Consider the following 57,007-nt stretch of genomic DNA (forward strand, 5'->3'; position numbering starts at 1 on the left):
GGTGCCCGCGCTTCTCGGCCGCGCGGACGGCCAGTTCGACCGCCTGGGAGAGGGAGGCCCCGCCGCCGCTTGCCACCAGCAGCCGGTCGGTGGTGCCGCGCGGGCCGGCGATCAGCGCGCCGTCGATCTTCCGGTCGGCGATCTGCTGCCGTGCGGCGCGCTCGGAGGGGAGCGCGCGCGGGTCCAGGGGGGAGCCGGGCAGCCGGTCCAGCGTGCGCACCAGCTGCCCGCCGACGGGCGGGGGAGCGACCACACCGAGCGGTACGTCGGCCGGCCGGGGGTGGTGGAAGGCCCCGGTGTAGGAGGTGATGAACGCGATCATCAGGCCCAGAACGCCGAGCACCAGCAGCGCGGCATGCGGCGTCACCGCGCTGCGCACCTCCCCGGCGAAGGTGGTGCGGGTGCCGTCGTCCGTCGGGCCCATACAGCGCTCCTCGCACTCGCGGCGGCGGATATGAGGCTTTCGCTCCCACATCTTGCGGGCGGTGGCCGGGGTGCGCAGATCGGGTGGGGCTGATCGGCGGACGCCGACGGCGGTCTTCGACCCGGCCCGGCGTGTTGTTCGTACGAATGTTCGATGGGCGGGTTATGGTGGAGGTGAGGAACGAGGGACATCGGGTCGGCCGGGGGCGGGTGAGGTGCAGGAGGTGCGGATGCCAGGGTTCACGCATCTGCACACCGCTTCGGGGTTCTCCCTGCGCTACGGAGCCTCCCACCCGGAGCGGCTGGCCGAGCGTGCCGCCGAGCGCGGGATGGACGCCCTCGCGCTGACCGACCGGGACGGCCTCTCCGGCGCCGTACGCTTCGCCAAGGCCGCCGCCGAGGCCGGTATCCGCCCGCTGTTCGGCAGCGAACTCGCCGTGGCGGAGCGCGAGCCGGGGCCCGCGGCCGGTACCGGCACCGCGCGGCGGCGCACCCCGGTGCGCGGCGGCGCCTTCCTCGACGAGTCCGCCGCCCGCGCCGTCTTCCTGGCCCGTGACGGAGCGGCCGGCTGGGCCGCCCTGTGCCGGCTGGTCTCGGCCGCCCACGCCGGACAGGCGGAGCAGCCCGTCCTGCCCTGGAGCGCCCTCGCGTCCGCCGCGGACGGACTGACCGTGCTGCTCGGGCCGGACTCCGAGGTCGGCCGGGCGCTGGCCGCCGGCCGCCCGGACCGCGCCGCCCGGATCGTCGCCCCCTGGCGCGAGCTGTACGGCGAGGCGCTGCGCCTGGAGGTCGTCGACCACGGCCGGCCCGGCAGCGGCCCCGGCTCCCCCCGGCTGGCCGCCCGCACCCTCGGCTTCGCCGTCGACCAGGGCATCCGCGCCGTACTGACCAACGCGGTCCGCTACGCCGACCCCGGCCAGGGCCCGGTCGCCGACGTACTGGACTCCGCCCGCCGCCTGGTGCCGGTGGACCCGCACCGCCCCGAGTCCTGGGACAGCGGCGAGCGCTGGCTCAAGGACGGCGCCGCGATGAGCCGCACCGCCGAGCGGATCGCCGAGGCGGCCGGTTTCCGCCGCGGCCTGGCGCACCGGCTGCTCGCCATGACCGAGGAGACCGCAGGCGCCTGCCTGGTCGACCCGCAGGACGACATCGGGCTCGGCCGGATCCACTTCCCCGAGCCGCGGCTGGTCGGCGCGGAGCACCGCACCGCCGCCCGGGTGCTGCGCTCACGCTGCGCCGCCGGCATGGTGCTGCGCGGCTACGACCGCGACCGGGAGCGCTGGGCGCGGCTGCACGACGAGCTGCGCACGATCGAACGGCTCGGCTACCCCTCGTACTTCCTGACGGTTGCTCAAGTGGTGGACGACATACGGGAGATGGGCATCCGCGTTGCGGCCCGCGGGTCCGGCGCCGGGTCGCTGGTCAACCATCTGCTGGGCATCGCGCACGCCGACCCGGTCGAGCAGGGGCTGCTGATGGAGCGCTTCCTGTCCGAGCGGAGGGCGGCGCTGCCGGACATCGACATCGATGTGGAGTCCGCCCGCCGGCTGGACGTCTACCGCGCGATCTTCGACCGCTTCGGCGCGGAGCGGGTCGCCACGGTCTCGATGCCCGAGACCTATCGCGTACGGCACGCCGTACGGGACGTGGGGGCCGCCCTGGGCATGGACCCGGCCCGGGTGGACCGGCTCGCCAAGGCCTTTCCGCACATCCGCGCCCGCGACGCACGGGCGGCGCTGACCGAGCTGCCGGAGCTGCGCGGGGTACGGGAGGCCGGCGGGGAACGGCTGTGGCAGCTGGTCGAGGCGCTGGACGCACTGCCGCGCGGGATCGCCATGCATCCGTGCGGGGTGCTGCTCTCCGACGCCACGCTGCTGGACCGTACGCCCGTCGTGCCGACCAGCGGCGAGGGCTTCGCGATGTCGCAGTTCGACAAGGACGACGTGGAGGAGATGGGGCTGCTCAAGCTCGATGTGCTGGGGGTGCGGATGCAGTCCGCGATGGCGCATGCGGTCGCCGAGATCGGCCGGGCCACCGGGCGCCGGCTCGACCTCGACGACCCCGCGCAGGTGCCGCCCGGCGACCCGGCCACCTACGGCCTGATCCGCTCGACCGAGACGCTGGGCTGCTTCCAGATCGAGTCGCCGGGCCAGCGCGATCTGCTCGGCCGGTTGCAGCCCACCACCTTCCACGACCTGGTCGTCGACATCTCCCTCTTCCGGCCGGGCCCGGTCGCCGCCGACATGGTGCGGCCCTTCATCGAGGCCCGGCACGGCCGCAGGCCGGTCCGCTATCCGCACCCCGACCTGGAGGAACCGCTGCGCGAGACCTATGGCGTGGTGGTCTTCCACGAGCAGATCATCGAGGTGCTGCGGATCATGACCGGCTGTGCGCGGGACGAGGCGGACGAGAAACGCCGCGCGCTGTCCGACCCGGAGCTCCAGGGCCGGGTGCGCGCCTGGTTCGCCCAGTGTGCCGAGCGGCGCGGTTACGCACCCGATGTGATCGCGCGGACCTGGGAGATCGTCGAGGCCTTCGGCTCGTACGGCTTCTGCAAGGCGCATGCGGTGGCCTTCGCGGTGCCCACCTACCAGTCCGCCTGGCTCAAGGCGCACCACCCCGCCGCCTTCTACGCCGGGCTGCTCACCCACGACCCGGGGATGTATCCGAAGCGGCTGCTGCTGGCGGATGCGCGGCGGCGCGGGGTGCCGGTACTGCCGCTGGATGTGAACCGGTCGGCGGTCGCCCACCGGATCGAACTGGTGTCCGGTGCGGAGGGTTCCCCTGGCGTCTGGGGGCTGCGGCTCGCCCTCTCCGACGTGCACGGCATGAGCCAGGCCGAGGCGCGGCGGATCGAGGCCGGGCAGCCCTACCGCTCCCTCCAGGACCTGTGGCAGCGGGCCAGGCCGAGCCGTCCGGTGGCCGAACGCCTGGCCCGGGTCGGCGCGTTGGACGCCTTCGGCGCGAACCGACGGGACCTGCTGCTGTACCTCAGCGAGCTGCACCACCACGGGCGCCACGCACCCGGCGGCCAGCTGACGCTGCTCACGGACCAGGAGGACCGGGCCGAACCGGTCGAGCCGGTGGGGCTGCCCGACCTCACCGACACCGAACGGCTCAGCGCCGAGCTGGGCGTCCTCGGCATGGACGCCTCCCGTCATCTGATGGCCGATCACCGGGAGTTCCTCGCGGAGCTGGGCGTGCTGCCGGCCCGGCGGCTGAAGGGCGCCAGGAACGGTGAGACGGTACTGGTCGCCGGGGCCAAGGCGGCCACCCAGACGCCGCCGGTCCGCTCCGGCCGCCGGGTCATCTTCACCACCCTCGACGACAGCACGGGCCTGGTCGACTGCGCCTTCTTCGACGACTCCCACGAGACCTGCGCCCACACCGTCTTCCACTCCTGGCTGCTGCTGGTGCGCGGTACCGTCCAGCGGCGCGGGCCGCGCAGCCTCAGCGTGGTCGGTGCGGCCGCCTGGAACCTCGCCGAGCTGGCCGAACTCCGCCGTGCGGGCGGCCTGGAGGCGGTCATCGCCCGGCTCGCCACGGAGCCCGGCCGGTCCGCGGCCGGGGCGGACAAGGGCTCCGGCGAGGGCTCCGGCGAGGGGCCCGGTGAGGAGACCGGCGAGGGGCCGGACGAGAGGGCCGGCCAGGAGCCCGAGACGGCCGGCGCGCCGGGCCGCACCATCCGGCTGGAGACCGGCTACGAACTGCACCCCTGGGCCGACCTCCAGCCTCCGGGTGAACGCGCCGCCACCGGCCGCAAGTTGTGGCACTCCAGCCCGGGGAGCGCGGGATGACCCCTGACTCGCGGCCGCCCGCCGCACCGCTGGAGCCCCCCGGCGCACCGCGCCCGCCGGGCCTGCTCCACGTACGCTTCGAGACCGTCGACGGGACCTCCGTGAGCGCCGGGCAGTTCGAGCAACTGCTGCGGCTGCTCGCCCAGTTCACGCCGGTGATCGAGGCGCTGCCGCCGGACGCCGCGCTGGCGGACGTGCGCGGTGCGCTGCGCTACTTCGACCGGGACGCGGCGGGCATCGCCGAGCTGATCCGGCTGCGCGCGCTGGTCTGGCAGGGCGTACGGTGCACGATCGGGGTCGCCGCCAACCCGCTGCTCGCCCGGATGGCGGCCCAGGGGGCGGCGCCCGGCGAGATCCGGGTCGTCCCGGACGAGCCCCGGGCCGTCTCCGCCTTCCTCGACCGCCGGCCCGCCTCGGCGCTGCACGGCGTCGGCCCGGCGACCGCGCGCGCCCTGTTCGCGTACGGACTCGACAGCGTCGGCCGGATCGCCGCCGCACCGCCCGCGACCCTCCAGCGGATCCTCGGCGCGAAGACCGGCCGGATGGTCCACGAACGGGCCCGCGGTATCGATCCGACGCCGGTGACGCCCAATGCCGCCGCCCGCTCGATGGGCGCCGAACACCGCTTCGCCCACGATGAGTTGGACCCGGCCAGGCGCCGCCGGGCGCTGCTCTCGCTCGCCGACGACCTCGGGGCCCGGATGCGCGCGAGCGGGCAGGTGGCCCGCGCCCTCACCCTCACCGTCCGCTACGCCGACCGCTCCACGACCACCCGCACCCGGCGGCTGGCCGAACCGACCGCACACGGCCCCGCGCTGACCGAGGCGGCCTATGCGCTGCACGCCGCGCTCGGGCTCCAGCGGGCCCGGGTCCGGTCCGTGGCGCTGCGGGCGGAGGACCTGTGCCGCGCCGAACTCGCCGCCCGGCAGCTGACCTTCGACGCGTCCGACGACAAGGCACACCGCATCGAGGCGGCCGTCGACCGCGCCCGGGCACGCTTCGGCTCCGCAGCCGTACACCCCGCGGCGACCCTCCACCGGAAGACCCCGCCCCGCTCTCAGCCGTAAAGCCGCTCCGCATACCGCGGGCCGTAGTGCTCCTCCAGGGTCTCCAAGGGCACGTCCTGGGCCTCCACGCCCTTGACGATCCGGGCCCGCGAGGGCAGCGCGTCGGGCTGCCAGGTCTCCGGGTCCCACAACGCGGAGCGCAGGAACGCCTTGGAGCAGTGGTAGAAGACCTCCTCGACCTCCACCAGCAGCGCCAGCCGCGGGCGGTTGCCCTTGACGGTCAGCGCGTCGAAGAACGGGGCGTCCCGCAGCAGCCGGGCGCGGCCGTTGATCCGCAGGGTGTCACCGCGCCCAGGAAGGACGAAGTCCAGCCCGACATGGGGATTGGCGAGGATGTTCAGGAAGCCGTCCAGGCGCTTGTTTCCGGGGCGGTCCGGTATGACCAGGGTGGTGTCGTCCAGCACATGGGTGAAGCCCGCGGGGTCGCCCTTGGGCGAGACATCGCACCGGCCCTGCGCATCCGCGGTGGCCATCACGCAGAACGGCGAGCGGGCCAGCCACTGCCGGTCGAGGTCGTGCAGCCGGTGGCGGGTCTTGTTCGCGGCATGCGCGGTGGGTTCGCCGATCAGCTCGCGCAACTCCGCCGCCGACGCGATCTCCTCGATCCCCGTCAGCTCCGCGGTCCGTGCCGTCTCCATCGGTCTCTCCCCTCGGTCACTGCCCTGGTCAGGCGTCATCGACTGTAGGCGAGCGGTCTGACAATCGTGCCGCTGCGGCGCAGGAGTGATGTACGGGACACGGCGCAGGCATGAAACGGAGGTTGCGGACCCCGGACGTACCGTGAAGGCCGTGTGCCGGATCCTTCACCGTCACACCGCTGGTCCACCCTGCTTACCCAGCCGTAACTTACTTGCCAGTCAACTGCGTTGGCCCTTGCGATCCGGATCGCAGGTGAACGGCTCACCGAGCACTTCGGAGTCCCCTCACCCCGCAAGGAGCATCGTATGAAGCTGCGCTGGTCAAGAGCGCTCACCCTTCTCCCCGCCCTGGCGCTGGCCTTCGGCACCACCGCCGCCCCAGCCGCTGCGGCCCCCACCGTCAGCAGCGGCTGGAACAACTACTCCTGCAAGCCCTCCGCCGCGCACCCCCGCCCGGTGATCCTGGTGCACGGCACCCTCGGCAACTCCGTGGACAACTGGCTCGGCCTCGCGCCCTACCTGATGGCCCGCGGCTACTGCGTCTTCTCCCTGGACTACGGCCAGTTGCCCGGCGTCCCGTTCTTCCACGGCCTGGGGCCGATCGAGACCTCCGCCCAGCAGCTCGCCGCCTACGTCGACCGGGTACTGGCCGCCACCGGGACGCAGCGGGCCGACCTCGTCGGCCACTCCCAGGGCGGCATGATGCCGCGGCTCTACCTGAAGTTCTACGGCGGCGCGGACAAGGTGAACACGCTGGTCGGACTGGCCCCCGACAACCACGGCACCGATCTGAGCGGCCTGACCCGGCTGCTGGATTACTTTCCCGGCGCCAAGGACCACCTCGACAAGCTGACCCCCGGCCTGACCGGCCAGATCGCCGGTTCCCCCGTCCTGAACCGCCTCAACGAGGGTGGCGACACCGTCCCCGGGGTGCACTACACCGTGATCGCGACCAAGTACGACGAGGTCGTCACGCCCTACCGGAGCGGGTTCCTCGACGGCCCCGATGTGCGCAACGTCCTGCTCCAGGACCTGTGTCCCGCCGACCACTCCGAGCATCTGGCGATCGGCCTCGCCGACCGCATCGCCTTCCACGAGACGGCCAACGCCCTCGACCCGGCCCACGCCACCCCGACCACCTGCGCCTCCGCCTGACCGGGAGCCGGCCCGGCCCGCCACCCGCACGGGGCCGGGCCGCGCTCCCGCCCGGTGCCGTCGGCCGCCGGTCAGCCGCCCGCCAGCAGGGCGTCGGTGCACTCCTCGGCCAGCTCCTCGGCGTGCGGCGGCAGCGCCTCACCGCCGCGCAGATGGCGGCGTACCAGCGACAGCGGAAGGTCGATGACGGCGAGCGAGACCCGCTCCAGGCCCAGCCTGCCGTGCACCCCCAGCGCCCCCGCGAGCGCCGCCACGGCCGCCCGGACCTGCATGTTCCCCTCGTCCGCGCGGTGCAGATGCTCCTCCGACCAGTCGTCCCGGCCGAATTCGTGCGCCCCGTACAGGAGCAGCGCCGCCTCCTGGGGGTTGCCGCGGCTCCAGGCGATGACGTGCCGGGAGGCCGCCCGGGCCCCGGCGCGGGGGTCGTCCCGCGACTCCAGGGCCGCGAAGTAGCCCTTCTGGAAGTCCTCGACCGTACGCAGCCACACCTCGGCGAGCAGCGCCGTACGGCCGGAGAAGCGGTGGTAGAGCGAGCCGCTGGGTGCGCCGACGGCCGCCGCGACCGCCGACATCGTCACGCCCGAGGGCCCGTGCTCGGCGGCCAGCCGCACGGCGGCGTCGAGGAGCTGCGGCAGGTCGAAGCGGGGTGGTCTGGCCATGTTCTAGAGGGTACTCTCCAGTATATTAGAGGCGTATCTCTATAACGCCTCCGGGCGCGCCGGGGGCACGGGCGGAAAGGGCTGTCAGATGGGTGTCTACAACGTGCACGAGCGGGTACTGCCGGTGCCCGGCGCCGAGGCCGGGCTGCTGATCGACGGCCTCTCCGGCGCCGACGACCGGCTCTGGCCGGGCCGCGACTGGCCACCGATGCGGTTCGACGGCCCCCTCGCGCCGGGGGCGGCCGGCGGCCACGGCCCGGTCCGCTACACGGTGGCGGCGTACGTCCCGGGGCAGTGGGTGCGCTTCACCTTCCGAGGGCCGCGCGGTTTCGACGGCTTCCATGAGTACACCGTCCACCCGCTCGGCCCCGACCGCACCCTGCTGCGCCACACCCTCGCCATGCGCGCCCACGGCCCGGCCCGGCTGACCTGGCCGCTGGCCTTCCGCCAGCTGCACGACGCGGTCCTGGAGGACAGCCTGGACCGCGCCGAACACGCCGTTACGGGCACCGTCGCCCGCCCCGCCCGCTGGAACCGCTACGTCCGCCTGCTGCGCCGCCTCAGCAGGTGAACCCGCCTAGCGCCGCACCCGGCGCAGTGTCAGGAAGCCGACCGCGGCACACGCGAGGGCCGCCGGGATCACCAGCAGCCATCCGGCGAAGGCCAGGACCACCGCCGTCAGCAGCGAGCTGGCCAGCACGCCGCACCACAGGGGAGTGCGGCGCGGGAGCAGCAGCAGCGCGGCGGCCAGGCCGGCCAGCGTCACCGCCGCCAGGCAGGTCGCGGTGGCCCTCATCAGCAGGTCCAGATCGGCGCCGCCGCGGACGGCCACCGCCCCCAGCGTCACCGCCACCCCGCCCAGCACCGCGAGCGAACGCCGCGGCACCTCACCCGGCGCGCCGCCCTTGGCGAGCCAGCGGGGTGCCGCACCGTCCCGGCCGAGCGCCGCGCCGAGCCGGGAGGCTCCGGCCAGGTACGAGTTGACCGCGCCGAAGGTGAGGAAGAGCGCCGCCGCGGCGGCCACCGGACGGGCGGCCGTGCCCGCACTGCGGGCCAGCAGCTCGGTCAGCGGGGTTTCGGTGCGGGCCGCGGCCGGTCCCAGTACACCGATCGTGACGACCGCGAGGCCCAGATAGAGCACGGTGATGATGACGAGCGTGCGGCGCGTCACCCGGGGCAGATCCCGCGCCGGATCGGCGAACTCTCCCGAGAGATGGCTGGCCGCCTCCCAGCCGGCGAACGCGAAGAACAGCACCGACGCCGCCGAGCCGACCGACGTCCAGCCGCCGGGCAGAAACGGGCTGAAGTGCGCGGCGGACACCTGGGGGGCGGCGGTCAGCACCGTGCACAGCAGCACCGCCGCCAGCAGCCCGCCGAGCAGCAGCTGCACCCGCCCTGACATCCGCAGCCCCACCGCGTTGGAGACCAGCGAGCCGACCAGCACCGCACCGGCGACCGCGGTCGCGCCCCCTTCACCCCAGCCGGCCGCGTCGGCCGTGTACTTCCCGCCGATCAGCGCCGCCGAGACCACGCCGATCGGCACCGCCCCGTAGAACCACCACCCCACCACGGCCGCGGCGCGCGGCCCGATCGCCCGGTGGACATAGGTGGCCACGCCCCCGCCGTCGGGGAACCGCGCGCCGAGCGCCGCGAAGGAGGCGGCCACCGGCACACACATGGCCAGCAGCACCACCCAGGCCAGGATCGAGGCGGGCCCCGCCGCCGCGGCAGCCAGGGACGGCAGGGTCAGGACACCGGGGCCGAGCACCGCGCCGGCACACAGTGCGGTCCCGCTGCCGACGCCCAGCCGCCGTACATTCGTCTGTTCACAAGCGGCGGGAGAGGTCTGTTGTACGGTCACAGGCGCAGAAGGTAACCGTCCAATTGATCAATTCGACTCTTCACCGAACGAAATTCGGCAGGTGCACCACCATGGACCCCATGGACGCCATTGATTCGGCGATTGTCCGCGAACTCCAGGGCGATGCACGGCAGACCAACCGCGAACTCGCCCGCAGGCTCAATATCGCACCCTCCACCTGCCTGGAGCGGGTCCGGGCGCTGCGCACCCGCGGTGTGATCACCGGCTACCGCGCCACGGTCGACCTGCGCGCCCTCAACCGTCCCGTTCAGGCGCTGCTCACGATCCGCATCCGCCCCATGAACCGCGAGGTCATCGAGCGCTTCAAGGCCTTCCTGACCTCACTGCCGGAAGTGCTCAATGTCTATGTCGTCGCGGGCGGCGACGACTTCCTGGTCCATGTCGCTGTCCCGGACGTCGACCGGCTGCACGCTCTCCTCATGGACCAGGTCTTCAAGCGCCGCGAAGTCGTCGACTGCCGCAGCTCGGTCGTCTACCAGCACGTCGCCAACGACATCATCGAGCCGCTGCCCTGAACGGCCCGTGACAGCGCGAGGCCGCCCCCTTGGCGAAGGGGGCGGCCTCGCTTCCCCGGGCCGTGGGGTGCCGGGGTGTACGGGATGCCGGGTACCGGCGATCCGGGGGCCGGCTGTCAGCCGCGCCGGCGGGCGGCCCGGCGGCGGGCGGTGGCGAACAGGACCCCGGCGCCCAGGGCCAGTACGGCCGCACCGCTGAGGGCTATCGGGGCGGTGGAGCTGTCGCCACCGGTCTCCGCCAGCCGCTGCCCGCCGACCGGCTTGGCGCCGCCGTCCGGGTGCGCGGCGTTGCCGTCGGCGGCCGGGTGGGCGGCCTTGCTGCCGGCGTCCGGACCCGCGGCCCGCGCCGGCTCACCGTCCCCCGCCGAGAGCGGGGCGGCGCCGTGCCCGCCCGTACCGCCACCCTGATGACCGTGGTGCTGGCCGGTGCCGATCGACGACTTGTCCGCACCCGCCGCGAGCTGCGCGTCGGTCGGCGCGGAGGCCGCCCGCGTGGACGTCCCGGCCGCCCCGCCCGTGCCCTTCCCGAACACGACGTCCGAGCAGGTGTAGAACGCCTCCGGGCTGTCCGACCGCTGCCAGATGCTGTAGATCAGATGGCGCCCGGACCGCGCCGGCACCTTCCCGTCGAAGACGTACGCCCCGTTGACCAGCTTCGGGTCGGTGACCTTCGCGAAGGGCTTCGACTCCAGGTCCGACCACTTCAGCGGCTTGCGCGGGTCGTAACCGGCCTTGGTGAGGTACAGCTCGAAGGAGCCCCTGTGCGGGGCGGTGGCCTTGTAGCGGAACGTGTGCTTGCCGGCCCGCATCTTGGAGGCCGGCCAGTCGGCGCGCGGCAGGTCCAGCCCCTTGAAGGCGGGGTCAGCGGCGCTGCACAGCTTGCCGTCCGGGATCTTCTCCTTGGACTTGCCGCCCGCGTTGCCGTCGCGCACCCCGTTCCAGTCGTAGAACGCCTGCGCCCCGCCGGCCTGCACGGCTGCCTTGCACGCCGCGGAGTCGGGGCTCTCCGGCCCCTCCGCGTAGCAGGCCAGCACCCGGCTGACCGGGTCCGACATCGAACCGTGCGCGGCGGCCGGGCTCGCGGTGAGCACCGTCAGTGCGAGCGGCGCAATGCCGACCAGCGCGAACGCGGCGGCCTTCCGGCGAGCGGTCATCCCAGCGGTCTTCGGAGGGGTCATCGGAGCGGTCATCGTGGGGGTCTCCTTCATCAGTTGCGTCGAACGGGGCACACGGCAGCGGGGGGTGGGGGGTCGGGATGCATCCGTCGGCGCCGCCCCCCGGTAAGCGGCGCCGACGGCCTGCAACGCCGCCTTGCGAGCAGCACGCTAGCCGCGCTGAACAGCGGATTTGAGCCCCGAAGGCCGCTCCTGAGGATCTTTATGGCGCGCTTAAGACACGGCTAAGCGGGGGCACAGGCAGGCGGGGAGAAAGCGGGCATTGTGCCGGGAGCGGCGGCGAACGCCCGCCGCCGGCCGACCGGTTGGGGGCCGTCGTCCCTGGTCACGGTCGTTGTCAGTGGGCGCTGGCACCATCGGGGTATGACCAGCAACGCATCCAGCGATCCGCCGCCGCAGACCATCGGCCGGCTCCTCGGCGAGGGCGCCGACCGCCCCGCCGGCCCGGCCGGACCGCCGCTTCCGGCCAACGATGCCGCTTACTGGGACGCGGCGGCCGAGACCTTCGACGACGAGCCCGACCACGGGCTGCGCGATCCCGCCGTCCGCGCCGCCTGGGCCGCCCGGTTGCGTGGCTGGCTGCCGTCCGGGCCCGCCGACATCCTCGATCTGGGCTGCGGCACGGGGAGCCTGGCGCTGCTCGCCGCCGAGCAGGGGCATCGGGTGCTGGGCATCGACCGTTCGCCGCGGATGACCGAGCGGGCGCGTGCCAAGACGGCGGGCCGGGAGACCGCCTTCCTGGTCGGTGACGCCGCCGAACCGCCCGTGGGGGAGCGGCGGTTCGATGTCGTCCTGGTGCGCCATGTGCTGTGGGCGCTGCCCGATCCGGCGGCCGCGCTGCGCCGTTGGGCCGCTCTGCTCGTTCCCGGGGGACGGCTGGTCCTGGTGGAGGGCCGCTGGGGCGAGGTCGATCCGGCCGGCCTGGCCGCCACCGAACTCTCCGCTCTCGTCCGCCCGTTGGCCGCGCACAGCGTCCTGGAAGACCTCTCCCGCGACCCGGCACTGTGGGGCAAGGAGGTGACCGACGAGCGGTACGCGCTCATCGCCCACGTCCCGCCGCGGCACCCTGAAGGGGCCGGCCTCCCGCCCCGGGACACCGGAGGGGCCGGCCTCCCTCGGCGGCACACCGAAGTGGTCGACGTCCACCTGGTACTGCGCCGCGGCGAGGAGGTGCTGCTCGCCCGCCGGGCCAACACCGGCTATGCGGACGGCTTGCTGCACGCCCCTTCGGGCCATGCCGAGGACGGTGAGGACGTCCGGGAGGCCATGATCCGGGAGGCCGCGGAGGAGCTCGGGCTGCGGCTGGCGCCCGAGGACCTGCGGGTCGTGCTCGTCATGCAGCACCGCGCCCCGCCCCCGGCGCAGCCACGGATCGGCTGGTTCTTCGAGGCCGCGTACGGCGCGGGCGGCGAGCCGTCGAACCGCGAGCCGGACAAGTGCGCCGAGCTGGTGTGGCACCGGCTGGAGGCTCTGCCGGACGACATGGTCGCGTACTGCCGGGCCGGCCTGGAGGGCCTGCGTGCCGGGCACCGCTTCCTGCTCCACTGGCACCGGCCCGGCGACGCCGTCGCCCACGACCCCTCGGCCCCGGACCGTGCGATCGCCCTGGACGCCCCGTGACCAGCCGGTCCTCAGCCCCGCCCCAGCTCCCGTACGTACCGCCACTCCCCGGCGAACGGCCGGTAGCCGAAGGCCCGGTTGATCGCGAGCATCGGGGCGTTGGCGGCGTCGTTTCCGGTAAAAGCCTCGGTGCAGCCGGCGTCGCGGGCACGGTGCAGAGAGGCCGTCTTGGCCAGCCGGGCCAGGCCCCGGCCGCGGAAGGCGCGGCGGGTGCCGGTCATGGCGGAGGAGTAGCGGCCCAGTCCGTCGGTTGCGGCCAGACTGAAGGCGGCGACCGCACCGTCGACGGTCACCACCGAGGTGAGGTCCAGGTCGAGCAGGGGGTGTTCCCAGGTGCGCAGCAGCCAGTCCTCATAGGTCATGGCGTCGGCCGCGACATCGCCCGGTTCGTCGGCGCCAGCCTCGGCGTCCGCCGCGTACAGCCGTCGCGGATCTGCCTCCAGGTCCGCGCCGGTGAGCAGCCGGACGCCGGCCGGCAGGGCGGAGGGCAGCGGCGGCAGTGCGGCCGCGGCCAGATCGAGGCGGAGGTAGTGGGCCGGGCGGGTGCGGCGATAGCCCCGGCGCTCGGCGAAGGAGTGCGCGCCGGGTTCGTCGACGGCCCAGCCGAAGAGATGGGTGGCGCCGGCCTCCGCAAGGTGCTCCTCGGCCGAGGCGAGCAGGGCCTGCCCGATGCCCCGCCGGCGGTGGTCGGGGTGGACGTGCGGGGTGGCCGCGGCCTGCGCCGGGACGCTGCTGTCGTGCAGCAGGGCGGCGCGGACCGTCCCGACGATCCTGCCGTCCCGCTCGGCGACGAAGACCCGCAGACACTGCGCGGGGGAGGCGGAGGAGACCCCCCAGGCGATGCTCTGCGGGGTGGCGATCAGATACGGTACGGCGGCCCGCCGCAGCTCGGCGACGGCCTTGGCATCGGCGGGGCGGAAGTCGCGCACGGTATGCGTCATGGCTGCGGACGGTACGCGCCGAGGCGCCGCTTTGCCGCTCCTTTTCCGGCGGTTGAGCCGCGATATGCCGGGGGCTTCTGGCTTTTCCGTACCGGTGTGCGGCGGGGGCTCATGACTGACGGGCGCCACTGCGCCACCCACTCGGAGCCGGGCAGAGGCCCAAGCCATTGCCCCGTGGAGCCGTCCGCAGGAAGAGAACAGGAAGAGATCAGGACGAGATCGGAAGAGATATCGGCGCCTCCCGGCCCGGCCAGCGCTCCTGCCGCACAATGGATGCGACAAACATGCGCACCGACGGGTACGGCCCACCACGCCTCCCCGGGCTTCCCGGGAGCGCGGGTCCCGCGCCCGCCCGCCCCGCCACCAGCACCAGGAGCGCCCCGTGTCCCCGCAGGCCTCGACCCTCACCCTCACCATCGATCCGGCCTCCGCCGCCGCACCGTTCGAGCAGGTACGCACCCAGATCGCGGACCAGGCCAGGAGCGGCGGTCTGCCGGTCGGCTACAAACTTCCCACCGTCCGCGGTCTCGCCGAAGAGCTCGGCCTGGCCGCCAACACCGTCGCCAAGGCCTACCGCGCACTGGAGACCGACGGCGTGATCGAGACCCGCGGCCGCAACGGCAGCTTCATCGCGGCGGCCGGTGACGCCGCGGACAAGGAAGCCGCCGCGGCCGCCGAGAACTACGCCCGACGCGCCCAGCGGCTCGGCCTGGACCACCGCGCCGCCCTCGCCGCCGTCGAGAACGCCCTGCGCGCGACGTACGGCGCCGACGCCTGAGGCGCAGGCGATCCGGGGCGTACGGAGACGGAAAGGCCGGGACGGAAAGGCCGGGACGGGAAGCCCGAGACGGGAAGGCCGGGACAGAAAGGCCGGGACGGGAAGCACGGGACGGGCGGCGTCGTCACCTGAAAGGATCCCAGGGGGCTCCTGAGCCCCAGGACCCAGCCGGATCTGAAAGGAGCCCCAGCAGATGACCGGCAAACAGGCACTCGTCCGCCGTCCCGGCCCCCGCCTCGCCGAGGGCCTGGTCACCCATATCGACCGGCGCCCGGTCGACCCCGCGCTCGCGCTGCGCCAATGGGAGGCCTATGTGGCCACGTTGCGCGACCACGGCTGGCAGATCACCGAGGTCGCCCCTGCCGACGACTGCCCCGACGCGGTCTTCGTCGAGGACACCATGGTCATGTTCCGCAATGTCGCCCTGCTCGCCCGGCCCGGCGCCGACCAGCGCCGCCCCGAGGTGCCGGACGCCCGGGCGGCCGTCGAGGCGCTCGGCTGCTCCGTCAACGAGATCCGGCCGCCCGGCACGCTGGACGGCGGCGACATCCTCAAGGTCGGCGACACCGTCTACGTCGGCCGCGGCGGCCGCACCAACGCCGACGGGGTACGCCAACTCCGTTCCGCCTTCGAACCGTTGGGCGCCCGTGTGGTGGCGGTCCCGGTGACCCGCGTACTGCACCTCAAGTCCGCGGTGACCGCACTCCCGGACGGCACCGTCATCGGCTACCCGCCCCTGGTCGACGACCCGTCCGTCTTCCCCCGCTTCCTCCCCGTCCCCGAGGAGTCCGGCGCGCATGTCGTCCTTCTGGGCGGCGGCAGACTGCTGATGGCCGCCGGTGCGCCCAGGAGCGCCGAGCTCTTCGCCGACCTCGGCTATGAGCCGTTCGTCGTGGACATCAGCGAGTTCGAGAAGCTGGAGGGCTGTGTCACCTGTCTGTCCGTACGACTGCGCGAGCTGTATGCATGACGGGGCCCGCACCCGCACGCCACCTCGTGCGCCTGCCCCTGCTGGTCCGCCGGCCGTGCCTATCGTGACGCCATGAGCAACCTCGACCTCAGACCCACGCCCAGCCTGTGCGGCGGCACCGCCCGTACGGGCCCGGTCCGCGACGTCCAGCCCGGCAAACAGGTGCCGCTCGGCGAGAGCACCGTCGTCCGCAGACTGCTGCCCAACCTCGGCCGCCGGATGGTCGGCGCCTGGTGCTTCATCGACCACTACGGCCCCGACGACATCGCCGGCGAGCCGGGCATGCAGGTGCCGCCGCATCCGCACATGGGCCTGCAGACCGTCAGCTGGCTGCACGAGGGCGAAGTACTGCACCGCGACAGCCTCGGCAGCCTGCAGACCGTACGGCCACGGGAACTGGGCCTGATGACCTCGGGCCGGGCCATCGCCCACTCGGAGGAGTCCCCGTACGGCCATGGCCCGCTGCTGCACGGTGCCCAGCTCTGGGTCGCGCTCCCCGCCGAACACCGCGACACCGCCGCGCACTTCGAGCACCACAGCGACCTCCCCCTGATCACCGGGGGCGGCGGCCTCTCCGCCACCGTCATCCTGGGCGAACTGGACGGCGCCACCTCACCCGGCACCACCTACTCCCCGCTGATGGGCGCCGACCTCACCCTCACCGCCGACACCGACACCCGCCTCCCCGTCGACCCCGACTTCGAGTACGCGGCCCTGACCATCTCCGGCGAAACCGAGGTCGACGGCGTCCGCCTGGCCCCCGGCGCCCTCCTCTACCTCGGCTGCGGCCGCACCGAACTCCCCCTGCGCGCCCACTCCGACAGCAGCCTGATGCTCCTCGGCGGCGAGCCCTTCGAGGAGCGGATCATCATGTGGTGGAACTTCGTGGGGCGGTCGCAGGAGGACATCGAGGAGGCCCGCGCCGACTGGATGACGGGCTCCCGCTTCGGCACCGTTCATGGCTACGACGGTGAGCGGCTGGCGGCGCCCGAACTGCCGCCGGTGGCGCTGAAACCGCGGGGACGGGTGCGCTGACCCGGGGTGATAGCTGGCCTGTGGGTTGCGATGGGCGGGGGCGTGGCCGTGTGCTCCGTCGGGCCGCGGGGGCTTGAGCAGGTGCGGCGCGCCGGGCGTGGATGGCCGGCGCCGCACGGGCATTGCAACTGATGGGGCGTCACCTTACCCTTCCGGCACACCCCCACCGCACCGGGGCGCTCGTACGGTCTCACTCCTACGAACCGTGCGCGGTGCAACGGGGCGGCGCGCCGCGTGCCGGAAGGACAGGCATGTCCGACGACAGCGCTCGAAGAATCCCCCTCACCCGCCGCACGCTGCTGAACGGGGCCGCCGCCGCGGGGCTGACCGCCGCGGCCGGGCTGCGGCCCGCTCATCGCATCCCCGCCGGCAGTGCCGCGGCCACCCTTCCCCCTCCGCCCGGCTTTCCCGCGGGCATTCCGCTCGCGCAGCAGGCCTTCAGGAACTGGTCGCTGGAGATCGTGGTCGAGGGCGTCTGGACGGCCTCGGCCCGTACCCCCGATGACGTGGTAGCGCTCGCCAACTGGGCGCATGAGCACGGCTACCGGCTACGGGCCCGGGGCAAGGGCCACACCTGGGCGCCGCTGGTGTTACCCGCCGGGGCCGACACCGCCCGGACGGTCCTCGTCGACACCGCCTCCCACCTCACCGCGGTCCGGGTGCGCGCAGGCAGCCCCGGGAGCGTCACCGCGCAGGCGGGGGCGACGCTGGACAGCATCCTCGCCCGTCTGGAGGAGTCGGGGCTCGGCCTGGCCGCCACCACCGCGCCCGGCGATCTCACCATCGGCGGGGTGCTGGCCATCGGCGGGCACGGCACCGGCGTGCCCACCGCCGGCGAAAAGCCGCCCGCCGGGTCCGGTTTCGGCACCCTGAGCTCCCTGGTCACCTCCCTCACCGCCGTGGTGTGGAGCGCGGCGGCGGGCCGCTATGTCCTCAAGACCTTCACCCGCGCCGACCCGGACATCCGTGCCTTCCTGGTGCACCTGGGGCGGGCGTTTGTCACCGAGGTGACGATGACCGCGGCGGCCAACACCCGGCTGCGGTGCCAGAATTGGTACGACGTGAACGTGGCCACCGTGTTCGGCCCGCCCGGTACGGGCCGCCGGACGATCGGCTCCTACCTGGACCGCACCGGGCGCGTCGAGGCCATCTGGTTCCCGTTCACCGATGTGCCCTGGCTGAAGGTGTGGAGCGTGGCCCCCGCCAAGCCGCTGTTCGCCAAGCAGATCGACACCCCGTACGCCTACAGCTTCGCCAACCGGGTCACCGAGGAGATGTCGCGGCTGCTCGGGGAGATCGCCGCGGGCGGGGGCGACAGGACGCCCGCCTTCACCAAGCTCGCGATGTCCATCGTCGGCTCCGGGCTGATCGTCACCGGTACCTGGGACGTATGGGGCTGGTCGAAGAACGCCCTGCTGTACGTCGAGCCCACCACCCTGCGGATCGTCGAGGCGGGGTGGGCCGTTCTGACCTCCCGGTCGAATGTGCAGCGGGTGGTCAGCGACTTCCACTCCTGCTATCAGCGCGTGCTGACGGCTCATCAGGGACGTGGCTCCTACCCGGTCAACGGCCCGATCGAGCTGCGCATCACCGGGACCGACCCGCTGGACGGCCCCCTGCTGTCGCCGGCCCTGGCCCGTCCGGACCGTCCCGAGTGGGACACCGTGGTCTGGCTCGACTTCGCGACCTATCCCGGTACGCCCGGCGCGGCCCCGTTCTTCCGTGAGCTGGAGCAGTGGATCTGGCGGACCTACACCGGTGCGTATGCGACCGTGCGTCCCGAGTGGTCCAAGGGCTGGGCCTATACGGACAGCGGGCCGTGGAAGGACCCCGCCGTACTGGGCGGCACCGTACCGGCCGCCTTCGACGGCTGGCGCACGGCCCGGGACACCCTCAACTCCTATGACCCGGCACGTGTGTTCTCCAACGCCTTCCTTGACGTGCTGCTGCCCTGAGGGACCTCTTCGGGACGGTCTCTCTTGCCGGCCGTCCCTGCCCTGCGGGGGAGCGGGGGCGGGGGCAGCCGGCGCAGGGCTCGGGCACCGCGATCTCCACGGCGCTCAGGAAACAACCTGCTAAGCGGTCATCGCGAAAGTTGGCGGGAATCCTCTGCCGGCCGGTCCGTATACCTTCCGGAAAGCTACTCCTGAGTGTGTCAAGTTCCTACGACAACGCGTCCGTGGACAAGCACCTTACGGCCGGGGAAACTTCGCCCGTGCACTGCCCGAAGAGTGCGCCCCTGGTCACCGGCAGCCGGGCGGAATTGTGGAGTCCGGCCACCCTCACAAGCAATGAACGAGGCAGTGGCCGCGCGCGATGACACGGTTTCCGGTCATCTCCAACAAAACTCCATCTGGCGGGAATGACAGCCGTGACAATTCAGCAGGGCACCGTTCGGGGCTGAAACCGTGCGCTGCGACAGGGGCTCGTGGGGTAGCTGTCGTCACGTCGCGGTCGATTTTCCGGGCGTCTGTCCGGCCACGGGGGCAGACAGGGACGAGGCAAGAAACGAAAGGGCCAACGTGATCCGGGTCTTAGTGGTGCACGAAACGCGGCTGCTGCGCTCGGCGCTCGCCGCGCTGTTGCGCGACGAGGAGGGCATCGACGCGGTCTCCGCCTGCTGGGAGAGTGCCCCTGGGCGGGCCCGGGGCTTCCGGCCGCAGGTGTGCGTCGTGGACGGCGACTCCGCGGGTTCGGTGGCGTCGACGGAGCCCCCCGGCGGCCCCGGGTGCGCGCTGCTGGTCCTGGCCACTGCCGCCCGGCCGGGAATCCTCCGCCGGGCCATCGCCGCCCGGGCGCGGGGTTTTGTGGACAAGGACGCACCGCCGGCCCGGCTGCGGCACGCGGTAAATCTGGTGGCGACCGGGAAGCGCTATGTCGACCATTCGCTCAGCCCGGATTTTCTGGAGGCCGCCGACATGCCGCTCACGCCGCGTGAGTTGAGCGTACTGTCGCTCGCCGCGGGAGGCGCATCCGTTCCCGAGATCGCCCGTGAACTGCATCTGAGCAGTGGGACGGTGCGCAATTACATGGCGGCGATCAATCGCAAAACCGGCGCTCGTAACCGGGTGGACGCCATACGGATATCGCAGGGAGCGGGCTGGGTGTAGACAAGCCCGCTGAGACAAGCCCGCTGAGACAAGCCTGCTGAGACACGCCCACTGCGACACGCCCGCCCTAACCCCGCTCCCGCTCCAGTGCTTCCGGCTGCCAGCTGCCCGCCAGGTCGCGGTAGAGGGACGAGCGGGCGAGCAGCTCGTCATGGGTGCCGCAGGTGGCATGGGTGCCGTCGAGCACCAGGATGCGGTCGGCGCGGCGGGCGGAGGTGATCCGGTGGGCCACCACGACCAGGGTGCCGGGGCGCTCGGCGAAGGCCCGTTCGGCCCGCATCTCCGCCGCCGGGTCGAGGTGGCAGGTCGCCTCGTCGAGGAGGACGAGCGGGGCGGGGGACAGATGGGCCCGGGTCAGGGCGATGAGCTGGCGCTCGCCCTGGGAGAGCGCGGCCGGGTCGATCGGGGCGTCGAATCCGCCGAGCCGGTGCACCAGCGGGTCCAGTCCGACGGCGTCCGACGAGGCAGCGAGGGCGGCCGCGGACGCGCCGTCCGGGCACAGATAGCGAAGGTTCTCGCCCAGGGTTCCGGAGAAGACGTAGGCCTGTTGCGGGATGAGCACCCGCCGCAGGGACGGGTCGGCGGACGGCCGCGCGCGGACCGGCCGGCCGTCGACCCGGATCTCGCCGTGGCCGGGTTCGAGCAGTCCGGCGACGAGCGCGGTCAGGGTCGACTTTCCGATCCCGCTCGGCCCCACCACGACCAGGTGCTCGCCCGGTTCTACGGCCAGGTCAAGGTCGTGGAGCACGGGCTGTGCGCCGGGCCCGTAGGCGAAGGTGACCTTGCGCAGTTCGATGCGGGGGCCGTCGGGCGGCGCCGGGGTGTGGGGGGCGGCATCGGGCGGTGTCGTGGCAGGAGGCGGTGGGGGTGCGGTGCCCGGCCCCGGGGCCGGGCCCGACCCCGAGGTCGTGAGCCGGTCCAGGACCACCAGCAGCCGGGTGCCGGCCGATCCGAGCGCGTTCATCAGGGTGTGCAGCGCGGGCAGCAGGGACTGGGTCAGATAGGTCAGGGCGCCCAGCACGACACCGGGGGTGACGCCCTGCCGCAGCAGCCAGGGCGCGGCGACCAGCAGGAGCAGGACCGGCAGTTGCCCGGCGACCCCGAGGGCCAGGGCACGGACGGCGGCCCAGCCCGCCAGTCGGCGTGCCGCGCGCGCCTCGTCGTCGATGAGGCCGTACGCCCGGGCCGCGGTCTGCTGCTGCGCGCCGCAGGCCACCACGTCGCGCAGCCCCTCCGCGACGGTGCCGAACTGTGTCGCCAGGGCCTCGTCCGCCTGGAGGAAGGCGTGCTGACGGGCCGCCATCGGCCGGAGGGTGGCCACGAAGAGCAGCAGTCCGGCGGCGAGCGGCGGCACCACGATCAGCAGCAACTGGGGTGCCAGGGAGAGGAGTCCGAGCACCGCTCCGGCAGTGGTGAACACGAAGGAGCGGGCGACCAGCACCAGTCCGGCGAAGCTGTCCCGGGCGGTCTCGGTCTGGTTGGTCAGCCGCGAGACCACGGCGCTGTCCGCCGCGCGGGCCGGTTTCGCCAGCGCCTGCGTCAGCGACCCGGACACGACATGGCGCACCAGGCTGTCGCGCAGCGGTTCGACGAGGTCGGCCAGCCCGCGGAACACCCCCCGTCCGGCCAGGCCGCCGACGACGACGGCCAGCGCGGAGACGGCCAGCCAGCCCAGTCCGACACCGGTACGGCCCACCAGGAAGCCCTGGTCCAGGGCCTTGGCCAGGCCGTAGCCGCCGAGGAAGGTGTGCGCGGACTCCAGCAGTGACCAGCCGGCCAGCAGCAGCAGTACGCGGGTGCGGCGGCGGAGAAAGCGCAGCGCCGGGGGGAGCAGTCGTGCGGTCGGCGGCGTCATGAGACGGTCCGGGTGGCCTCGTCGTCGGTGTGGGCGAACACCGCCCGGTAGTCGGCGTCCGCCCAGAGCCGGTCGTGCGGGGCGACGGCGCGGATCCGGCCGTGCTCCATCCACGCGACCAGATCGGCGCGGGCGGCGGAGGAGACGCGATGGGCGATCAGCAGCCGGCTGCCGGTCCGCACCTCGTGCACCAGGGCCCTGCGGACATGGAGTTCGGTGACGCTGTCCAGGCTGGACGTGGCGTCGTCGAGGATGAGCAGACGGCCGGCATGGGCGAACGCCCGTGCCAGGCCGAGGCGTTGGACCTCGCCGCCGGACAGCGGGGCCCCGGCGAGCGGTGTGGCGTACCCGTCCGGCAGCAGGCGGACGAACGCGTCCGCACCGGCCGCGCGGGCGGCGGCCTCGACCGCGTGGCGCGGGGGTTCGTAGGGGCCGAAGCCGATGGCGGCCCCTACGGTGGCGCCGAACAGGGCCGGCCGTTCGAAGGCGTAGCCGACCTCCCGGCGCAGCTCGGCCGGATCGGCCTCGTCGAGCGGAACGCCGTCCAGCAGCACCTGCCCGCTGTCGGGGTCGGCCAGCCGCCCCGCGACCGCGGCGAGCAGTGATTTGCCCGCCCCCGAGCGGCCGACGACCGCCACCGTCGTCCCCTCGGGCACCACCAGGTCGATGCCGTGCAGCGCGGGCACGCCGCCGCGGACGACGGTGACCGCCCGCAGTTCGAGCCGGCCCCCACCGTCGGCGGGCAGCGGGCGGACGCCCCGTGCAGCCCTGGGCAGGGCGAGCAGTTCGCCGGTCCGGCCTGCCGCGGCACGGCTGCGTACGAGGGCGTTGAGCTGGCCGACCACCCCGCCCAGGCCGGCGGTGAGCGCGGCGTAGCGGGAAGCCGCCAGCAGTGCGCCGACGGACAGACCGCCGTACGCCAGCCGTAGCCCGCCGACGGCGAGGACGGCGGTGGTCAGCAGCGGCACCAGGATGCTGCTGCTGACCACGGCGCGTCCGTAGACCTGCCACATCTGCCGCCCCTGCGTGCCCAGTTCGGGAAGCGGTGCGAGGACCCTGGCCCGCTCGCGCGCCTCGGTGCCCGCGGCGGCGATGGTCCGGGCGCCGCCCAGCGCCTCGACGAGCCGGGTGGCGATGTCCGCCTGCACCCGCTGGTAGCGCCGGACGCTGTCGGAGGAGCCGCGGGCGAAGGCGCGCAGCAGCCGGGTCAGCAGCGGGAGCCCGGCGAGGAACACGGCGGCCAGCCAGATGTCGGTGAGCGCCAGGGCGATCAGGGCTCCGGCGGGCGTGAGGAGGGCGGCGAGGCCCGACGCCGCGGCGGTGGGGGCGGTCCCGGCGTCGGCGGCGTTGCCGGTGAGGCGGGTCACCAGGTCACCGGGGGTGAAGCGGTCGGCGACCCGGTGCGGGGCGAGGGCCAGCAGATGGTCGATACCGCGCCGTCGCAGCCAGGCCGTACTGCGGGCGGTGGTGACGCCGCCGGTCAGGGCCACCAGGGCGTCGAGGAGGACTTCCGCGGTCAGCAGGACGGCGCAGAGGGTGAGGGCGCTTTCCAGGCCGGAACGCCCGTCGAGCGCGAGGTCGAGGGTCCGGCCGAGGACGGCGGGGAGGGCGAGGGCGGCGCCCGCGGACGCCACGCTGAAGAGGCAGACGGCGAGGGTATGTGCCGGGCTGTGCCGGAGGAGTCCGGTCAGTACGGAGCGGGCGGCGGTGTCCGGCTCACGCCGCCCGGCCGGCGGCTGCGGGGGTGAGGAGGGCCCGGGTGTGCGGGGCATACGGGTGGGGACCTCGCCTCCAGGGGACGGACAGGGGCGGCAGCGGCAGGCCCCGGGCGGTGGTGCCGCCCGGGGCTCGCCGCGACCTGCGCACTACGGGGCCGAGGCCCCGCGGCGCGGAGGTCAGCTACAGGTGGTGACGCTCAGGCTGCTGTCGCCGCAGAGCAGCAGGCTCGCGCGGGAGCCGGTGTGGAGCTCCTCCGTGGCCTCGGCCTTGGGGGTCTCCATCGTCTGCAGGTCGAGAAGGGTCATCGTGGTTCCTTTCCTGGTGGGGACGGGGTGTTTCTCGATCGGCCCCGGACGGGGCCGGCTTCAGGGCCGCCGTGGCGGCGGGAGGAAGGGCAGGTGCACGGGGGCGTCGTGCAGCGCGCTGCCCAGGGCGAGCAGGCATCCGGTGGTGCCGGTGCTCAGGTCCATGGAGAGCCGCATCATCTGCTCTCCGGCGAAGGCGAGATGGCCTTGGTAGGGGACGGCACCCCAGGCCAGCGAGTCGATCTGGCGGCGTAGATCGGCGGCGTGGGTGCCGGGGCCGCCGGCCGTGGTGCGGCTGAGGTGGAGCACCATGCCCGCTGCACCGCGGAACAGGCCGGGCTGGGCATAGAACCTGGCCTGCGCGGCCTGCACGATATCCGTCCGGGCCTGCTCGAACTCGGCGTCCGGACGGTGGGCGAGGAAGTCGTCCAGCACCATCCCGATGCCCACGCTGCCGGCGCCGAGGTACGGCATGGTCCGCCAGCCCTCGTTGACCTGGAGGGCGCCGCCCGCGCCGCGTACACAGCGGGCCAGGTCCCGGCGCAGAGCGTCGGCGGCCAGGTCGAGCAGGGCGGTGTCGCCGGTGCGTTCGTACAGGCGCAGGAAGAGCAGTGCCGCTCCGCTGTCTCCGTGCAGCAGTCCGGTACGAGGCCGGGCGGCGCCCTCGGCCGGTGGCGCGGTGGGCCGGAGCTTGTCGGCGACGAGCTGGGCACAGTGCAGGGCGCCGTCCGCGAGGGTGCCTTCGCCGGTGGCGGCGGCCAGCGAGTCGAGGGCCAGGCCGAGGCCGGCCAGTCCGCTGTGCAGATCCGGTGCGATGTCCTGCCAGCTCTGGGCGGTGACGGTGTCGAGGAGGTCCAGGGCCCGGTCGCGGTGTCCGAGCCGGTCCAGGACCCAGGCGACACCGGAGAGGCCGTCGTAGAAGCCCAGCGGGCTGCCGGATGCGGGCGTCTTCGTTCTGTGCAGCAGCCACTCCTCCGCCTCCGGGCAGCGCTCTGCGCCGGTCTCCGCGAGGGCGTAGAGCACCCCGGCGGCCCCGTAGGCGAAGCAGGTGCCACCGCCGGCCGTGGCGAACTGCGCGATGTCACCGGGGAAGCAGCGGTCCTCCCGGTCGGGGGTGGCCGAGGCGAGCACGGCCCGGACCATGGAGTCGCGGCTGTGCGGCCAGTCGCCGAGGGCCACCGGAAGGTAGTCCGCCTCCCCGTGCCCGCCCGCGGGGACCGGCGCGCTCGCCGGCCGGTGGCCCCGGAGGATCTCCGCCACCGCTTCGTCGAGGTAGTCGCGGGGCACCGGAAACTGTGCGGCGGCGATCTGCGCGAGATGGGCGGCCTTGCCGCGGTCCACCGCGAAGAGGCTGGTGAGCGGCAGGAACAGCGCCAGGCGCAGACAGGCCAGGGCGTAGCGGTCGACGTCGAAGCCCCGGCGGTCCGCGGGGGCGACGAAGCCCGGGTTGGCGATCACCTGCCGCCTGGACTCGTCGTCGACGGCCGCGGCCTCGAAGTCCAGCAGCACCACGGAGGATTCGTCCTCGGACATCATGATGTTGAACAGGTGCAGGTCGTTGAAGACGACGCCGCGGGAGTGGATCGCGGTGACCGCGTCTGTCACCAGGGCGTGCACCCGCATCGCCCACCGGGTGTACTCCGCGAGGCGCTGCGGGCTCGGGTCGGCCTCGATCAGCGGGTGGCGGTGGGCGAAGAAGCTGTTCAGCGGCCGGCCTTCGATGAACTCCAGCACCAGGAACGTGTGGTCGCCGAGGGTGAACCAGTCCAGCACCTCAGGGGCACAGCCGAGCCCCGACAGCCTCTTCAGGGCGTCCCGTTCGCGCTCCAGGCGGGTCACGGCGTCGGCCTCGTCCGCGGCCAGACCGGCGTACGGCCGCGCCTCCTTCAGCACCACCTGCCGGTCGGTGCGCAGATCCCGGGCGAGGTAGACCCCGCCGCCGTTGGAGAAGTGCAGCGCCTGCTCGACCTTGTACGGCAGGTCGGCGACGGTGGTGGCGGAGCGGGCCGCCATATGGGGCTGGAGGAACTCCGGGAGGGTGACCCACTCCGGGACGTGGAACGCGGGCTCCCTGCGGTCGGGAACCAGCCGGCCCCGGTCGTCCTCGATCGCGGGGCGGAGTTCGCCCTTGTCGTCGTAGCAGTGCCGCTCGGTGAAGCTGCCGTAGCGCACGTACACCGGACCGGCGCCCCAGCGCAGATCGCTCAGGATGTACGGGCCCGGCTCGCCGGCCAGCAGCTCGTTCAGCTCCTCGGCGATACGGCGGCAGGCTTCCTCGTCCGCGGGGTAGACGGTGAGGAACTTGCCGCTGGCGCCGCGGTCGGCGTACTTGGCGTTGCGCAGGTGCAGCAGATAGCGGCTCGGCATGCACTTGAAGGCCACCGCACGCGGTACGCAGTAGTCCCAGACCTTCTCCAGCACCTTCTCGGCGTTGTCCAGACAGGCCGATATGTGAATCTTCCAGCCCTGGCTGGGGAGTTCACGGTCCAGCGGCCGGAACGCCAGCCAGTCGCCGGACCGGTGCCGCTGCCAGCCCTCCGGCAACTCCCGCCTCAGCGCGGCGAAGAGAGCGCCACGGCCCGTCCCGCTCGCCGGCAGCCGGTGGGGAGCGTCGTAGAACTGCCGGTCGGCGTCGCAGAAGACGGCGTAACCCTTGTTCATCGCTCTCCCTCGGCTGGTGACAGGAATCACGCTGCCACGGCGCCGGGAGGTGAAAACAGTCATGACTGTCACGAAGAACCCGTGAGGAATGCACGTTTGCTGCGAATTTGCTATCAAGGGGAAACGGGCGGTGAAGGCCGTCGGTCGCCCACCAGGACAGACGAAGCGCGAGCGTGCCACCCGACACGGAGGCGTCGCAGAGGCGAAAACCGGAACGCGCCCCGCGCGCCCGTGTCAGTCCTCCCCGACCCGCGCTCCGGCGGCTCGTGCCAGTGCCCGCGCCTCGGGGCTGACGCCCCGCTTGCGGGGGGACATCCGTGAGTCCGTCGCCTCCCGCTGGGCGACCCGCAGGAGGTTCCGCGGCCCGGGAGTCGCCACCACGCCCAGGTACCGGGGGTCGCCGGCGAACCAGGCCGTGGTGACCTGGCCGGACTTCACGGTGCGCACCCAGAAGTGCTGCCCTGTTCCGATCATGCCGCCAAAGCCGAGGCTCACGGACTTCTCCGGCCGCTCCGGGTCCGGCATGACGAACTGCGTACCTCCACTCTTCCTCGACCTGACCTCAGCGATGCCCACCTGCCACGGGTAGACGCGCAGCACTCGCCGCGTTCCTACCAAGGAGACGGCTGCCACCACCGCGAGCAGGGCGCACCAGATACCGACGAACAGCACCGGCAGCCACAGCACCAGCAGCCAGGCCGGGGTCATGACGACGGCGAACAGCCATGCCGGAAAGGCCAGTAGCCAGCCCAGCAGGGCAGCGCACCGGAACATCGCGGTACGGCGCCATGCCTGGCGTGTCGCCGGGTCGTCCCAGGCCCTCTTGTCGTGCACGTGCGGACGTCACCTCTGTCGTCACAGGTCCCTGCTCAACCGAACACGGTACTGCTCGCGGCCGTTGTCCGGCCGTCGTGCCCGGTTGGCGGGATCAACTCCCCGGGGGGTGGTGCGGTTGGTGGTGGTGCCGTCGCCGAGCCGCCCGTACACGTGGTAGCTGATAGGGAGCGCCGGGGCGCGGGAAGGGATCGGGGCATGACCGTCCTGGTAGGAACCTCCGGCTGGCAGTACAAGGACTGGCGCGATGTCCTCTACCCGCGGGACCGGCCGCAGCGGCTGTGGCTGGAGGAGTACGCGCAGCAGTTCGCCACCGTCGAGAGCAATGCCGCCTTCTACCGGCTGCCCGAGGAGAAGACCTTCGCGGACTGGCGGGACCGGACCCCTGACGGGTTCGTGATGGCCGTCAAGGCCAGCCGCTATCTGACGCACATCAAGCGGCTGCGCGAGCCGCAGGAGCCGGTCGAGCGGCTGATGTCGCATGCGGCGGCGCTCGGCCCCCGGCTCGGGCCCGTACTGCTCCAGCTGCCGCCCACCCTCCGGGCCGACGCCGACCTGCTGGACACCTGCCTCGGCTGCTTCCCGGCCGGTACGCGGGTGGCCGTCGAGCCGCGCCACGACTCGTGGTGGCAGCCGGAGATCCGTGCGCTGCTGGAGCGGCACGGGGCAGCGCTGTGCTGGGCGGACCGGGGGTCCCGGCCGGTGACGCCCCTCTGGCGGACCGCCGACTGGGGGTATCTGCGCTTCCACGAGGGCCGCGCGGAACCCTGGCCGCGCTACGGCGGCCAGGCGCTGACCACCTGGGCGCGGCGGATCGCCGACACCTGGCCCGAGCGGGCCGATGTCTACACGTACTTCAACAACGATCCGGGCGGGGCGGCGGTGCTCGACGCCGTCCGCTTCGCCCGCGCCGCCTCGGCAGCCGGGCGCTCGGTGACCCGTACGCCGGCCGCCCGGTGAGCCCTGCGCGGTACGGGCGTGGCTCCGCCGGCGGAGCGCGGGGCGGGGATATATCTGCGCTGGTACCGCCGGGGCGAGCGAACGAGGTGAGGTGTGGATGATCCGCAGACGGGTGGTGGTCTCCGGAGACGTGCACGGCGTCTTCTTCCGCGACACCTGCCGGCGCACGGCGGGCGAGCACGGGGTGGCCGGCTGGGTGCGCAACCTGCCGGACGGCACGGTGGAGGCGGTGCTGGAGGGGGAGCCCGCGGCGGTGCAGCGGGTGGTGGAGTGGGCGCACGCCGGGCCGCCGATGGCGCGTGTCGAGGCGGTGTCGGTGCGGGAGGAGGAGCCGGAAGGGCTGCGGGGCTTCGAGATCCGGCAGACACCGTAGGCAGCCCGGGCCGCCCCGGCCGCCCCGGCTGCCCGGGTCGCCGCCCCGAACGCCCACCGCCCTCCTGCCCCTGACTTCGGGCGGGAGACCCCGGCCTCGTGCACTGCAACGGCATCTACCCGGTCGAGGAAGAGGCGGAATCCCTCGCCGAGCGCTTCCCCGAAGCCGTGATCATCGCCTCGTGCACCATCGACTACAATATGACGTACGGCGCCTGGAAGATCATCCACCCGGGCGGGACACGCCTGTTCGCCGCCGGCTGGCACGGAGAGGACGACTGGGACTTCGCGGGATCCCCGGCCGATGTGGCCGACGCCTTCGGTATCACCGCGCCCGAACTGGCCGAAGCGGGCGTCGAGATGGACGACCCCGTCAACGGCTTCTCCTGGGACGGCCTGTGCGACCTCGCCCTCAAGAAGGTCGCACCGCTCAACCGCACCGGCCGCACCGTGTCCGTCTTCCGCGTGCAGCACACCGAAGACGCCACCGGCACGATGGAAGAGATCTGGCTCGAAGCGTAACGAGCAACAGGCAGGGGCCAGTTGTGGCCCGGTGCCGCCCTTCCATACCGATATCTCTATCGATGCCACCAACCTGCGAATGAATACCCCGAACCTTCCGGCCAGTCCCTATCGTGACGTGCACGGCGGAGAGTGCCGTCTCGCCGGAGATGGGGGATTTCGCGGCGCGGGCAGAGGGGAGAGCTCCGCCGCGGGCGTGTCGTGCGCGCAGGGTGCCGGCACGGGCGTGTGAGCCAGGTGAACCCATCCCGGGAGCCATGTCCATGGGAGGGTTACCAGCAATGACCGATGGGACAACGGGGGACATCGGCGCCGAGGAGGCGACGGCCGGCGGCAGGCACCGGCGCTCCGGCATCATCTCGGTGTCGGCGGCCGACAAGCAGTACGCCGACCTGACCAGCGGGCTCAACCAGCGCTACATCGGCGCGCCCGAAGCGGTGCGGATCGTCACCTCGGCCAAGCAGGTGGTGGACGCCGTCCAGGAAGCCGTCGACCAGGGAAAGCGGCTCAGCGTCCGGTCGAGCGGGCACTGTTACGAGGACTTCGTCTTCAACCCGGACGTGCAGATCGTCCTGGACATGTCGGGGATGCACGAGATCTCCTACGACCCGGTCCGCAACGCCATCGCGATCGAATCGGGCGCCACCATCCTCAAGACGTACCAGACCCTGTACCCGGAGTGGGGCGTCGTCGTCCCCGCCGGGTTCTGCTACTCGGTGGCCATGGGCGGGCATGTGAGCGGTGGCGCCTGGGGGCCGTTGTGCCGGCAGCACGGCCTGGTCGTCGACCACCTCTATGCGGTGGAGGTGGTGGTGGTCGACGCCTCGGGCCGGGCCAGGCCGGTGGTCGCCACCAGGGACCCACACGACCCGAACCATGATCTGTGGTGGGCGCACACCGGTGGCGGCGGCGGGAACTTCGGGGTCGTCACCCGCTACTGGTTCCGTTCACCGGGGGCGAAGGGCCGGGACCCGCGCGGGCTGCTGCCCAAGCCGCCGGCCGAACTGCTGGTCAGCGCGGTCAGCTGGCCGTGGAGCGAGCTGAGCCGGGAGGAGTTCGGCCGACTGGCGCGGAACTACGCCCAGTGGCACATCGACCACCGCGGACCCGACGACCCGCACCGCGCGCTGATCAGCCAGATGGTGCTGAACCACCGCTCCGCGGGCCAGATCGGCATGCTCGCGATGGTGGACGCCTCGGCTCCGCACGCCGAGCGGATGCTGACGGACTACCTCCGCCGGATCAACGACGGAATCAGCGTCGAACACGGCCCGCTCACCCGGCACATGGGAGACCTTCCCGCCATGCCGCAGTTCGCCGCCCCGCGGAAGCTGCCCTGGCTCCAGGCCATCCGGATGATCGGCACCACCAACAGTGCGCTCAACGACCCGACGCTGCGCGCCGAGTACAAGTCGTCCTTCATGCGCGGCAACTTCCCCGACGGCCAGATCGAGGCGCTGTACAAGCACCTCACCCGCGACGACATCAGCAATCCGAATGCCGCGGTGCAGATGACGTCCTACGGCGGCCGGATCGCCGCGGTCGACCCCGCCGCCACCGCCATCCCGCACCGCGAGGCGGCGTTCAAGATGCAGTGGCAGGTGTTCTGGAACGACCCCGCCGAGGACGCCAGGTACGTGAACTGGGCCAGGGAGTGCTACGGCGAGGTGTACGCCGACACCGGCGGGGTTCCGGTGCCCAACGAGGTGACCGACGGGTGCTATGTGAACTACCCGGACATCGACCTCGGTGACCCCCGCTTCAACACCTCCTCGGTGCCCTGGCACGCGCTCTACTACAAGGAGAACTACCCCCGCCTCCAGCGGGTCAAGAAGAAGTGGGACCCGCGGAACGTCTTCCGGCACGGGCAGTCGGTCGAACTGCCCCCGAGCTGAGCGGCGGCCGGCCGCTCATCGCGTACGGCTCCCGGTCACAGGTACAGCCCCGCGTCGGCCCCCGCGTCCTGGGCCGGGACCGACGCGGGGCCCGTGCCGCGGCGGAGCGCGTACAGCTCGGCCAGGGAGGCTCCCTCGCGGCCGATACCGCGGTCCGCGCCGAGCCAGCGGACCGCCTCGGTGCGGGTGAGCGGGCCCACCTCGATGCGGGCCAGACAGCGCCCGGGGCGGACCACCGCCGGGTGCATCCGCTCCAGATCCTCGTTGGTGGTCACCCCGACCAGGACGTTGCGGCCCTGGCCCAGCAGTCCGTCGGTGAGGTTGAGCAGCCGGGACAGCGCCTGGCCCGCGGCGTGTTTGGCCTCGCCGCGGATCAGTTCGTCGCAGTCCTCCAGGAGCAGCAGCCGCCAGCGGCTCTTGCCGCTGCTGTCGTCCTCGCCGATGGCGATGTCCATCAGATAGCCGACGTCGTTGAACAGCCGCTCCGGGTCGAGTACGCAGTCCACCTGGCACCAGTCACGCCAGGAGCGGGCGAGCGTGCGCAGCGCGGAGGTCTTGCCCGTACCGGGCGGACCGTGCAGCAACAGCAGCCGGCCGGCGATCTCCTCGGGCGAGACCTTCATCAGCCGGTCCATCGCCTCGGCGACCGGCGCGGTGTAGTTGGGCCGGATCTCCTCCCAGGTCCCGGCCGAGATCTGCCGGGACGTACGGTGCGGTCCACGGCGCGGGGAGAAGTACCAGAAGCCCATCGGCACGTTCTCCGGCTGCGGGGCCGGCTCGTCCTCGGCACCGTCCGCTGCCTGCCCCAGCACCTTCTCGGCCAGCTCGTCGGTGACGGCGGTGACCGTCACATCGGCGCCGCGGTTCCAGCGGGAGACCAGCAGGGTGTAGCCGTCGCCCTCGGCGAGGGTGGCGCTGCGGTCCTCGTCCTTCGCCGAGCGCAGGATCCGCGCGCCCGGCGGCAGCAGGGTCCGCCCGGACTTCACCCGGTCCACCGACCGGCTGCGGGAGTGCGGCTGCTCGCCCTTGGTGAACCGCCCCAGGAAGAGCGCGTCGATGACATCGGACGGCGAATCGCTGTCGTCCAGGGTCAGACGGATCGGAACGGAATCCTGCGCGGCGGACGGCTGGACGTGGTCGGCACACATGCCGCCATGATCCGGTACCGCGCCCCGCGCCGTACACGGATTTTCCCGGTGTTTTCTCCGCTCAGGGCGGAACCGTTTATCCGGAAACCAGGTGTACCAGGCGGTTGGCCCGCTAATCTCCCTATGTGCGACGTCACGGTGGGGAACGTCAGGTAACGGCCTTGGTGATCGCGGCCGGGGTGATCACGCTGGCACTCTCCCTGGTCACCCTGGTCATGTGCGCCGTGCCGGGAGACCGGGACCGGGAGCGGGATGCCAAGGGGGCCGCACCGTCGCGTCCCACCGGGCCGGCCGTGGGGTGGGGATTCACCCACACCCGGTTCAGCGCGGACCGGGGCGGCGACACGGCCACCGAGCGGGCCGCCCGGCTGCTGGCCGGCCATCCGATGCCGCAGAACCAGCACCTGATGGGCTGGGGCGCGGACAACCCCGAACCGAGCCCGGGACGTTACGACTTCGCCGACCTGGACCGCCGGCTCGCACTGATCCGGCGCACCGGCGGCACCCCCGTACTGACCCTGTGCTGCGCGCCCGACTGGATGAAGGGCGGCCGGGCGGGCAGCACCGACTGGAGCGCGCTGGAAAAGGCCCCCCGCCCGGAGCACTACGCCGATTTCGCGGCGCTCGCCGGAAAGGTCGCCCGGCGGTATCCGGACGTCCGCCACTTCGTCGTCTGGAACGAATTCAAGGGCTTCTTCGACGACCGGAAGGGACGCTGGAACCACGAGGGCTACACCCGCATGTACAACCTGGTCCACCGCGAGCTGAAGAAGGTGAACGCCCGCAATCAGGTGGGCGGCCCCTATCTCGTGATGGACAGCTATGTGCCGGGCGATGACACCTATGCGTCGAGTGTCAAGGGGCCCTGGGGCAGCCTCGACCGGCGTACCCGCGACGCCCTGGTGTACTGGAACCGGCACAAGGCCGGCGCGGACTTCGTGGTCGTCGACGGCTCCAGCTACAGCAAGGACGACCGGTACGCACCCGGCCTCTTCACCGCCGCCCGGAAGTTCGCCGACGTGGGGCGATGGCTGCGCCAGGAGACCGGGCTGCCGTTGTGGTGGGCGGAGTGGTACGTCGAGGTCGCGGACGAAGGCGGCGCCCGGCGGGCCGGCTGGAGCGAACGCAAACGCGTCGCCGCGCACGCCACCGCGCTGATCGAGATGGCGGCGGGCGGCGCCACCAGCGGGTTCTACTGGAACCCGGAGAGCGAGGGCGGGGACTGCCCGGGGTGTCTGTGGAGCAGCACCGAACGGGACGACGGCGGGCGGGAGTTGCCGATGCTGACGCTGCTGGCGCAGTTCTCCCGGGCCTTTCCGCCGCAGGCCCGGCCGCGTCGGCTGGACACCGGCAGCGGTACGGTCCTGGGGCTGGCCGACGACCGTACGGCGCTGCTGGTGAACACCTCGGACCGGCGCGGCACGGCGACGGTCGACGGGAGGAAGACGGCCCTGGACGGGTACGCGGTGCGCTGGATCGACCGCTCCTGAGCCGGTGGGTGCGCTGGACGGCGCGCCGGCCCGGCCCGTCCTGGGGCGGGTGTGCGGCATCGCGGGCCCGTGGGCCATGGCCGGACCGGGGCTCATGACAACGTCCAGAAGCGCTGTACCAGTGACGTCAGGAAGGCCAGCAGCAGGGGCACCGCGAACCAGAACAGCCCTTGGAGCCAGCGGAGTTGGCGCTCCCCGGGCGCGAGGGCGACCCGCAGCGCCTCGCGGGCCGCCAGCACCACCAGCAGCGCGAGCAGCGCCAGCGCACCGAACACCGACCACGCGGTCCAGGTCACCTTCGGGCCGGGCGGACCGGGCCGCGGCGGCGGTACCGCGCCCGCCGGCCGCCGCGTCAGCTCATAGACCGCCGCATGCGCCGTGGAGACCACCCGCCGCAGCTCGGGCCGCCGGTCCAGGGCGGAGCGCAGCCGCCCTTCCCAGCCCTTCGGGTAGCCGGAGTCCAGCCGCAGCGCCTCCGCCTGGCCGTGGTTGACGATGAGGTACGACTGCGGCCCGGCGTCCCGGAGGGCGGCCAGAACGGGGCCGACCCGGGCCGGGTCGCGGGGCGCCAGGACGGGTTCGTACTGCACCCGCTCCATGTCCCTGGCACCCCACGGCATCGCCGGGGTGACGCTGCGCACCGGGTCGTTGCTCAGCCACAGCAGCCGCACCGTCGGCCGGTCGTGCGCGGCGACGTACTCCATCGCCGCGACCTCGTCGGGCCTGATCCGCTCGAACGGCTCGTTGCCCCAGCGCGCGACGAGGAAGCCGAAGGCCAGCAGCAGCCCCGTCAGCAGCGCCACGAGCGGCCCGAGCCCGCGCCGGGCGGTGTCCGTACCGCGCGGGAACAGCGCCAGCGCGGCCAGCACACAGGCCCCGGGCAGCGCGAACAGGAAGACCCGCAGCCCCATTTCGCCGCCGTAGGACTGCATTCCGAAGGCGAGGAAGGGGACGAAAGTGAGCGCCCACAGCGCGCGGTCGGTGAAGCCGGCCGCGCGGCGGCGCAGCACTCCCCAGCAGGCGAGCGCCAGGACGCCGCCGGCCAGCGCCACCCGGGTGTACAGCACCAGCTTGTGGGTGGGGTCGCCGCCGATCCGGTCGGTCACCGAGGAGGAGACATTGCCGCCGACGCCGCCCAGCCCGCCGAACAGTTCGTCGAAGTGGCCCGACCAGTACGGCTCGGCCAGGAACCCCACCCACGCCGTGACCAGGACACCCAGCAGCAGCGGCAGACCGCGCAGGGTGCAGCGGCGCAGGAGCACCAGGACGGTGAGCACCCCCAGCATCACGAACGGGGTGAGCTGATGGCCCGCCACCGACGCCGCGAACAGCGCGATCAGCACCCCGAGCAGGACCGTCAGCTGGGCGCGGCCCGCAGGGTGGGGCTCCGTCTCGCCCGGCCGGCGCTTCCCGGCGCGCGGCCGCGGGGCACGGAACCACACCAGCAGGATCGCCACGAAGGCGAGGTGGAAGAGGTAGGTGAACCCCTGCGGGGAGAAGTAGTCCTGGCCCACCCAGCCGCACAGCGCGAACAGCCAGGCCGCGCACCACTTCGCCCGCCAGCCCGCCCGTACCGCCTTCAGCAGAAGGAACAGCGGGGCGAGGTAGAGGAGTTGGACGGCAAGCGGCCACCAGCGCAGTACCTCGGTGAAGTCGGTGACGCCACACGCCCCGGCGAGGAACTGCACCCCGGCGAAGAAGCCCGGCCAGCTCCAGCGCGCGTCCAGGTCGGGCACCGCGGCGCCGGTGCGGGCGAGGTGGTCGAGGAAGCCCAGATGCTGCCAGGCGGTCGGGAAGCGCGGCTCGGTCTCCAGTACGGCGGGGAGCGCGTGCAGCGCCACCACGGTCAGCAGCAGTACGGCGGTGAGCAGGGCCCGCCGTGGGACGGGCAGGGAGAGCGCCCGGACGAACGCGGCGACCAGCAGCACCACGCCGGCGAGGGTGGCGGCAGGGAGCACCGAGATCAGGCCCAGTCCGGTCATCCGGTCCAGGTCGGCGTCGCCGAGGTGCCGCAGGGGGAACCAGAAGAGGGCCAGGGCGGTGGCGAGCAGGATCCAGGCGCCCACATGTGCGGTGGTACCGCGGCGTTGTCCCGCCGTTGTGCCGTGGGAGGGCGTGGTCCGCCGCGCCGGGTCCCCGTGGACGGCCAGGTCCGACAGGTCGCCGTCGGGCGGCAGGCCGTCGGCCCGGCGCCGGGCCGCCTCGCCGCGCAGTACCTTGCGCAGCCGTCCGCCCGCGAGGGCGACGATGACCGCCAGGCTGGCGATCTCGGCGACGCCGGCGCCGGTGAGGCCCATCCGCGGCAGCAGTACCAGCGTCAGACCGAGCACCAGTACGCACAACAGGCCCTGGAGGGCGGCCAGTCCGGACGTACGGCTCTGGGCGCGCAGCACCGCGAAGTGCACCTCCATCACGACCCGCAGCGCGGCGCCCACCGCGAACCAGCGCAGCAGCGGCGTCGCCGCCTGGGCGTACCCGGCGCCGAAGACCCCCAGGAGGTACGGCGCGCCGACGAACAGGGTGAGGCAGACCGGGAGCATGATCCGGGCCATCCGCCGCAGCGCGGCCCGGGTGTGCCGGGCCAGCTGTGCCGGGTCGTGCGCGCCCTCGACGGTCAGCGACGAACCCATGTTGAGGGCGAGCAGATTGACCGTCCCGCCGATGGTGGTGGCGATGTAGAAGTACGCATTGTCCGCGGCGCTGACCTGCGAGGCGATGAGCACGGGGACGAGATGGACCACGGCGAGGGAGAACAGCGAACCGGTGGAGTCGCCGGCCAGGAAGCGGCCCATGTCGCGGAGGGACGGCGGGCGGGCGGTGTGCCGGGTGGTGCGGACATGGCGGGGGATCAGGCGCCGGAACACCAGCAGGCCCAGGGGGAGCACCGACACCGCGATCGCCGCGACCCAGGAGACGAAGACCCCGGCGGTGGGGACCGCGGCGGCGAGGACCACGAGCAGGCCCAGTTTCACCGTGGAGAAGGCGAGGTTGCCGACGGGGACCCACAGGGCGCTGCGGAGACCGGTCAGCACGCCGTCCTGGAGGGTGAGCAGCGACCAGGCGACCACGGCCAGCAGGAAGCCGAGGCCGTTGAGGGTGCCGTGCAGAAAGCGGTAGGAGGGGCCCCAGTGGTCGAGGGTGAGGAGGAAGAGGGTCGCGGCGAGCGCCACGACGACCGAACTGGCGGCGTAGGTACGCCGTACCAGCCGGCCGGTGGCCGGTCCCGCGACCGGGATGAACCGGGCCAGCGCACCGGTCAGCGTCAGCGCCGCCAGCCCCGCCAGCAGCTTCATCGCGGCGATCGCCGCCGAGCCCTGGCCGACCGCGGACTCCGTGTAGTAATGGGCCGCGACCAGCCAGAACCCCAGACCGAGCAGCCCGGAGACACCGGTGTTGAGCATCAGCGCGTAGGCGTTGCGCAGGAGCGGACTGCCGCCCCCTCGTCCGCCCGGCCGCAGCGGCTCCGGCTCCGCGCGTTCCGTGGCCCTGGTGGTCGTGTCAGACAACGGCTCGGCTGCCCCTTCCGCCGCCGTGGGGCGGCCTCGGCCTCAGTGCTCCGGCAGACACCGCCGGACCCCCTGACGCGCTCTGCGGACCACCGCGTACCCCTTGGTGAGCACCCGGTCCCGGGCGAAGGCGCGCAGCAGCCCGCGGCCCTCGACGATCCGGGCGAACTCTTCGGTACCCGTGCGCCGCCGGACCGTCAGCCGCGTCAGCGCATACGGCCCCTGGCGGCGGACCGCGAGCGCATGGCCCACCGCGAGCCCCTGCCGGAAGCCCAGTTGGCGCACCGTGTGCCGGACCCGGCGGCTGGAGTGGCCGAAGGGGTAGGCGAAGGACTCCGGCACCGCTCCGACCTCATCGGCGAGGATCTCCTTGCAGCGCTGTACCTCGTACCGCAGCCGCTGGTCGTCGAGGTCGTCCAGCCGGGGGTGGGTGTGGCTGTGCCCGCCGATCTCCACCCCGGCCCCGGCCAGTTTGCGCACCTGGTCCCAGTCGAGCGTGGTGTCCGGCGCGCCCCCGGTGGCGTACGGGCCGCGCAGCCAGCCGGTGGAGAGGAAGAGGGTGGCGGGGAAGCCGTGCCGGGCGAGGGCGGGCAGCGCATACCGGTACACGCCCTCGTACCCGTCGTCGAAGGTGATCAGCACCGGTCGCTCCGGCAGCGGGCCGCCGCCCCGCCAGGCCGCGGCGAGGGCGGTGACCGTCAGCGGGGTGAAGCCGCCGTCGGCGAGCACGGCGAGCTGCTCCTCGAACGCGGCGGGCGTCACGGACAGCTCCCGTACGGCGGGCGTCGGGGCGACGGTCACCGCGTGGTACATCAGGATCGGCACCGCGGCCGGACCGCCGGCGCTCATGCCACCGCCCCCTCGTGCGCCGCGGTCGCCGTCCCGCCGTCAAGGGCACGTGGCAGAACGGGAGTTGGCCGTCTCCTCGCCCGTACGGTGCCCCATGCACAGCCGGCCGCCGCGGCCGCCGTCCCGGCCACGATCGCTCCTGCCCGGCCGGCTCCGCCGGGCCGGCCCAGCAGGGCGTCCCGCACACCGCGCAGCACCCCCGCGGGCAGCACCCGGGTCAGATGGCGCCGCTCGGCCGACAGCCCGTCCCGGGCGCCGACGCTCCGCGCCACCAGCGCCTTGGACAGGCCCTCGGCGTACGCCCGGCGGCAGAGGTAGCGGAACCGCTCGCGCTCGGCCGGCACCCGGTGGTGGATCACCGCACGGTCGTCGATCAGCAGCACCGCGTCCGGCAGGGCCCGGCTGATCCGGATGCACAGTTCGGTCTCCTCACAGCCCAGTGGCCGCCGGTCGCCGTCCCGGCCGATCCCGGTCGTGAACCCGCCGACGAGGTCGAACGCCGCCCTGCGGAACGACGCATTGCCGCCCAGCACATTGCGCACCGGCACTCTGCCCGGGGGCAGGCCGCGGTAGGTGCAGCCCACCACCCAGTCGAACTCCTCGGGGAACCACGGCGGCCGGCGGCCGGACGCCCAGGCCGGTTCGGTGCGTCCGCCGACCGCCATCACCGCCGGGTCCGCGTACGCCGCGGCGAAGTGGCGCAGCCAGTCCCGTTCGGCCACCGCATCGTCGTCCAGGAAGGCGATGACCTCGCCGCCGGCCGCGGCGATCCCGGTGTTACGGCCCGCGGACAGCCCGCGGGGGCCCGAATTGGCCATGATGTGCACGGGTGTGGGGGGCGCTTGTGGAGCGCAGGCGCCCGTGTGCGCGCTGGTGAAGTGCTCCCTGAGCCGGTCGAGCAACCGCGGGTGGTGGTCCACCACCAGCAGCAGCTCATGGGCGGTACGGGACTGGTCCCGTACGGAAGCCACCGCGGCCAGGATGTCGTTCCACCGGTCCTCGGTGTGCACACAGATCACCACGGAGATCCGCGGCGCCGGCCCGGCCGCCGGTCCGGCCGGGGTCATCGCGCGTCCCCGGTGATCAGCGCGGGCCGGGCGAGCCGCTTGCGGCGCGCGCCCCGCTCCTGTGCGATCACCCTCAGCACTCGCAGTCCGTCGCGCACCGCCCGCAGATTGCTGGCGCCGTGGATGCGGAGGTACTCATGGCTGGGGATCTCCTGGACCCGCAGACCGGCCTTGACCACCCGGATGTTCATCAGCGTCTCGACCTCGAAACCGGCGCAGTCCAGGGCGATATGGTCCAGACAGTGCCGCCAGAAGGCGTTGTAGCCGTAGCACAGATCGGTGTAGCGGGCGCCGAACTTGGCGTTGACCAGGGCGGTCAGCACACGGTTGCCGAGCTTGCGGACCGGGGTCATGTCGTCGGTGCCGCCGCCGTTGGCGAACCGTGAGCCCTTGGCGAAGTCGGCCCCGGAGACCAGCGCCGAGACATAGCTGACGATCTCGCCGCCGTCGGCCGAGCCGTCCGCGTCGACCATCACGATGATCTCGCCGGTGCAGGCCGCGAAGCCGCTGATCAGGGCGTCGCCCTTGCCCTTGCCGCGCTGCGGTACGACCGTGACGTCCGGCCACAGTTCGCGGGCGACCCGGACGGTGTCATCGGTGGAGTTCCCGTCGACCAGGATCACTTCATGGATCCAGTCCGGCAGGGTCTTGAAGACGTACGGGAGATTTTCCGCCTCGTTCATCGCCGGAATGACGACGCTCACCGGTGGCGCGATGGCCAGATGTGAGGAGACGGGACGGTAGACGGCCTGGTCCGGCAGCAGCGTCAGCGGTGGTTCTTCCGCATCGGCGGGGCGAAGGAACGAGCTCATGGGTTGCTTTCCCTCTCGTCCGGCGGACCGCCACCCCCGGCGGTCCGTGCTGTGGTATCCGGGTCGAAAGGGGGGTTCACACCCTGTCCGCGCGGCGGAGACCGCCGTGCGGACAGAGCGAGCTGGCATGCGTGTTTCCGGCTGCGCGGCTCGAACCGCGGTCCTTCTCCGGCCGCGGACGGCCGTCGAGGAACCGCGGTACGGGACCCCCCCACCGCGCACCGCACCGGGCGCTTCATCATGTGCTCGGGCTCTCCCCTTGAGCCGTCTCGTGATGATCGTCCGGTGCGGGTGGATGTGCGTCGGTTTTGATGAACGGGACTTTAAGGCAAGAACTTCCGCGCCAAATACGGTTTGGCGCAATTAATCGGTACAGAGTGGCGTACGCCGGTATTCATGCCCCGGCGCACGCCCCTTGTGCGCCGTCTTGAATACCGTGGAAATACCGGTGCGGACACGCCCCAGGGCCTGGTGCGGACGTCGTCAGCGTGCTGAACGGATCCGGCCCACCCGCTTGAGCAGGCGGTCCGCCGGCGCGAACAGCTCCGGCCTGGCGAGCACCGCATTGCGCAGCGCACGCACCGGCGCACGGCGCGCCCGATGCCCCAGGGCAATCGGATGGCGCCGCATCACCCATCCCTCGGATACCAGGAGTTCACGCGTTTTGAGGGAATCCTTGTATTCCTTCGCCCCGCGTCCCAGATCGAGATATGCCAGGGATTCCGCGGCTGCCGCCTGTGCCATTCGCATATGCAGCACCAGACCCGGTGAGAATTTCGCGAACTCCGGGTCATAGGCGGGGAACCAGCAGGCGAGCACGGACGGGGAACGCAGCCCGAAGTGCGCCGCGACCGGCCGCTCACCGGCGTACAGCACCGACAGCAGACCCGCGAAGGACTCCGTACGGGTGTGGAACAGCTGCTGGACGAGGCGGACGATCCAGGGGTGTGCGAAGCGGTCGCTCCGCCCGGTCCTGCGGTACTGCGCCGACTTCCAGCGCAGGAGCGTCCGCAGCGCCGCCGGGTCGCGCTCGTCGTGGACATAGCGCACCGGCCCGACGTCCCGGCCGAGCCTGCGCTCCTTGGCGAGGGTGGTCCGGGTGAACTTGGGCGACCGCGCCCGCAGCCCGGCCAGATACGCCTCGAAGCCCTGGTCCACATCGATCACGGGTGAGGCGTGACGGACGAACGAGGGTGTCTCGAAGGCGTCCTGGTCCGTCACCAGGTGGTCGAACTCCAGCACCGACAGCCCGCAGGCCGCCAGCAGCTCCTGGGCGTCCCACCGGAAGCCGGGCCGGTGCACCAGCCCCTGCGCGTCGGAGAGGCCCAGCCCGACCGCCCGCCCCACGCCGAGCGCCGACCGCTGGAAGGGCAGGAACGCGGCGGGCCCGCCGTCCCGGTGCACCACCGCGATCCGTACGTCGCCGCGGCACCGGCCGACGGCCAGCGCGAACTCGGGGGAGAGGAACGGGTTCGCCAGCTGCGGCGCCCCCAGGGACCGCGCCGTGGCCTGTAGGGCGGTCCAGGCGCCGCGTTCGGCCCCGCTCAGTTCGCCGGGGCGGTACACCACCAGATCCATGTCTCAGCCCGCCCGGTGTCCGCGCGCCCTGCCCGCCCGGCCCTGTATCCCCCCGCCCGCCCGGCCCCGTAATCCGGCGTACAGCAGCAGTACGCCGCTGAACGCCGCGACCGCGGCCACTCCGCCGCGAATCGACCACAGATGCAGCGCGAGCATGGTCTGCGCCACCAGCAGATCGACGGCGAGCGCACCGGCCCCGGCCGCCACCGCTCGCCCCAGCGGGTCCATCCGGCCGAGCACCGCGGCGAGCGCGGAGGCCGGCGCCATCACGAGGAAGAAGAAGGTGAACGGCGCGCGCAGCGGCGAGCCGATGTCGGCGAGGGAGAGCACGGCGCCCGTCCCGCCGACACCGGCCGCCATCCCCGCGAGCAGCGATCCGGTCGCTCCGCCCGGCCGCCGGACATCGCGCCGGCGGACCGCGCCCGGCGCCTCGTACGCGCCCTGGCCGTGGATGGTGTCGGTGTGCATGGCAGCTCTGTCCCCCCGTGACCGCCGGATGCCGGGCCTCAATGTCGCGCAGCGCCCAGAGCACCGTCAACCGCACAGACGGCCGGAAACCTGCGCAACCGGACAGGGGTACGGACCATGGCGGGCCGCCCTCGGACGGCGCAATGACGGGCCGCGGGACCCGCCGTCCGGAGACTGTGAGGGACGTCCGCGAGGTGAGGGGTCCGGTGGAGGGAGAAGCGTCCGTGGAGCCGCCGAGCGGAGCCGCGCTGACGGTGGTCATGGTGGGTCTGACGGTGGTCACCGGGGTGCTGGACGCCGTCAGCTTCCTGACCCTCGGTCAGGTCTTCACCGCCACCCAGACCGGCAACCTGCTCTTCCTCGGCTTCGGCATCGCCGGGCAGGGCGGGCTGCCGGTGGTCGCGACGGCCGTCTCGCTGGGCGCCTTCTGCCTGGGTGCGGCGGGCGGGGCCCGGCTGGAGTCCGTGCTGGCCGCCCGGCGCCGGCAGTGGTTCCCGGTCGCGCTGGTGGTGGAGGCGGCGCTGCTGGCCGCTGCCGCGGTGGCCGCATGGGGCGCCGGACCGGCGCTCGAACTGCCGCCGGACCGGCGCTGCGCGGCCGTCGGTCTGATGGCGGTGGCGATGGGCATGCGCAATGTCACCGCCATACGGGCCGCCCCGCCCGACCTCACCACGACCGTGGAGACCCGGGCGATGACGGCCCTGGTGAGCGGATTGCTGCTGGGCCGGGACGCGGGGCCGGGGTACGGCGGGGTCCGCCGGCTGGCCTCGGTCGGTGCGATGTTCGCCGGCGGCCTCATCGGGGCCGCGCTGCTCGGCCTGGGCACGCGTCCGACACTGGTGCTCCTGCTGGTGGCGGCGTTCGTCGGGGCCACCGCCTTCATGGTGTCCGGCTTGGCGCACGGCCCCCGCTCCGAACCGGAATGACGTCTTCTTCGTCCGGCCTGCCATGACATGGCAGTGAACAACCGCCCGGATCAGCACATTTACCGCGAAGTGTGAATCGTTCTTGGCATGGACACTTCCGGCTACCGGCGAGTCTTGCTACGACGGATATGGCAGAGATCCTGCTAAGGGAGGTTCCATGAGACTGTCCCGATTCGCGGCCTTGACGTCCGCCTTCTTCGTCACCTCGGCGCTCGCGCTCACCGGCGCGAGCGTCGCCGCGTCCGCCCAACTTCCCACCGCAACCGGCTATGTGGCCCTCGGCGACTCCTACTCCTCGGGTGTCGGGGCCGGCAGCTACGACACCTCCAGCGGCTCCTGCAAGCGCAGCACCAAGGCCTACCCGGCCCTCTGGAACGCCGCCCACACCCCCTCCTCCTTCGCCTTCACCGCCTGCTCGGGCGCCCGAACGGGTGATGTGGTGAACAATCAACTCGGCCCGCTCAACAGCTCCACCGGTCTGGTCAGCATCACCATCGGCGGCAATGACGCCGGTTTCGCCGACACCATGACGACCTGTGCGCTCCAGGGCGAGAGCGCCTGCCTGTCCCGGGTCGCCCAGGCCAGGACCTATATCGGCACCACCCTGCCCGGCCGGCTCGACACCGTGTACGACGCGATCGCCCGCAAGGCCCCGAACGCCCAGGTGGTGGTCCTGGGCTACCCCCGCTTCTACAAACTCGGCGGCAGCTGCTTCGCCGGGCTCTCCGAGAAGTCCCGGGCCGCGATCAACGCGGCCGCCGACGACATCAACGCCGTCACCGCCAAACGCGCCGCCGACCACGGCTTCGGCTTCGCCGACGTCAACACCACCTTCGCCGGCCATGAGCTGTGCTCGGGCAGCGCCTGGCTGCACAGCGTGACCTATCCCATCGTGGAGTCCTACCACCCCACCACCGCCGGTCAGTCCGGCGGCTATCTGCCGGTGTTCGCCTCCGCTGCGTGACGATCCGGACACCCGGTGCCGAGGAGAGGCCATGGGATTCCGGCCTCTCCTCGCCCTTTCCTACGCTCCGTCAGCTTCCCGTCACACCCGGCCGGAGTCCGACGGTCACTCAACTCGCCCTGGTACACGCGTTGTAGGTGACATTCCGTATGGTGTGCGTCAACGTCAAGGCGAGGCAGGTGAATCCGTTGACCGGTCTGCACGCGTGTCCTCCAAGAGAGATAGGGTTACCCTGCCCGGGCCGGGTGCCCTCATAAGGGTGGGGAGAGTCATGGAACAGATAACAGTGCGTAGCAGGGCGAGAGTCCCTGCCATCAATTGCGGGAGCAGTGCGTCCAGCGCGCGTCTCGACCGCCATCTCGCCGTGCTGGGTGGACCCGCCATCCCGCAGCGCGAGACGGAGGGCGCGACCTCGCTGATGCAGGAGCTCACCGCGCGCGATCACTCGCGTACGAGGAACGGCCGTGGCGCCAGGGTGTCGCTCTTCGCCCCGCTGCGCAGGCTGCGGCGCTCGCTGTTCGGCGGGCACGGCTGACCGTTACACCTGCGGCACCTCGGGCGGCCGGCCCGTCCCCGCCTGGCCGGCCGCTCCGCACCACCCGTCACACCGTGACGGGTGGTTTTTTCGTTGGTGGTGGTGCTGGAGTGGTGGGTGTGGTGGTCGCCGTCCCGAGGAACAGGTCACAGCAGCGCGAACTGCCCCTCCGGGCCCTCCTCGTGGTGGTCGAGGACGGAGGCCGGGCGGCGGGCGGAGAGCGGCGCCGGAAGGATGCCGGCCGCGCGCAGCTCGTGCGCCGTCAGCTGGGGCGCGTCCGCCGTGGCGCGGACCAACTCCTCGCGCTCCGGCTCCAGTTCGGCCAGCAGGGCCAGTACGGTGATCAGCTCCAGCAGCTCCGAGGTCCACTCCTGGAGCCAGTCCGCCGGGCGCACCGCCGCCAGCGAACCGGCCTCGGGCGGCGCCGTCCCGTCCGCCGGCGTCCCCGCACGCGCCGCGAACCACGCCTCCAGCACGCGTACCCCGCCCGCGTGGAAGTCCCAGGCCCCCGCCGGAACCGGTGAGATCCGGCCGCAGCCGAGGAGCAGCGCCTCCTCCTCCGGGTCGTAGGCCAGGGCCGGCGGCAGCCCGCGGGCGGGCAGCGCGGAGCGGACGTACGGGCGGCGGCCGCCAGGCATCCGCGGCCGCTCCCCGGAGGCGCCGCCGGCGGCCGGCCCGCGCCCGGGTGCGTAGGCGCCCCGGGTGGCGAGCCAGAGCAGCCGTTCGCCGAGCGCGACCCCGCGCTCCCAGACCTCCGGTCCTGCGGTGAGCGGCACCGTGACCCCGTCGGGGGAGTGCAGGGCGCTCGCCGCGGTCCAGGCGAGCAGCTCCGTCGGGCGCACCGGGCGGTCCAGCCGGCGGGCGAGCAGGGCGAGCAGACCCGGTGCGAGGTTCGGCTCCTGGCCGCCGGGACGCCGGTAGAGCGGATGGATCCGCCCCGGACGGCCGGCCGGTGAGCGGCCGTCGGGCAGCAGCGCGGAGCACACCACCGCCGGGCCCGGTCCCTGCCCGGCCTCGCCCCACTCCACCGCGTACAGCTGCCGTTCGTCCGCCACCCGCCACAGCTCGGGGCGGGCCGCATCGATCAGCCGGTGGTCGGGCAGCAGCCACTGCCGGTCGAACGGGCCGTGCAGGATCCGCACCGGCTCGGGGCACGGCCCGCAGGCCCGGTGGAGCCGCCCGGTCGGCGTGGCCTGTCCCGGCAGCTGGCCGACCGCGGAGTACAGGGTCCGGGCGCGGGACGGCCGGAACAGCCGCTCACGGGCCGCCGCGTCCCCGGCGTCCACCAGCGCCTTCCACCGGGTGCGCAGGGTGGCCGGATCCGTGGCCCGCACCCAGGTACGGCCGAGCCGCAGCGGCGCCACGGACCACGGCATGAGATCGGACAGCCGTGGCGCGTCCTGCTTCGCCGTCACGCGGAGCCCCTCCCGGACCGTTCGGTTCGACCCCGGCATGGTAGCCGCGCGCCTCGGCGCCGTACCGAATCCGCGGTCCGCGGTCCTCCCTTCGGGGCGGCGGACGAGGCGGTCTTCCGCTTGCTGATCTTGAAGGAGTACGGTCCTGGCCGTACGCCCGACGGCACGGTGCGGACGCCGCTCCTCCGCTACGCCTGAACAGCGCGGGGGATCCCCATCGCGCCGGACCTGCTCAGGGGAGGACCGCGATGAAGGACACCACCTCCTCCACGCCTGAACGGCGCGGGGGCACCCTGACCGGCAACCGGGTCGCCGCCCGGCTGGACCGGCTGCCACCGTCCCGGTGGCACCGCCGGATCACCCTCATCGTCGGCATCGGTGCCTTCTTCGACCTCTATGAGATCTTCCTCGGCGGAGTGCTCGCCGCGGTCCTCGCCGAACAGTGGGACCTCGGGCCCACCGCGAAGTCCTGGGTGATCGCCGCCGGCTTCCTCGGGATGTTCGCCGGCGCGAACGTGCTGTCGGTGCTCGCCGACCGGCTGGGGCGGCGCCGGATGTTCCTCGTCAACCTCGGCGGCTACTCGCTCTTCTCACTGCTGTGCGCCGCCGCCCCGGATCTGTGGTGGCTGCTGGCCCTGCGCTTCCTGGCCGGGCTGGGGCTCGGGGCCGAACTCGTGCTGGTGGACACCTATCTCGCGGAGTTCCTGCCCCGGGCGGTACGCGGCCGCTACCTCGCCTGGGCGTACACCCTGGGGTTCGTCGGGGTGCCGGTCGCTGCGCTGCTCGGTGCCCGGCTGGTCGCCGCCCACCAGCCGCTGGGCATCGAGGGCTGGCGCTGGCTGCTGGTCGCCGGTGCGCTGGGAGCCGCGATCATCCAGCTGGGTCGCCGCCAACTCCCGGAATCTCCACGGTGGTTGACGGTCCAGGGGCGCGGCGAGGAGGCCGAACGGATCGTGGCGGGGCTGGAGGAGCGGGTGGCCCGGGAGACCGGGGGCAGTCTGCCGTCCGTACCGGAGGCGGAGACCGTTGTGGAACGGAAGGTGCCGCTGGGCGAGATGTTCCGCGGCGACCACCGGCGGCGGACCGTCATGTGGTGGATCTTCCAGGTGCTCCAGACCGTCGGCTACTACGGCTTCGGATCGCTGGCGCCGGTGGTGCTGACCGCGAAGGGCCACACCGTCACCGAGTCGCTGCTGTACGCGGCGCTGAGCTTCTGCGGCTATCCGCTCGGCTCCGCGCTCTCCGTCCCGCTGATCGACCGGATCGAGCGCCGCACCCTGATCATCGCCTCGGCGCTCGGCATCGCCGGCTGCGGTACGGCCTTCGGGTTCGCCACCGCGACCTGGGCGATCGTCACCTTCGGCTTCCTGCTGACGGTGTGCAGCAATGTCTTCTCCAACGCCTTCCACGTCTACCAGACCGAACTCTTCCCGACCGGGCTGCGCAGCAGCGCGATCGGCATCGCCTACTCGCTGTCCCGGCTCACCTCGGTCGCGCTGCCGTTCGTGGCGCTGAGCGTGCTCCACCACCTCGGGGCGGCCGCGGTGTTCACCGGCTCCGCCGGGCTGATGCTGCTGCTGTGCCTGGACGTGGCGCTGCTGGGGCCGCGCACCACGGGGCGCAGCCTGGAACGTATCTGACGCATCTGACGTATCTGACGCATCCGGCGCACTGCGCCTGCCGGCGGGCGGGTCAGTGCGCGTCCAGGGTGACCGTGAAGGAGAAGCGGTCGCCGCGGTAGTGGATCCGGGCGACATCGACCGCCCGGCCGTCCTCGTCGTAGGTGACGCCCGTGTAGTGCAGGATCGGGCTGAGCAGCGGGACCGCCAGCAGCCGGGCGGTCTCCGGGTCGGCCAGCCGGGCCTCGACGGTGTCGGTGATCCGGCTGATCCGTACGCCCACCGCGTCCCGCAGCACCTTCGTCATCGGCCAGCGCAGCAGATCCGACGGGTCGATCCGCGCGGCGACATCGGGCCGTACGTAATTGCGCGCGTGGTTGGTCGGCTCACCGGTCGCCTCGTCGCTGCGCAGCCGGGTGTAGCCCGTCACCTCCGTCAACTGCGGGAAGTGCTCGGACAGTTCGGCCGGCACCGCGGTCGGGCCGTGGTCCAGCAGCTCGGTGCGCATCCCGGACTGCTGGGCCACGATCGCGTCCACCGAGCCGAGCAGCCGCACCGGCGCACCGCGCTGGGCACTCGGCTCGATGAACGTGCCGCGGCGCCGGTGCCGGCTGATCAGGCCCTCCGTCTCCAGCTCCTTGAGGGCCTGCCGCATGGTCAGCACGCTCACGCCGTAGTGCGCGGCGAGCGCGTCCTCGGTGGGCAGCCGCAGCGGCGCCTCGGGGGAGCGGCCCAGTATGGAGGCGCGCAGCGACTGCGAGACCTGGTACCACAGCGGCAGCTTGCGGTTCAGGTCGAGCGAGTCGGGAGCGAAGGTGGTCACGGCGGGTTCCCCGGTGTCACAGGCGGAAATGGCGCTGGAGACCCTGCCATACGTCGTCGTAGCCGCGCTGGAGATGCCCGGCGTCCTGGGCCTGCGGGGTGAGCGTCAGCGGCCAGCGGGTCTCGAACATGAAGGCCAGCCCGTCGTCGATCTTCTGCGGCGCGAGCTCGGCGGCGCTCGCCTTGTCGAAGGTCTCCCGGTCGGGACCGTGCGCCGACATCATGTTGTGCAGCGAGCCGCCGCCCGGGACGAAGCCCCCTTCTCCGGCGGCCTTCGCGTCGTAGGCGCCCTCGATCAGGCCCATGTACTCGGTCATCACATTGCGGTGGAAGTACGGCGGCCGGAAGGTGTCCTCGCCGACCAGCCAGCGCGGCGCGAACACCACGAAGTCCACGCCGGCCAGCCCCGGAGTGTCGGTGGGGGAGGTGAGCACGGTGAAGATCGACGGGTCGGGGTGGTCGTAGCTGATCGAGCCGATGACGTTGAAGCGGCGCAGGTCGTAGACGTACGGCACATGGTTGCCGTGCCAGGCGACGACATCCAGCGGCGAGTGGTCGTAGGTCGCGGTCCAGAGGTTCCCGCAGAACTTGTTGACGACCTCGACGGGGCCCTCGACGTCCTCGTAGGCGGCGACCGGTGCCCGGAAGTCCCGGGGGTTGGCCAGGCCGTTGGCGCCGATCGGGCCGAGGTCGGGGAGCTGGAACGGCCGGCCGTAGTTCTCGCAGACATAGCCGCGGGCGCTCGGGCTCTGCCCGTCGGACCCAGCGTCCAGCAGCTCGACGCGGAAGCGTACGCCGCGCGGGATCAGCGCCACCTCGCCCGGTTCGGCGCGCAGCAGGCCGAGTTCGGTGCGCAGCAGCAGTCCGCCCTGCTCCGGCACGATCAGCAGCTCGCCGTCCGCGTTACTGAACACCCTGCGGTCCATGGAGGTGTTGGCGTGGTACAGGTGGACGGCCATGCCGGTGCGCTGCGCCGCATCGCCGTTGCCGCCCAGCGTCCACAGGCCGTCCAGGAAGTCCGCCGGGCCCTCGGGGGCGGGCAGCGGGTCCCAGCGCAGCCGGTTGGGGTCGGGGGTGGCTTCGTTGAACGGCGCCGAGCGCAGCGCACGCTGTCCGGCGCGGACGAACGGCGGGTGGGCGGCCGACGGGCGGATGCGGTAGAGCCAGGAGCGGTGGTTGGTCCCGCGTGGTTCGGTGAACGCCGATCCGCTCAGCTGCTCGGCGTACAGCCCGAGGGGTGCCCGCTGCGGGGAGTTGCGGCCCACCGGCAGCGCTCCGGGGACGGCCTCCGAGCTGTGCTCGTTGCCGAAGCCGGTGCTGTACACCAGCGCCTCGGCCGTCTTCCTCGCCTGCTCGTTGCCCGTGCCTGCCATCGCGCGCTCCCGCCGCTCAAGGAATCCTATGCAAGACCTTAGGATTGCCGTGGAGTGCCGTCAACGGAAGACTCCCGGCCAGGCCGGCCGGCCCGGCCGAACGGTGCCGGGTGCGCCGGCGGTCCGTGGGGCAGGCAGGATGGTCGGGTGCAACAGCAGACCCGCCACCCCGCCCAGCCGGCCATGCCGCTCCGCCGCGCGCCTGTCCAGCAGCGCAGCGCCCAGCGCCTGGCCCGGATCCTCGACGCCTGTGCCGAAGTGCTGGAGGAGACCGGATACGAGGACCTGAGCACCCGCACGGTGGCCGGCCGCGCCGGTGTCCCCATCGGCTCGGTCTACCGCTTCTTCCCCAACAAGCGCGCCATGGCCGAGGCGCTCGCCCAGCGCAACCTCGACGCCTACGCGGACCACATCACCGTCCGGCTGACCGCCCAGGTCGACGAGCCGCTGGAGTGGCGGCGGGCGATGGACGTGGTGGTCGACGAGTACCTCGCCATGAAGCGGACGGTGCCGGGCTTCGCCCTGGTCGAGTTCACCGTCCCCGCGCCCCGCGAGTCCCGGCAGGCCAACTACCTGGTCGCCGACCGGCTGCTCTCGCTCTTCGCCGGACGGCTCGGGCTGGACCCGGCCGACGAGCGGCTGCGGACCGCCTTCCTGATCGGCGTCGAGACGGCCGATGCGCTGCTCCAGCTCGCCTTCCGCACGGACCCGGCCGGTGACCCGGCCATCATCGCCGAGACCAAACAGCTGCTGCGGGCCTATCTGGCGCGCTATCTGGACGGTGAGGGGGCCGGCCAGGACGGGTGACGCCGGCCGTCGCCGGCGGATTTCCGTCGGAGGGCTGCCCTCATGCCTACCGGTCGGTATGGTCGGACGGTACGCAGCCCGCCGCCGGCACCGTCCCCGGGAGGGACCGATGACCCGTACCGCCCTGCGCATCTGCCCGCTCTGCGAGGCCACCTGCGGGCTGACCGTCACCCTCGACGGCGACCGGATCACCGCCGTCCGCGGTGACCGGGACGACGTCTTCAGCAAGGGCTTCCTCTGCCCCAAGGGCGCGTCCTTCGGCGAGCTGGACAACGACCCCGACCGGCTCACCCGCCCCCTGGTCCGGCGCGGCGGACAGCTCACCGAGGCCACCTGGGACGAGGCGTTCGCCGCCGTCCAGGCCGGACTGCGCCCGGTCATCGAGGCACACGGCCCCGATGCCGTCGCCGTGGTGCTCGGCAACCCCAATGTGCACACCGTCGCCGGCGCCCTCTACCCGCCCGTGCTGCTCGCCGGGCTGCGCTCGCGCAGCGTCTTCACCGCCTCCACCGTCGACCAGATGCCCAAACACGTCTCCAGCGGACTGCTCTACGGCGACCCGCTGGCCATCCCGGTACCGGACCTGGACCGCACCGACCACCTGCTGGTCATCGGCGCCAACCCGATGGACTCCAACGGGAGTCTGTGCACCGCGCCCGACTTCCCCGGCCGGCTCAGGGCGCTGCGCCGCCGCGGCGGACGGCTGACCGTCATCGATCCGCGGCGCACCCGCACGGCCGCGCTCGCCGACGCACACCTGGCGATCCGGCCCGGTACCGATGCGCTGCTGCTCTTCGCGCTGGTGCGGGTGCTCTTCGAGGAGGGGCTGGTGGACGTGGGGGAGCGGGCCGGGCACCTCGTACAGCTCGACGAGGTCGAGCGGCTGGCGGCGGACTTCACGCCCGAGGCGGTCGCCGGGCCGTGCGACATACCCGCCGAGCGGATCCGGCGGCTGGCCCGCGAGCTGGCCGCCGCCCCGAGCGCCGCGGTGTACGGCCGGATCGGCTCCACCACCGTCGAATTCGGCACGCTCACCAGCTGGCTGGTGGACGTCATCGCCGTCCTCACCGGGAACTTCGACCGCCCCGGCGGCATCATGTTCCCGCTCTCCGCCACCGGCGCAGCGCCCCGCCCGCCGAAGCCCGGCCGCGGCTTCGCGCTGGGCCGCTGGCGCAGCAGGGTCTCCGGTCACCCCGAGGCGAAGTCCGAACTGCCCATCGTGGCGCTGGCCGAGGAGATCGACACCCCCGGCGAGGGCCGCGTCCGGGCCGCCGTCGCCGTCGCGGCCAACCCCGTGCTGTCCGTCCCGGACGGCGACCGGCTCGATGCCGCGCTCGCCTCCCTCGACTTCATGGTGAGCGTCGACCCGTACCTCAACGAGACCTCCCGGCACGCCGATGTCGTGCTGCCGCCGCCCCCGCCCTCCCGCAGTGCGCACTTCGACCACGCCTTCAATGCCCTGGCGGTGCGCAACCAGGTCCGCTACACCCGGCCGGTGCTGCCGCTCGCCGACGGACAGCCCGACGAGTGCGAGATCCACGCCCGGCTGATCCTCTGCCTGGGCGGCCAGGACGGGGCGGACCCGGACCTGGTGGACGCCATGGTGATCGACACCGCGCTGGGCAAGGCCGTCGCCGACCCGCACTCCCCGGTGCACGGACGTCAACCAGCCGATCTGGCACGGGAGTTGACGGGACTGACCGGTGCCGAGCGGCGGCTGGACATGATGCTGCGGCTCGGCCCGTACGGCGACGGCTTCGGGGCCGACCCCGACGGGCTCTCGCTGGCCCGGCTGCTGGATCACCCGCACGGGATCGACCTCGGCCCGCTCACCCCGCGCGTCCCGGCCGTCCTGCGGACCCCCAGCGGCGCGGTCGAACTGTGCCCCGAACCGATCGCCGCCGAGGCGGCCCGGCTGCGCGGCCGGCTCGGCGCCGCCCCCGACGGGGTGCTGCTCATCGGCCGCCGCCACCTGCGCTCCAACAACAGCTGGCTGCACAACGTCCCGGCCCTCATGGGCGGCAGCAACCGCTGCACCCTCCAGGTCCACCCGGACGACGCGGCGCGGCTGGAACTCACCGACGGCGGACTGGCACATCTGAAGGGGGACGGCGGTGAGCTCCAGGTGCCGGTCGAGATCACCGACGCCGTCCGCCCGGGCGTGGTGAGCCTGCCGCACGGCTGGGGCCACAACCGGCCCGGAACCCGGCTCGGGGTGGCCGGCGCCGACCCCGGCGTCAACGTCAACCAGCTCAACGCCGGCCGGCTGCTGGACCCGCTCTCGGGCACCGCGGTGCTCAACGCACTGCCCGTATCGCTCACGCCGGTCCGCTGAGATCCGTATTGACCTGGGGTTTTGCTCGTATTGCTCGCGCGTCAAGACCTTGTTAACAAAAGTTTGCGGGACCTAACGTCACCCCAACCGCCACCCCCGGCAGATGTTCAAGGGCGAACGTGAGGTACCCCTAATGCTGACAATCCTCGGATTTGTCATGATCGCCACCTTCCTGGTGCTGATCATGATGAAGAAGATGTCACCGATGGCAGCGCTCGTGCTGATCCCCGCGCTGTTCTGCGTCCTGGTGGGCCAGGGCGCACACCTGGGCGACTACGTCATCAAGGGCATCGGCGACCTGGCGCCGACGGCCGCGATGCTGATGTTCGCCATCATCTACTTCGGGGTGATGATCGACGTCGGGCTCTTCGACCCGATCGTCCGCGGCATCCTGAGGTTCTGCAAGGCCGACCCGGTGCGCGTGGTGGTCGGCACCGCGCTGCTCGCGGCGATCGTCTCGCTCGACGGCGACGGCTCCACCACCTTCATGATCACCGTCTCCGCGCTCTACCCGCTCTACAAGCGGCTGAAGATGAGCCTGGTCGTGATGACCGGCGTCACCGCCACCGCCAACGGCGTGATGAACACCCTCCCGTGGGGCGGCCCGACCGCCCGCGCCGCCACCGCGCTCAAGCTCGACGCCGGCGACATCTTCGTCCCGATGATCCCGGCACTGGCCGTCGGTCTGGTCGCGGTCTTCGCCCTCGCGTACGTCCTCGGCCGCCGCGAGCGCAAGCGGCTGGGCGTACTGACCCTCGGCGAGACCCGGGTGGTCACCGAGACCGTCGAGGAGAAGGAGACCGAGCAGGTCCTGGTCGGCGCGGGCGCCGGCACCAAGGGCGGCGCCCCGGCCGCCGCACGGACCGCCACCGGCGGTCCGGCGGGCACCGGTTCCGACGGCAGCGGCGCCGACGACGGCAGCCAGGAGCCGGACCTCCAGGGCCTGGACCCCCACCGCGCCACCCTGCGCCCCAGGCTCTACTGGTTCAACGCCGCGCTCACCGCCGCGCTGCTCACCCTGCTGATCCTCCAGACCCTGCCGATCCCGGTCCTCTTCCTGCTCGGCGCGGCCATCGCCCTGACCGTCAACTTCCCGCAGATGAAGGACCAGAAGGCCCGCATCGCCGCACACGCCGAGAACGTCCTCAACGTCTCCGGCATGGTCTTCGCCGCCGCGGTCTTCACCGGTGTGCTCACCGGCACCGGCATGGTCGAGCACATGGCCCGCTGGCTGGTCGCCGGCGTCCCCGACGCGCTCGGCCCGCACATGGGCATCGTCACCGGCATCCTGAGCATCCCGCTGACGTACTTCATGTCCAACGACGGCTTCTACTTCGGCATCGTGCCGATCCTCGCCGAGGCCGGCGCCGCCCACGGGGTGGCCCCGATCGAGATCGCCCGCGCCTCCCTCGTGGGCCAGGCGCTGCACATGTCCAGCCCCCTGGTCCCCGCCGTGTACGTCCTCGTCGGCATGGCCAAGGTCGAGTTCGGCGACCACACCAGGTTCACCGTCAAGTGGGCCGCCCTGACCTCGCTGGTGGTCCTGGGCGCCGGGCTGCTCTTCGGCATCATCTAGCCGGCTGCGACGCCCAGGTCCCCTGAGCCCCCTGAGCCCCCACCCCGAGGTCCCCCGAGCCGTTCCGGCACGGGGGACTTCCGGGTTCCGCACCTCCGGGCTCCCCAGGTCCGCCCGAAGGGACCGTAAGCACACCCGAAGGGAACCGTAAGCGCCGGTCGGCAGGGTGGTGTGCACAGCGGGCCCGGTGGTCGACCGGGCCCGGCGGACCTACGGAGAGCACACCATGAGCAGCGCGAACGACGCCCGCACCCCCGTCACTGTCCTCGGCCTCGGCGCCATGGGGCGCGCACTGGCCGGGGCCTTCCTCCGGGCCGGGCACCCCACCACGGTCTGGAACCGCACCCCCGGCAGGGACCGGGAACTGGTCGAACGCGGCGCGGTCCGTGCGGACACGGTGGCCGAGGCGGTGGCCGCCGCCCCCCTGGTGATCGTGTGCGTGCTGGACTACGCGGCGGCCCGGGCGATCCTGGAGCCGGCCGGCGCACAGCTGTCCGGCCGGGTGCTGGTCAACCTCACCTCCGACACCCCCGAGCGTGCCCGGGACGCCGCGGCCTGGGCCGCCGGGCAGGGCATCGGCTACCTCGACGGCTCGATCATGGTGCCGACGCCCGTCATCGGGCAGCCCGCGGCGACCATCCTCTACAGCGGCTCGCGGGAGGCGTTCGAGACGTACGGGCCGACGCTGAAGGCGCTGGGCGGCCAGGCGCCCTACCTCGGCGAGGACCACGGCCGGGCGGCGGTCTTCGACCTCTCCCTGCTCGGCTTCTTCTACTCGGCGATGGCCGGGCTGATGCACGCCTTCGCCCTGTCCGGGGCCGAGGGCGTGCCCGCCGGGGAGTTCGCGCCGTTCACCGGGACGATCGTGGACATCCTGCCGGCGCTCGCGGCGGGCATGGCCGAGGACCTGGACCGCGGGGTCTACTCCGGCGACCAGGACAACATCGTCATGGAGGCGGCGGGCCTCGCGCACATCATCGAGGCGGCCGCGGCCCGCGGCCTCAACACCGAGGTGCTCACCGCGGTCAAGGGCCTCGTGGACCGGACCATCGCCGCCGGCCACGGCAATGCGGGATTCGTCAGTGTCATCGAGGAGATGCGCAAGGCGTCCGCCAAAGGCTGACCGGGGCGGGCTCTTCTAGGCTCGTGAGGGGCGCCCGCCGCGAGGAGGGCTCCCTGGCGGCACAAAACTACCGGCGCTAGTTTGGAGCCTGTCCTCGGAGCGGACGTCCATCAGCCACGGAGGGACCACGACGTGAAGCAGCACGACGCGATGTACATCGACGGAAGCTGGCGGCCCGCCGAGGGCAGCGGCACGATCGAGGTCGTCGACCCGGCCACCGAACGGGTCATCGCCACCGTCCCGGCCGGTTCCGCGGCCGATGTGGACGCCGCCGTACGCGCCGCCCGCGCCGCCCTCCCCGGCTGGGCCGCCACCCCGCCGGCGGAACGCGCCGACCGGCTGGCCGCGCTGCGCGACCAGCTCGTGGCGCGGACCGAGGAGATCGCCGAAACCGTCACCGCCGAGCTCGGGGCACCGCTCGCCTTCAGCAGGGCCGTGCACGCCGGGGTGCCGGTCGCGGTCTGCGGCTCGTACGCCGAACTGGCCCGTACGTACGCCTTCGAGGAGCGGATCGGCAGCTCCACCGTGCTGCTCGAACCGGTCGGCGTGGTCGGTGCGATCACGCCCTGGAACTATCCGCTGCACCAGATCGTCGCCAAGGCCGCCCCGGCGCTGGCGGCCGGCTGCACGATGGTGCTCAAGCCCGCCGAGGACACCCCGCTGGTGGCCCAGCTGTTCGCCGAGTGCGTCGACGCGGCCGGGATACCCGCCGGGGTGTTCAATCTGGTCACCGGCCTCGGCCCGGACGCCGGCCAGGCGCTCGCCGGGCACGAGGGGGTCGATCTGGTCTCCTTCACCGGCTCCACCGCCGTCGGCCGGCGGATCGGCGCGCTGGCCGGCGCCGCGGTCCGGCGGGTGGCGCTGGAGCTGGGCGGCAAGTCCGCCAACGTCATCCTGCCCAGCGCCGACCTCGCCAAGGCGGTCGGCGTCGGCGTCGCCAACGTCATGGCCAACTCCGGCCAGACGTGCAGCGCCTGGACCCGGATGCTGGTCCACAAGGACCGTTACGAGGAAGCCGTCGAGCTGGCGGCCGCCGCGACCGCCAAGTACGTGCCCGGTGAACGGCTCGGCCCGCTGGTCAACGCCCGGCAGCGGGACCGGGTGCGCGGCTACATCGAGCAGGGCATCGCCCAGGGCGCGCAGGTCGTCGCCGGCGGCCCGGAGGCCCCGTCGGAGACCGGCTACTACGTCCGGCCGACCGTCTTCGCCGAGGTCACCCCGGACATGACCATCGCCCAGGAGGAGATCTTCGGCCCGGTGCTGTCGGTCCTGCGCTACGAGGACGAGGACGACGCCGCCCGGATCGCCAACGGCACCGTCTACGGTCTGGCCGGCGCCGTCTGGGCGGGCGACGAGGCGGAGGCGGTCGCCTTCGCCCGGCGCCTCGACACCGGGCAGGTCGACATCAACGGCGGTCGCTTCAACCCCCTCGCCCCCTTCGGCGGTTACAAGCAGTCCGGCATCGGCCGGGAGCTGGGCCCGCACGGTCTGGCCGAGTATCTGCACACCAAGTCGCTCCAGTTCTGACCCGGTCGCGCGGCGGGCGGGCCCAGGCGGCCCCCTCGCCGCGCGGCCGCCCCGCCCCGCTCTCCGCCTCCCGCACCGCCCCGCCTCCAAGGAGACCCCGTGGTCCGCGCCGCCGTACTGCCCGCCGTCAACGCCCCGCTGAAGGTCACCGAGATCGACCTGCCCGACCCCGGCCCCGG

47 protein-coding genes (2 of these 47 only partly in view) are annotated in these 57,007 nt (G+C 72.9%); 26 read left to right on the top strand and 21 right to left on the bottom strand.

Annotated elements, in window-relative coordinates:
* Nucleotides 1-424 carry the 5' end (the start) of a DUF3533 domain-containing protein gene (locus tag ACZ55A_RS24690; RefSeq protein WP_468843909.1) on the bottom strand. Its footprint begins 644 nt before the window's first position, so only the first 424 of its 1,068 coding nucleotides appear in the window; it begins with the start codon at nt 422-424; the stop codon falls past the left edge of the window.
* A 229-nt stretch (nt 425-653) separates the two neighbouring features.
* Here ACZ55A_RS24690 and ACZ55A_RS24695 point away from each other — a divergent pair, with 229 nt between their 5' ends.
* Both ACZ55A_RS24695 and ACZ55A_RS24700 read left to right on the top strand, forming a co-directional pair.
* Nucleotides 654-4,220 (top strand): DNA polymerase III subunit alpha, encoded by a 3,567-nt coding sequence (locus ACZ55A_RS24695; protein ID WP_468843912.1) that lies wholly within the window; start codon nt 654-656, stop codon nt 4,218-4,220.
* Nucleotides 4,217-5,287 carry a DNA polymerase Y family protein gene (locus ACZ55A_RS24700; RefSeq protein WP_468843914.1) on the top strand — a complete coding sequence of 357 codons (1,071 nt, stop codon included), beginning with the start codon at nt 4,217-4,219 and terminating at the stop codon, nt 5,285-5,287. Before ACZ55A_RS24695 ends, ACZ55A_RS24700 begins: the two co-directional genes overlap by 4 nt.
* Here ACZ55A_RS24700 and ACZ55A_RS24705 read toward each other — a convergent pair.
* Entirely contained in the window at nt 5,278-5,925 is a 648-nt protein-coding gene (locus ACZ55A_RS24705) for a pyridoxamine 5'-phosphate oxidase family protein (RefSeq protein ID WP_468843917.1), read from the bottom strand. The genes ACZ55A_RS24700 and ACZ55A_RS24705 overlap by 10 nt on opposite strands.
* Before the next feature lie 306 nt (nt 5,926-6,231).
* Between ACZ55A_RS24705 and ACZ55A_RS24710 the strand changes: the two genes are divergently transcribed.
* Nucleotides 6,232-7,080, top strand: a complete 849-nt coding sequence (locus tag ACZ55A_RS24710; RefSeq protein ID WP_468843920.1) for an esterase/lipase family protein — start codon at nt 6,232-6,234, stop codon at nt 7,078-7,080.
* Between the two features lie 71 nt (nt 7,081-7,151).
* On the opposite strand, the gene ACZ55A_RS24715 is transcribed toward ACZ55A_RS24710, so the two are convergent.
* Nucleotides 7,152-7,739: a TetR/AcrR family transcriptional regulator gene (locus tag ACZ55A_RS24715; protein WP_468843922.1), complete on the bottom strand. Its 588-nt coding sequence runs from the start codon at nt 7,737-7,739 to the stop codon at nt 7,152-7,154.
* An 88-nt stretch (nt 7,740-7,827) separates the two neighbouring features.
* Here ACZ55A_RS24715 and ACZ55A_RS24720 point away from each other — a divergent pair, with 88 nt between their 5' ends.
* Nucleotides 7,828-8,310 (top strand): SRPBCC family protein, encoded by a 483-nt coding sequence (locus ACZ55A_RS24720; RefSeq protein WP_468843924.1) that lies wholly within the window; start codon nt 7,828-7,830, stop codon nt 8,308-8,310.
* 6 nt (nt 8,311-8,316) lie between these two features.
* Here ACZ55A_RS24720 and ACZ55A_RS24725 read toward each other — a convergent pair whose 3' ends face one another.
* Nucleotides 8,317-9,600 (bottom strand): APC family permease, encoded by a 1,284-nt coding sequence (locus ACZ55A_RS24725; RefSeq protein ID WP_468843926.1) that lies wholly within the window; start codon nt 9,598-9,600, stop codon nt 8,317-8,319.
* Between the two features lie 80 nt (nt 9,601-9,680).
* Here ACZ55A_RS24725 and ACZ55A_RS24730 point away from each other — a divergent pair, with 80 nt between their 5' ends.
* Nucleotides 9,681-10,136 (top strand): Lrp/AsnC family transcriptional regulator, encoded by a 456-nt coding sequence (locus tag ACZ55A_RS24730; RefSeq protein WP_468843929.1) that lies wholly within the window; start codon nt 9,681-9,683, stop codon nt 10,134-10,136.
* 116 nt (nt 10,137-10,252) lie between these two features.
* On the opposite strand, the gene ACZ55A_RS24735 is transcribed toward ACZ55A_RS24730, so the two are convergent.
* Nucleotides 10,253-11,290: a lytic polysaccharide monooxygenase auxiliary activity family 9 protein gene (locus ACZ55A_RS24735; RefSeq protein ID WP_468844232.1), complete on the bottom strand. Its 1,038-nt coding sequence runs from the start codon at nt 11,288-11,290 to the stop codon at nt 10,253-10,255.
* Nucleotides 11,291-11,674: 384 nt separating this feature from the next.
* Between ACZ55A_RS24735 and ACZ55A_RS24740 the strand changes: the two genes are divergently transcribed.
* On the top strand, nt 11,675-12,931 hold the full coding sequence (locus ACZ55A_RS24740; RefSeq protein WP_468843932.1) for a methyltransferase domain-containing protein: 1,257 nt from the start codon (nt 11,675-11,677) through the stop codon (nt 12,929-12,931).
* Nucleotides 12,932-12,942: 11 nt separating this feature from the next.
* Here the strand turns inward: ACZ55A_RS24740 and ACZ55A_RS24745 are convergent, their stop codons facing one another.
* On the bottom strand, nt 12,943-13,872 hold the full coding sequence (locus tag ACZ55A_RS24745; protein WP_468843934.1) for a GNAT family N-acetyltransferase: 930 nt from the start codon (nt 13,870-13,872) through the stop codon (nt 12,943-12,945).
* A 382-nt stretch (nt 13,873-14,254) separates the two neighbouring features.
* On the opposite strand from ACZ55A_RS24745, the gene ACZ55A_RS24750 reads away from it, so the two are divergent.
* From ACZ55A_RS24750 to ACZ55A_RS24770, 5 genes are all read left to right on the top strand, one after another.
* A complete protein-coding gene (locus ACZ55A_RS24750; protein ID WP_468843936.1) occupies nt 14,255-14,650 on the top strand; it encodes a GntR family transcriptional regulator in 396 nt (131 codons plus the stop codon).
* A 193-nt stretch (nt 14,651-14,843) separates the two neighbouring features.
* A complete protein-coding gene (gene ddaH / locus ACZ55A_RS24755) occupies nt 14,844-15,620 on the top strand; it encodes a dimethylargininase (RefSeq protein ID WP_468843938.1) in 777 nt (258 codons plus the stop codon).
* 72 nt (nt 15,621-15,692) lie between these two features.
* Entirely contained in the window at nt 15,693-16,655 is a 963-nt protein-coding gene (locus tag ACZ55A_RS24760) for a pirin family protein (protein WP_468843940.1), read from the top strand.
* A 251-nt stretch (nt 16,656-16,906) separates the two neighbouring features.
* Nucleotides 16,907-18,610, top strand: coding sequence for a cholesterol oxidase substrate-binding domain-containing protein (locus ACZ55A_RS24765; protein WP_468843942.1), 1,704 nt, complete (start codon nt 16,907-16,909; stop codon nt 18,608-18,610).
* 567 nt (nt 18,611-19,177) lie between these two features.
* The gene (locus tag ACZ55A_RS24770; protein WP_468843944.1) at nt 19,178-19,765 is read left to right on the top strand and encodes a response regulator transcription factor; all 588 of its coding nucleotides are present in this window, start codon (nt 19,178-19,180) and stop codon (nt 19,763-19,765) included.
* A 67-nt stretch (nt 19,766-19,832) separates the two neighbouring features.
* Here ACZ55A_RS24770 and ACZ55A_RS24775 read toward each other — a convergent pair whose 3' ends face one another.
* From ACZ55A_RS24775 to ACZ55A_RS24795, 5 genes are all read right to left on the bottom strand, one after another.
* On the bottom strand, nt 19,833-21,620 hold the full coding sequence (locus ACZ55A_RS24775; RefSeq protein WP_468843947.1) for an ATP-binding cassette domain-containing protein: 1,788 nt from the start codon (nt 21,618-21,620) through the stop codon (nt 19,833-19,835).
* On the bottom strand, nt 21,617-23,392 hold the full coding sequence (locus tag ACZ55A_RS24780) for an ABC transporter ATP-binding protein (protein ID WP_468843949.1): 1,776 nt from the start codon (nt 23,390-23,392) through the stop codon (nt 21,617-21,619). The genes ACZ55A_RS24775 and ACZ55A_RS24780 overlap by 4 nt, the downstream gene beginning before the upstream one ends.
* Nucleotides 23,393-23,515: 123 nt before the next feature.
* Nucleotides 23,516-23,644, bottom strand: coding sequence for a SapB/AmfS family lanthipeptide (locus tag ACZ55A_RS24785; RefSeq protein ID WP_468843951.1), 129 nt, complete (start codon nt 23,642-23,644; stop codon nt 23,516-23,518).
* 60 nt (nt 23,645-23,704) lie between these two features.
* Nucleotides 23,705-26,305 (bottom strand): class III lanthionine synthetase LanKC, encoded by a 2,601-nt coding sequence (gene lanKC, locus ACZ55A_RS24790; protein WP_468843954.1) that lies wholly within the window; start codon nt 26,303-26,305, stop codon nt 23,705-23,707.
* 234 nt (nt 26,306-26,539) lie between these two features.
* Nucleotides 26,540-27,139: a hypothetical protein gene (locus ACZ55A_RS24795; protein WP_468843957.1), complete on the bottom strand. Its 600-nt coding sequence runs from the start codon at nt 27,137-27,139 to the stop codon at nt 26,540-26,542.
* A 198-nt stretch (nt 27,140-27,337) separates the two neighbouring features.
* On the opposite strand from ACZ55A_RS24795, the gene ACZ55A_RS24800 reads away from it, so the two are divergent.
* The 4 genes from ACZ55A_RS24800 to ACZ55A_RS24815 all read left to right on the top strand — a co-directional run bounded on the left by ACZ55A_RS24800 (nt 27,338) and on the right by ACZ55A_RS24815 (nt 30,888).
* Nucleotides 27,338-28,099, top strand: a complete 762-nt coding sequence (locus tag ACZ55A_RS24800; RefSeq protein WP_468843959.1) for a DUF72 domain-containing protein — start codon at nt 27,338-27,340, stop codon at nt 28,097-28,099.
* 97 nt (nt 28,100-28,196) lie between these two features.
* Nucleotides 28,197-28,472, top strand: coding sequence for an acylphosphatase (locus ACZ55A_RS24805; RefSeq protein WP_468843961.1), 276 nt, complete (start codon nt 28,197-28,199; stop codon nt 28,470-28,472).
* Between the two features lie 98 nt (nt 28,473-28,570).
* The gene (locus ACZ55A_RS24810) at nt 28,571-28,993 is read left to right on the top strand and encodes a DUF6333 family protein (protein WP_468843964.1); all 423 of its coding nucleotides are present in this window, start codon (nt 28,571-28,573) and stop codon (nt 28,991-28,993) included.
* A gap of 281 nt (nt 28,994-29,274) precedes the next feature.
* Nucleotides 29,275-30,888 carry an FAD-binding oxidoreductase gene (locus ACZ55A_RS24815; protein WP_468843966.1) on the top strand — a complete coding sequence of 538 codons (1,614 nt, stop codon included), beginning with the start codon at nt 29,275-29,277 and terminating at the stop codon, nt 30,886-30,888.
* Nucleotides 30,889-30,923: 35 nt separating this feature from the next.
* Here the strand turns inward: ACZ55A_RS24815 and ACZ55A_RS24820 are convergent, their stop codons facing one another.
* Nucleotides 30,924-32,036, bottom strand: coding sequence for a DUF5925 domain-containing protein (locus tag ACZ55A_RS24820; RefSeq protein WP_468843968.1), 1,113 nt, complete (start codon nt 32,034-32,036; stop codon nt 30,924-30,926).
* Nucleotides 32,037-32,161: 125 nt separating this feature from the next.
* Here ACZ55A_RS24820 and ACZ55A_RS24825 point away from each other — a divergent pair, with 125 nt between their 5' ends.
* Nucleotides 32,162-33,526 (top strand): xylan 1,4-beta-xylosidase, encoded by a 1,365-nt coding sequence (locus tag ACZ55A_RS24825; protein ID WP_468843970.1) that lies wholly within the window; start codon nt 32,162-32,164, stop codon nt 33,524-33,526.
* Between the two features lie 92 nt (nt 33,527-33,618).
* Here ACZ55A_RS24825 and ACZ55A_RS24830 read toward each other — a convergent pair whose 3' ends face one another.
* From ACZ55A_RS24830 to ACZ55A_RS24855, 6 genes are all read right to left on the bottom strand, one after another.
* On the bottom strand, nt 33,619-37,032 hold the full coding sequence (locus tag ACZ55A_RS24830) for a lipopolysaccharide biosynthesis protein (protein WP_468843972.1): 3,414 nt from the start codon (nt 37,030-37,032) through the stop codon (nt 33,619-33,621).
* 42 nt (nt 37,033-37,074) lie between these two features.
* Nucleotides 37,075-37,881 carry a polysaccharide deacetylase family protein gene (locus ACZ55A_RS24835; protein WP_468843975.1) on the bottom strand — a complete coding sequence of 269 codons (807 nt, stop codon included), beginning with the start codon at nt 37,879-37,881 and terminating at the stop codon, nt 37,075-37,077.
* On the bottom strand, nt 37,878-38,948 hold the full coding sequence (locus tag ACZ55A_RS24840; protein WP_468843977.1) for a glycosyltransferase family 2 protein: 1,071 nt from the start codon (nt 38,946-38,948) through the stop codon (nt 37,878-37,880). The genes ACZ55A_RS24835 and ACZ55A_RS24840 overlap by 4 nt, the downstream gene beginning before the upstream one ends.
* On the bottom strand, nt 38,945-39,760 hold the full coding sequence (locus ACZ55A_RS24845; RefSeq protein ID WP_468843979.1) for a glycosyltransferase family 2 protein: 816 nt from the start codon (nt 39,758-39,760) through the stop codon (nt 38,945-38,947). The genes ACZ55A_RS24840 and ACZ55A_RS24845 overlap by 4 nt, the downstream gene beginning before the upstream one ends.
* A gap of 483 nt (nt 39,761-40,243) precedes the next feature.
* Nucleotides 40,244-41,338 carry a GNAT family N-acetyltransferase gene (locus ACZ55A_RS24850; RefSeq protein ID WP_468843981.1) on the bottom strand — a complete coding sequence of 365 codons (1,095 nt, stop codon included), beginning with the start codon at nt 41,336-41,338 and terminating at the stop codon, nt 40,244-40,246.
* Between the two features lie 3 nt (nt 41,339-41,341).
* Nucleotides 41,342-41,806: a hypothetical protein gene (locus ACZ55A_RS24855; RefSeq protein ID WP_468843983.1), complete on the bottom strand. Its 465-nt coding sequence runs from the start codon at nt 41,804-41,806 to the stop codon at nt 41,342-41,344.
* A gap of 224 nt (nt 41,807-42,030) precedes the next feature.
* On the opposite strand from ACZ55A_RS24855, the gene ACZ55A_RS24860 reads away from it, so the two are divergent.
* The 3 genes from ACZ55A_RS24860 to ACZ55A_RS24870 all read left to right on the top strand — a co-directional run bounded on the left by ACZ55A_RS24860 (nt 42,031) and on the right by ACZ55A_RS24870 (nt 44,231).
* Nucleotides 42,031-42,732: a YoaK family protein gene (locus ACZ55A_RS24860; protein ID WP_468843985.1), complete on the top strand. Its 702-nt coding sequence runs from the start codon at nt 42,031-42,033 to the stop codon at nt 42,730-42,732.
* Between the two features lie 157 nt (nt 42,733-42,889).
* Entirely contained in the window at nt 42,890-43,696 is an 807-nt protein-coding gene (locus tag ACZ55A_RS24865) for an SGNH/GDSL hydrolase family protein (protein ID WP_468843988.1), read from the top strand.
* 271 nt (nt 43,697-43,967) lie between these two features.
* Nucleotides 43,968-44,231, top strand: a complete 264-nt coding sequence (locus tag ACZ55A_RS24870; RefSeq protein WP_468843990.1) for a hypothetical protein — start codon at nt 43,968-43,970, stop codon at nt 44,229-44,231.
* A gap of 146 nt (nt 44,232-44,377) precedes the next feature.
* Here ACZ55A_RS24870 and ACZ55A_RS24875 read toward each other — a convergent pair whose 3' ends face one another.
* On the bottom strand, nt 44,378-45,646 hold the full coding sequence (locus tag ACZ55A_RS24875; RefSeq protein WP_468843993.1) for a type ISP restriction/modification enzyme: 1,269 nt from the start codon (nt 45,644-45,646) through the stop codon (nt 44,378-44,380).
* A 248-nt stretch (nt 45,647-45,894) separates the two neighbouring features.
* Here ACZ55A_RS24875 and ACZ55A_RS24880 point away from each other — a divergent pair, with 248 nt between their 5' ends.
* On the top strand, nt 45,895-47,286 hold the full coding sequence (locus ACZ55A_RS24880; protein ID WP_468843995.1) for an MFS transporter: 1,392 nt from the start codon (nt 45,895-45,897) through the stop codon (nt 47,284-47,286).
* Between the two features lie 52 nt (nt 47,287-47,338).
* Here ACZ55A_RS24880 and ACZ55A_RS24885 read toward each other — a convergent pair whose 3' ends face one another.
* Together ACZ55A_RS24885 and hmgA are read right to left on the bottom strand one after the other, a co-directional pair.
* Nucleotides 47,339-48,088 (bottom strand): GntR family transcriptional regulator, encoded by a 750-nt coding sequence (locus ACZ55A_RS24885; protein ID WP_468843997.1) that lies wholly within the window; start codon nt 48,086-48,088, stop codon nt 47,339-47,341.
* Between the two features lie 16 nt (nt 48,089-48,104).
* The gene (gene hmgA / locus ACZ55A_RS24890) at nt 48,105-49,460 is read right to left on the bottom strand and encodes a homogentisate 1,2-dioxygenase (RefSeq protein ID WP_468843999.1); all 1,356 of its coding nucleotides are present in this window, start codon (nt 49,458-49,460) and stop codon (nt 48,105-48,107) included.
* Nucleotides 49,461-49,643: 183 nt separating this feature from the next.
* Between hmgA and ACZ55A_RS24895 the strand changes: the two genes are divergently transcribed.
* The 6 genes from ACZ55A_RS24895 to ACZ55A_RS24920 all read left to right on the top strand — a co-directional run.
* On the top strand, nt 49,644-50,267 hold the full coding sequence (locus ACZ55A_RS24895) for a TetR/AcrR family transcriptional regulator (RefSeq protein WP_468844234.1): 624 nt from the start codon (nt 49,644-49,646) through the stop codon (nt 50,265-50,267).
* 109 nt (nt 50,268-50,376) lie between these two features.
* Complete coding sequence (locus tag ACZ55A_RS24900; RefSeq protein WP_468844001.1) at nt 50,377-52,602, top strand: molybdopterin-dependent oxidoreductase; 2,226 nt, start codon at nt 50,377-50,379, stop codon at nt 52,600-52,602.
* Nucleotides 52,603-52,735: 133 nt separating this feature from the next.
* Nucleotides 52,736-54,178 (top strand): CitMHS family transporter, encoded by a 1,443-nt coding sequence (locus ACZ55A_RS24905; protein ID WP_468844003.1) that lies wholly within the window; start codon nt 52,736-52,738, stop codon nt 54,176-54,178.
* A 226-nt stretch (nt 54,179-54,404) separates the two neighbouring features.
* Nucleotides 54,405-55,301 (top strand): NAD(P)-dependent oxidoreductase, encoded by an 897-nt coding sequence (locus tag ACZ55A_RS24910; protein ID WP_468844005.1) that lies wholly within the window; start codon nt 54,405-54,407, stop codon nt 55,299-55,301.
* A gap of 132 nt (nt 55,302-55,433) precedes the next feature.
* Complete coding sequence (locus ACZ55A_RS24915; protein ID WP_468844007.1) at nt 55,434-56,828, top strand: aldehyde dehydrogenase family protein; 1,395 nt, start codon at nt 55,434-55,436, stop codon at nt 56,826-56,828.
* Nucleotides 56,829-56,927: 99 nt separating this feature from the next.
* A protein-coding gene (locus ACZ55A_RS24920; RefSeq protein WP_468844010.1) for a Zn-dependent alcohol dehydrogenase crosses the window boundary here: on the top strand, nt 56,928-57,007 show its 5' end (the start). It continues 1,021 nt past the right edge of the window; 80 of the gene's 1,101 nt are visible here — the first part of the coding sequence; the start codon lies at nt 56,928-56,930; the stop codon falls past the right edge of the window.

This window comes from Streptomyces sp. NPDC034111, from assembly GCF_055575375.1.

Bases quoted from the DNA above. Each gene is read 5' to 3' on its own strand.
- ACZ55A_RS24695 (WP_468843912.1), top strand. From the start codon at position 654: ATGCCAGGGTTCACGCATCTGCACACCGCTTCGGGGTTCTCCCTGCGC.
- ACZ55A_RS24700 (WP_468843914.1), top strand. From the start codon at position 4,217: ATGACCCCTGACTCGCGGCCGCCCGCCGCACCGCTGGAGCCCCCCGGC.
- ACZ55A_RS24705 (WP_468843917.1), bottom strand. From the start codon at position 5,925: ATGGAGACGGCACGGACCGCGGAGCTGACGGGGATCGAGGAGATCGCG.
- ACZ55A_RS24710 (WP_468843920.1), top strand. From the start codon at position 6,232: ATGAAGCTGCGCTGGTCAAGAGCGCTCACCCTTCTCCCCGCCCTGGCG.
- ACZ55A_RS24715 (WP_468843922.1), bottom strand. From the start codon at position 7,739: ATGGCCAGACCACCCCGCTTCGACCTGCCGCAGCTCCTCGACGCCGCC.
- ACZ55A_RS24720 (WP_468843924.1), top strand. From the start codon at position 7,828: ATGGGTGTCTACAACGTGCACGAGCGGGTACTGCCGGTGCCCGGCGCC.
- ACZ55A_RS24730 (WP_468843929.1), top strand. From the start codon at position 9,681: ATGGACGCCATTGATTCGGCGATTGTCCGCGAACTCCAGGGCGATGCA.
- ACZ55A_RS24735 (WP_468844232.1), bottom strand. From the start codon at position 11,290: ATGACCGCTCGCCGGAAGGCCGCCGCGTTCGCGCTGGTCGGCATTGCG.
- ACZ55A_RS24740 (WP_468843932.1), top strand. From the start codon at position 11,675: ATGACCAGCAACGCATCCAGCGATCCGCCGCCGCAGACCATCGGCCGG.
- ACZ55A_RS24745 (WP_468843934.1), bottom strand. From the start codon at position 13,872: ATGACGCATACCGTGCGCGACTTCCGCCCCGCCGATGCCAAGGCCGTC.
- ddaH (WP_468843938.1), top strand. From the start codon at position 14,844: ATGACCGGCAAACAGGCACTCGTCCGCCGTCCCGGCCCCCGCCTCGCC.
- ACZ55A_RS24760 (WP_468843940.1), top strand. From the start codon at position 15,693: ATGAGCAACCTCGACCTCAGACCCACGCCCAGCCTGTGCGGCGGCACC.
- ACZ55A_RS24765 (WP_468843942.1), top strand. From the start codon at position 16,907: ATGTCCGACGACAGCGCTCGAAGAATCCCCCTCACCCGCCGCACGCTG.
- ACZ55A_RS24775 (WP_468843947.1), bottom strand. From the start codon at position 21,620: ATGACGCCGCCGACCGCACGACTGCTCCCCCCGGCGCTGCGCTTTCTC.
- ACZ55A_RS24780 (WP_468843949.1), bottom strand. From the start codon at position 23,392: ATGCCCCGCACACCCGGGCCCTCCTCACCCCCGCAGCCGCCGGCCGGG.
- ACZ55A_RS24785 (WP_468843951.1), bottom strand. From the start codon at position 23,644: ATGACCCTTCTCGACCTGCAGACGATGGAGACCCCCAAGGCCGAGGCC.
- lanKC (WP_468843954.1), bottom strand. From the start codon at position 26,305: ATGAACAAGGGTTACGCCGTCTTCTGCGACGCCGACCGGCAGTTCTAC.
- ACZ55A_RS24800 (WP_468843959.1), top strand. From the start codon at position 27,338: ATGACCGTCCTGGTAGGAACCTCCGGCTGGCAGTACAAGGACTGGCGC.
- ACZ55A_RS24805 (WP_468843961.1), top strand. From the start codon at position 28,197: ATGATCCGCAGACGGGTGGTGGTCTCCGGAGACGTGCACGGCGTCTTC.
- ACZ55A_RS24815 (WP_468843966.1), top strand. From the start codon at position 29,275: ATGACCGATGGGACAACGGGGGACATCGGCGCCGAGGAGGCGACGGCC.
- ACZ55A_RS24820 (WP_468843968.1), bottom strand. From the start codon at position 32,036: ATGTGTGCCGACCACGTCCAGCCGTCCGCCGCGCAGGATTCCGTTCCG.
- ACZ55A_RS24835 (WP_468843975.1), bottom strand. From the start codon at position 37,881: ATGAGCGCCGGCGGTCCGGCCGCGGTGCCGATCCTGATGTACCACGCG.
- ACZ55A_RS24840 (WP_468843977.1), bottom strand. From the start codon at position 38,948: ATGACCCCGGCCGGACCGGCGGCCGGGCCGGCGCCGCGGATCTCCGTG.
- ACZ55A_RS24845 (WP_468843979.1), bottom strand. From the start codon at position 39,760: ATGAGCTCGTTCCTTCGCCCCGCCGATGCGGAAGAACCACCGCTGACG.
- ACZ55A_RS24850 (WP_468843981.1), bottom strand. From the start codon at position 41,338: ATGGATCTGGTGGTGTACCGCCCCGGCGAACTGAGCGGGGCCGAACGC.
- ACZ55A_RS24855 (WP_468843983.1), bottom strand. From the start codon at position 41,806: ATGCACACCGACACCATCCACGGCCAGGGCGCGTACGAGGCGCCGGGC.
- ACZ55A_RS24865 (WP_468843988.1), top strand. From the start codon at position 42,890: ATGAGACTGTCCCGATTCGCGGCCTTGACGTCCGCCTTCTTCGTCACC.
- ACZ55A_RS24870 (WP_468843990.1), top strand. From the start codon at position 43,968: ATGGAACAGATAACAGTGCGTAGCAGGGCGAGAGTCCCTGCCATCAAT.
- ACZ55A_RS24880 (WP_468843995.1), top strand. From the start codon at position 45,895: ATGAAGGACACCACCTCCTCCACGCCTGAACGGCGCGGGGGCACCCTG.
- hmgA (WP_468843999.1), bottom strand. From the start codon at position 49,460: ATGGCAGGCACGGGCAACGAGCAGGCGAGGAAGACGGCCGAGGCGCTG.
- ACZ55A_RS24895 (WP_468844234.1), top strand. From the start codon at position 49,644: ATGCCGCTCCGCCGCGCGCCTGTCCAGCAGCGCAGCGCCCAGCGCCTG.
- ACZ55A_RS24900 (WP_468844001.1), top strand. From the start codon at position 50,377: ATGACCCGTACCGCCCTGCGCATCTGCCCGCTCTGCGAGGCCACCTGC.
- ACZ55A_RS24905 (WP_468844003.1), top strand. From the start codon at position 52,736: ATGCTGACAATCCTCGGATTTGTCATGATCGCCACCTTCCTGGTGCTG.
- ACZ55A_RS24910 (WP_468844005.1), top strand. From the start codon at position 54,405: ATGAGCAGCGCGAACGACGCCCGCACCCCCGTCACTGTCCTCGGCCTC.